Annotated in this window: 41 protein-coding genes (1 of these 41 running past the window's edge); 24 read left to right on the top strand and 17 right to left on the bottom strand. The window is 58.4% G+C overall.

Going from position 1 to position 53,503, the window contains the following annotated elements; all coding sequences use genetic code 11:
• Both BLT47_RS06165 and BLT47_RS09145 read left to right on the top strand, forming a co-directional pair.
• A partial coding sequence (locus BLT47_RS06165) for an integrase core domain-containing protein (protein ID WP_143021796.1) occupies nucleotides 1-549 on the top strand: 549 nt, incomplete at its 5' end.
• Between the two features lie 92 nt (nucleotides 550-641).
• Nucleotides 642-851 carry a hypothetical protein gene (locus tag BLT47_RS09145; RefSeq protein WP_143021795.1) on the top strand — a complete coding sequence of 70 codons (210 nt, stop codon included), beginning with the start codon at nucleotides 642-644 and terminating at the stop codon, nucleotides 849-851.
• Between the two features lie 316 nt (nucleotides 852-1,167).
• On the opposite strand, the gene BLT47_RS06155 is transcribed toward BLT47_RS09145, so the two are convergent.
• The 4 genes from BLT47_RS06155 to yicI form a co-directional block, all read right to left on the bottom strand.
• Entirely contained in the window at nucleotides 1,168-2,178 is a 1,011-nt protein-coding gene (locus tag BLT47_RS06155) for a carbohydrate ABC transporter permease (protein WP_244924584.1), read from the bottom strand.
• An 11-nt stretch (nucleotides 2,179-2,189) separates the two neighbouring features.
• A complete protein-coding gene (locus BLT47_RS06150; RefSeq protein WP_083330112.1) occupies nucleotides 2,190-3,161 on the bottom strand; it encodes a carbohydrate ABC transporter permease in 972 nt (323 codons plus the stop codon).
• A 10-nt stretch (nucleotides 3,162-3,171) separates the two neighbouring features.
• Nucleotides 3,172-4,410 carry a sugar ABC transporter substrate-binding protein gene (locus tag BLT47_RS06145; RefSeq protein ID WP_074662819.1) on the bottom strand — a complete coding sequence of 413 codons (1,239 nt, stop codon included), beginning with the start codon at nucleotides 4,408-4,410 and terminating at the stop codon, nucleotides 3,172-3,174.
• A gap of 153 nt (nucleotides 4,411-4,563) precedes the next feature.
• Nucleotides 4,564-6,798, bottom strand: a complete 2,235-nt coding sequence (gene yicI, locus BLT47_RS06140; RefSeq protein WP_074662816.1) for an alpha-xylosidase — start codon at nucleotides 6,796-6,798, stop codon at nucleotides 4,564-4,566.
• Between the two features lie 794 nt (nucleotides 6,799-7,592).
• Here yicI and BLT47_RS06135 point away from each other — a divergent pair.
• From BLT47_RS06135 to BLT47_RS06120, 4 genes are all read left to right on the top strand, one after another.
• Nucleotides 7,593-8,660: a TRAP transporter substrate-binding protein gene (locus BLT47_RS06135; protein ID WP_065414780.1), complete on the top strand. Its 1,068-nt coding sequence runs from the start codon at nucleotides 7,593-7,595 to the stop codon at nucleotides 8,658-8,660.
• Nucleotides 8,657-9,217 (top strand): TRAP transporter small permease, encoded by a 561-nt coding sequence (locus tag BLT47_RS06130; RefSeq protein WP_065414781.1) that lies wholly within the window; start codon nucleotides 8,657-8,659, stop codon nucleotides 9,215-9,217. The genes BLT47_RS06135 and BLT47_RS06130 overlap by 4 nt, the downstream gene beginning before the upstream one ends.
• 4 nt (nucleotides 9,218-9,221) lie before the next feature.
• Entirely contained in the window at nucleotides 9,222-10,535 is a 1,314-nt protein-coding gene (locus BLT47_RS06125) for a TRAP transporter large permease (RefSeq protein ID WP_049619795.1), read from the top strand.
• 238 nt (nucleotides 10,536-10,773) lie between these two features.
• Nucleotides 10,774-11,574: a class I SAM-dependent methyltransferase gene (locus BLT47_RS06120; RefSeq protein ID WP_074662814.1), complete on the top strand. Its 801-nt coding sequence runs from the start codon at nucleotides 10,774-10,776 to the stop codon at nucleotides 11,572-11,574.
• Nucleotides 11,575-11,790: 216 nt separating this feature from the next.
• Here the strand turns inward: BLT47_RS06120 and BLT47_RS06115 are convergent, their stop codons facing one another.
• The 4 genes from BLT47_RS06115 to BLT47_RS06105 all read right to left on the bottom strand — a co-directional run bounded on the left by BLT47_RS06115 (nucleotide 11,791) and on the right by BLT47_RS06105 (nucleotide 16,573).
• Nucleotides 11,791-13,641 (bottom strand): ABC transporter ATP-binding protein, encoded by a 1,851-nt coding sequence (locus BLT47_RS06115; RefSeq protein ID WP_074662811.1) that lies wholly within the window; start codon nucleotides 13,639-13,641, stop codon nucleotides 11,791-11,793.
• A gap of 2 nt (nucleotides 13,642-13,643) precedes the next feature.
• Nucleotides 13,644-15,419, bottom strand: coding sequence for an ABC transporter ATP-binding protein (locus BLT47_RS06110; protein WP_256332555.1), 1,776 nt, complete (start codon nucleotides 15,417-15,419; stop codon nucleotides 13,644-13,646).
• Between the two features lie 228 nt (nucleotides 15,420-15,647).
• Nucleotides 15,648-15,818 (bottom strand): DUF4357 domain-containing protein, encoded by a 171-nt coding sequence (locus BLT47_RS09735; RefSeq protein ID WP_218122549.1) that lies wholly within the window; start codon nucleotides 15,816-15,818, stop codon nucleotides 15,648-15,650.
• Nucleotides 15,818-16,573 (bottom strand): GIY-YIG nuclease family protein, encoded by a 756-nt coding sequence (locus BLT47_RS06105; RefSeq protein WP_218122548.1) that lies wholly within the window; start codon nucleotides 16,571-16,573, stop codon nucleotides 15,818-15,820. The genes BLT47_RS09735 and BLT47_RS06105 overlap by 1 nt, the downstream gene beginning before the upstream one ends.
• Before the next feature lie 530 nt (nucleotides 16,574-17,103).
• On the opposite strand from BLT47_RS06105, the gene BLT47_RS06100 reads away from it, so the two are divergent.
• A complete protein-coding gene (locus tag BLT47_RS06100; protein WP_049619799.1) occupies nucleotides 17,104-17,850 on the top strand; it encodes an SDR family NAD(P)-dependent oxidoreductase in 747 nt (248 codons plus the stop codon).
• A gap of 259 nt (nucleotides 17,851-18,109) precedes the next feature.
• Here BLT47_RS06100 and BLT47_RS06095 read toward each other — a convergent pair whose 3' ends face one another.
• Nucleotides 18,110-19,018, bottom strand: a complete 909-nt coding sequence (locus BLT47_RS06095) for a 1,4-dihydroxy-2-naphthoate polyprenyltransferase (RefSeq protein ID WP_065419440.1) — start codon at nucleotides 19,016-19,018, stop codon at nucleotides 18,110-18,112.
• Between the two features lie 362 nt (nucleotides 19,019-19,380).
• Between BLT47_RS06095 and hemH the strand changes: the two genes are divergently transcribed.
• Nucleotides 19,381-20,523, top strand: coding sequence for a ferrochelatase (gene hemH, locus BLT47_RS06090; RefSeq protein WP_083330111.1), 1,143 nt, complete (start codon nucleotides 19,381-19,383; stop codon nucleotides 20,521-20,523).
• A gap of 21 nt (nucleotides 20,524-20,544) precedes the next feature.
• Here the strand turns inward: hemH and BLT47_RS06085 are convergent, their stop codons facing one another.
• The 3 genes from BLT47_RS06085 to BLT47_RS06075 all read right to left on the bottom strand — a co-directional run bounded on the left by BLT47_RS06085 (nucleotide 20,545) and on the right by BLT47_RS06075 (nucleotide 24,717).
• A complete protein-coding gene (locus BLT47_RS06085) occupies nucleotides 20,545-21,237 on the bottom strand; it encodes a potassium channel family protein (RefSeq protein WP_049619801.1) in 693 nt (230 codons plus the stop codon).
• A complete protein-coding gene (locus tag BLT47_RS06080) occupies nucleotides 21,230-22,474 on the bottom strand; it encodes a TrkH family potassium uptake protein (protein ID WP_083330119.1) in 1,245 nt (414 codons plus the stop codon). The genes BLT47_RS06085 and BLT47_RS06080 overlap by 8 nt, the downstream gene beginning before the upstream one ends.
• 284 nt (nucleotides 22,475-22,758) lie before the next feature.
• Nucleotides 22,759-24,717: a heavy metal translocating P-type ATPase gene (locus tag BLT47_RS06075; RefSeq protein ID WP_218122547.1), complete on the bottom strand. Its 1,959-nt coding sequence runs from the start codon at nucleotides 24,715-24,717 to the stop codon at nucleotides 22,759-22,761.
• A 6-nt stretch (nucleotides 24,718-24,723) separates the two neighbouring features.
• On the opposite strand from BLT47_RS06075, the gene BLT47_RS09425 reads away from it, so the two are divergent.
• On the top strand, nucleotides 24,724-24,987 hold the full coding sequence (locus BLT47_RS09425; protein ID WP_218122546.1) for a hypothetical protein: 264 nt from the start codon (nucleotides 24,724-24,726) through the stop codon (nucleotides 24,985-24,987).
• Between the two features lie 311 nt (nucleotides 24,988-25,298).
• On the opposite strand, the gene BLT47_RS06070 is transcribed toward BLT47_RS09425, so the two are convergent.
• Both BLT47_RS06070 and BLT47_RS06065 read right to left on the bottom strand, forming a co-directional pair.
• The gene (locus BLT47_RS06070; RefSeq protein ID WP_074662802.1) at nucleotides 25,299-26,372 is read right to left on the bottom strand and encodes a 2,3-butanediol dehydrogenase; all 1,074 of its coding nucleotides are present in this window, start codon (nucleotides 26,370-26,372) and stop codon (nucleotides 25,299-25,301) included.
• Between the two features lie 387 nt (nucleotides 26,373-26,759).
• Entirely contained in the window at nucleotides 26,760-27,926 is a 1,167-nt protein-coding gene (locus tag BLT47_RS06065) for an oxidoreductase (RefSeq protein WP_176764489.1), read from the bottom strand.
• A 382-nt stretch (nucleotides 27,927-28,308) separates the two neighbouring features.
• Between BLT47_RS06065 and BLT47_RS06060 the strand changes: the two genes are divergently transcribed.
• The 3 genes from BLT47_RS06060 (at nucleotide 28,309) to BLT47_RS09315 (ending at nucleotide 31,991) form a co-directional block, all read left to right on the top strand.
• Nucleotides 28,309-29,241: a M48 family metallopeptidase gene (locus BLT47_RS06060; protein WP_074662795.1), complete on the top strand. Its 933-nt coding sequence runs from the start codon at nucleotides 28,309-28,311 to the stop codon at nucleotides 29,239-29,241.
• Nucleotides 29,242-29,391: 150 nt separating this feature from the next.
• Nucleotides 29,392-29,883 (top strand): (deoxy)nucleoside triphosphate pyrophosphohydrolase, encoded by a 492-nt coding sequence (locus BLT47_RS06055; RefSeq protein WP_176764488.1) that lies wholly within the window; start codon nucleotides 29,392-29,394, stop codon nucleotides 29,881-29,883.
• A 110-nt stretch (nucleotides 29,884-29,993) separates the two neighbouring features.
• Nucleotides 29,994-31,991, top strand: coding sequence for a hypothetical protein (locus tag BLT47_RS09315; RefSeq protein ID WP_074662788.1), 1,998 nt, complete (start codon nucleotides 29,994-29,996; stop codon nucleotides 31,989-31,991).
• A gap of 164 nt (nucleotides 31,992-32,155) precedes the next feature.
• Here BLT47_RS09315 and BLT47_RS06045 read toward each other — a convergent pair whose 3' ends face one another.
• A complete protein-coding gene (locus BLT47_RS06045; RefSeq protein WP_143021793.1) occupies nucleotides 32,156-33,532 on the bottom strand; it encodes a histidinol-phosphate transaminase in 1,377 nt (458 codons plus the stop codon).
• 6 nt (nucleotides 33,533-33,538) lie between these two features.
• Between BLT47_RS06045 and BLT47_RS06040 the strand changes: the two genes are divergently transcribed.
• Nucleotides 33,539-34,417: a fructosamine kinase family protein gene (locus tag BLT47_RS06040; protein ID WP_074662785.1), complete on the top strand. Its 879-nt coding sequence runs from the start codon at nucleotides 33,539-33,541 to the stop codon at nucleotides 34,415-34,417.
• A 214-nt stretch (nucleotides 34,418-34,631) separates the two neighbouring features.
• On the opposite strand, the gene purB is transcribed toward BLT47_RS06040, so the two are convergent.
• A complete protein-coding gene (gene purB / locus BLT47_RS06035) occupies nucleotides 34,632-36,068 on the bottom strand; it encodes an adenylosuccinate lyase (RefSeq protein WP_074662783.1) in 1,437 nt (478 codons plus the stop codon).
• Nucleotides 36,069-36,453: 385 nt separating this feature from the next.
• Here purB and BLT47_RS06030 point away from each other — a divergent pair, with 385 nt between their 5' ends.
• The 10 genes from BLT47_RS06030 to gndA all read left to right on the top strand — a co-directional run bounded on the left by BLT47_RS06030 (nucleotide 36,454) and on the right by gndA (nucleotide 50,290).
• Nucleotides 36,454-37,143, top strand: a complete 690-nt coding sequence (locus BLT47_RS06030; protein ID WP_255306675.1) for a DedA family protein — start codon at nucleotides 36,454-36,456, stop codon at nucleotides 37,141-37,143.
• A 218-nt stretch (nucleotides 37,144-37,361) separates the two neighbouring features.
• Complete coding sequence (locus tag BLT47_RS06025; protein ID WP_074662780.1) at nucleotides 37,362-37,607, top strand: heavy-metal-associated domain-containing protein; 246 nt, start codon at nucleotides 37,362-37,364, stop codon at nucleotides 37,605-37,607.
• A gap of 84 nt (nucleotides 37,608-37,691) precedes the next feature.
• Entirely contained in the window at nucleotides 37,692-40,841 is a 3,150-nt protein-coding gene (locus BLT47_RS09565; protein ID WP_256332553.1) for a lysylphosphatidylglycerol synthase transmembrane domain-containing protein, read from the top strand.
• Complete coding sequence (locus tag BLT47_RS06015) at nucleotides 40,838-42,619, top strand: DUF2079 domain-containing protein (RefSeq protein WP_074662778.1); 1,782 nt, start codon at nucleotides 40,838-40,840, stop codon at nucleotides 42,617-42,619. Before BLT47_RS09565 ends, BLT47_RS06015 begins: the two co-directional genes overlap by 4 nt.
• Nucleotides 42,620-42,861: 242 nt before the next feature.
• Complete coding sequence (locus BLT47_RS06010) at nucleotides 42,862-44,412, top strand: DUF2079 domain-containing protein (RefSeq protein ID WP_176764487.1); 1,551 nt, start codon at nucleotides 42,862-42,864, stop codon at nucleotides 44,410-44,412.
• 110 nt (nucleotides 44,413-44,522) lie between these two features.
• Complete coding sequence (locus BLT47_RS06005) at nucleotides 44,523-45,119, top strand: fluoride efflux transporter FluC (protein WP_074662771.1); 597 nt, start codon at nucleotides 44,523-44,525, stop codon at nucleotides 45,117-45,119.
• Nucleotides 45,116-45,529, top strand: a complete 414-nt coding sequence (locus BLT47_RS06000; RefSeq protein WP_074662768.1) for a fluoride efflux transporter FluC — start codon at nucleotides 45,116-45,118, stop codon at nucleotides 45,527-45,529. The genes BLT47_RS06005 and BLT47_RS06000 overlap by 4 nt, the downstream gene beginning before the upstream one ends.
• Nucleotides 45,530-45,911: 382 nt before the next feature.
• Nucleotides 45,912-46,604 carry an HdeD family acid-resistance protein gene (locus BLT47_RS05995; RefSeq protein WP_083330107.1) on the top strand — a complete coding sequence of 231 codons (693 nt, stop codon included), beginning with the start codon at nucleotides 45,912-45,914 and terminating at the stop codon, nucleotides 46,602-46,604.
• 152 nt (nucleotides 46,605-46,756) lie between these two features.
• Nucleotides 46,757-48,436: a phosphoglucomutase (alpha-D-glucose-1,6-bisphosphate-dependent) gene (pgm, locus tag BLT47_RS05990; RefSeq protein WP_065414797.1), complete on the top strand. Its 1,680-nt coding sequence runs from the start codon at nucleotides 46,757-46,759 to the stop codon at nucleotides 48,434-48,436.
• Between the two features lie 387 nt (nucleotides 48,437-48,823).
• On the top strand, nucleotides 48,824-50,290 hold the full coding sequence (gene gndA / locus BLT47_RS05985) for an NADP-dependent phosphogluconate dehydrogenase (protein WP_074662765.1): 1,467 nt from the start codon (nucleotides 48,824-48,826) through the stop codon (nucleotides 50,288-50,290).
• A gap of 201 nt (nucleotides 50,291-50,491) precedes the next feature.
• Here gndA and BLT47_RS05980 read toward each other — a convergent pair whose 3' ends face one another.
• Nucleotides 50,492-52,126, bottom strand: coding sequence for a hypothetical protein (locus BLT47_RS05980; protein ID WP_074662762.1), 1,635 nt, complete (start codon nucleotides 52,124-52,126; stop codon nucleotides 50,492-50,494).
• Between the two features lie 353 nt (nucleotides 52,127-52,479).
• Between BLT47_RS05980 and BLT47_RS05970 the strand changes: the two genes are divergently transcribed.
• Nucleotides 52,480-53,503, top strand: partial view of a siderophore ABC transporter substrate-binding protein gene (locus BLT47_RS05970; protein WP_074662756.1) — the 5' portion only. It continues 98 nt past the right edge of the window; 1,024 of the gene's 1,122 nt are visible here — the first part of the coding sequence; its start codon is at nucleotides 52,480-52,482; the stop codon falls past the right edge of the window.

Raw genomic sequence — 53,503 nt, 5'->3', positions numbered from 1 at the left:
GGAAGCCGAGTTGGAAAAGGCGCTGCTGAAGGAGCTTGCGGAGGGAAAATTCTGACCCCGGCACGCAGGTATGAAGCCATCGATTACGCTCTATCAGTGGGCTATTCGGTGCGCTTTGCCTGCCGGATCGTCGGGGTATCCAGAGCGGCGTACTACAACGCCCGCAAACGCCACCAGGAGCCTAGCGCGGATAAGTACGCCGCTGTGCGTGGTGGTAGGCCTCGGGTGTTGCGCATGGATAACGGCCCGGAGTTCATCAGCCAAGAGCTGACTCAATGGGCAGCCAAGCAAGACACTATAGAAGCGTTCATCCCACCGGGAATGCCCTGGCATAACGGGTTTGTGGAGTCCTTCCACAACCGGCTACGTGACGAGCTGCTAGAAGACGAGATGTTCGACGACCCTGCCCACGCGTCGCACTGCCTGCGACTGTGGTCAGAGCGTTACAATACGCATCATCCTCATTCGAGCCTAGGATTTATCCCACCGACTGAGTACGCCAACCAATGGCACCAAACCCAGGAAGGCACTCAAACCGACCGGTCCTAAAAACTAACCCAGCCCACAACCGCAACGAAGCCGTAACGAAAGAATGCTTCGGACCGGACACCTTCTATCTCCGCGTTTACGACATTAACGGTGTGGAAATATTGCGCGCCGAAAACACTGGCAGCATTGAGGGTAATAACTGTCGAACTGGGCTTATGAAGGGCGAGACCGGAACCTGGCGAACCGCATTTAATGGTCCCGATTCTGAGTTTGGATGGGCCGTTTTCGAAGACTACGAAGGCGAGGAAAGTATTGTTACGCTCGATCCGAACTTAGAGTTGCGGCGAGAAACTAGCTACTGATCGGCTTGATTTCGATTTCCGCTGGTCCCCGTGCGCCCCGTAACCATTCCTCAAAGCCAATAGAGCCCCGCGCGGTTTTGGTGTGGGATATCGGCGATATCCTCCAAGCCGCGCGGAGCTCAAATTTTTCCGTGTACCGGTTCCGGTGAACTCCTTCTGTCAGATTTTTACGCGTCTCTTTCCAGTTCCTGCGTAGAGGCTCTTCTCTGATTTTCGAATCACTCACCGGCTCGGTGTCTCTCCTACGTCGCTTCTTTCTCAGCATCGCCCGCAGAGCCACGTCTTCGTACTCGGACACCGCATTGTGTTCTGCTGCTCACCCTTTCGTAGCACCACCGGAGAGTCCGGCCACGATATATTTCTGCAGGCCAATGAATATAACCAGCACCGGCACGGCAATGATCACGGCAATGGCCATGAGATCATTCCACGCGGTTCCGTACTGGCCGATTACCCGATTGAGCGCCACTGTGAGCGGCTGTATTGAAGCGTCTGTGGTGAGCGTGAGCGCGAATGTAAACTCGCCCCACGCCATCAAGAACGCAAAGGAACTAATCATAATTACACCCGGCCGAATGGTTGGAATAATGATCCGCACAATTGTTTGTAGCGTACTCAGCCCATCCAGCTTCGCCGCTTCCTCTACCTCCACTGGGAACTGTTTAAAATACGGCCGGAGCAAGATTACCGCGAAGGGCAAAGTTGCGGATATATCCGCGAGAATAACGGAAATATAGTTATTTATCAGATCCAATTGACGGAACATCACGAACATCGGAATTGAAATAGCGATTGCCGGCAATAGCTGCACCACCGTCAGCATTACCATCATCGACGTCGTTATTCCGCCACGCAACCGCGCCACCGCATAGGAGGCAGGGATAGCAATTACCAGTGTTAAAACAAGTACAGACAGGGCGATGATCACAGAATTCAACAAGGCTTGCCAAACCCCGTAATTACCCGTCATTACGCGCGCAAAAGACTCCACCTGCGGCTCATGCGGATACATTTGCGGTGGTGATGCGAACATCGCTTTATTAGACTTCAACGACGTGTTTATCATCCAGTACACCGGGAACAAGTACACCGCGGCAATCAACCAAGCGATGACCGATTTCCACCGGTTGCGGACTTCTTGCCGGACCCGCCGCCGCGGATGACGGGTCTGAACTGCTACTTCTTCAGAGCCACGGTCTATATGCGCTTGCCCCTTGAATTCACCAACACTTAGTCCCGGATTCGGGCTGTCGTCAACAGTTACTTCTGTATGAGCTCCTCCCCCATTTTTAGCCATGGCGGTGTTGCTCCTTTCTTCATGTTTCATGGCTACCCCGCTTACTCTTCATCCCGCAGGCTCTTCACGTAGAACCATGAAAGCCCCAATGGGAGAAGCAGAGTCAGGGTGGAAGCCGCGGCTCCATTGCCGAAGTCGAAGACGGTGTAAGTTTCCAAATATGTGTAGATCGGCAGGGTTGTGGTGGCGTTGACCGGCCCGCCCTTCGTCATAACGTAGATAAGATCGAATACCTTGTACGTATTGATCACACCCAACAAGAGCACCGAAATGGTGACTGGTTTCATTAAAGGAAACGTGATCGACCAGAATTGCCGCCAGCTCGAAGCCCCGTCCACTTGCGCAGCCTCGTAAAGCGAATCGTCAATAGTCTGCAATCCCGAGAGGAGTAACAGCATATTGAAAGGGATCCCCACCCACAGATTCGCGATGATTACCGCTACCATCGCCGTGGGACCAACCGTCAGCCACCGGATCGGTTCATCAATGACCCCGAGTTTGCCAAACAGAAAATTGACAACCCCGAAATCTGAGTCAAAAAGCCACCGCCAGATTGTGCCTGTAACTACCGGAGGCATAATCCACCCAACAAGCAAGAGGGCGCGAATAACTCCGTTTCCGGGAAATGGCTTGCGAAAAAGCAAGGCCAAAGCGAAACCGAAAACATATTGGAAGAAAAGGCAACCGATAGTGAAAATGGCACTCAACCCCAAGGCCTGCCAGAACACGGGATCGGAAAGCACATTCCCGTAGTTCGCAAATTTATTGAAGGTGAAGGTGCCCTTGATCAGATTTGATCCGTTGGCATTAGTAACCGAAAGGAAAAGGTTATAGAACAGTGGGAAGACCAAGAAAATGGCGATATAGAGAAGCGCGGGCGTGGCCAGGATTAAGCCCAGCCGCCGCGTAGTACGCTGGCTTCGAGTGAGTGGTACCCGGCGCCCGCGCCGCTTCGGTTTCTTCCCTTCGGTTACCCTGGCGATTGTGATGGTTGCAGTATCATTGTGCGGCATGGTTGCCTCCTTACGGCAAGAGCGGCTTAATGCTTGCCTCTGCCGTTTCGGCGGCCTCCTGGGGGCTCTTAGTTCCGTTCAGAGCCTCCTGAATAGAGAGCTGGATAGCCTCGGAAATCTTCGCGTACTCCCCGCCGTAGGAACGAGCGTGCGCAATCTTCAGTTGCTCTTCAAAGACCCTCATATTCGGATCGTCGGAGAAGGATAACTGACCTTTCAGATCCGGACGGGACGAAAGTTGACCGGTAGTATCGCAGTAAATCTGCGCACCTTGTTTGCTAGCCATGAACTTCACAAAAGCTTCCGCTGCTTCTGGTTGCTTCGCGCCTTCCATCACCACCAAATTCTCGCCACCTAAGCCAGTAGCGGCTTCTTTCCCCTTAGGCAATGGCGCTGTAGCCCACGGGAAATCTTCACCAATATTAGCTATCTCCCACGGGCCATTGATCATCATCGCTGCTTTTTCCGTGACGAAGCTATTCCGTGCATCTTCCTGACTCATATTAGTTACTGAGGAAGAAATCGATCCGTCATCTACGAGACCCTTTACATACTCCAGTGCTTCGGCTCCGCTCTTTGCATAGTTATTCAAATCTCCCCCGGTTTGCCATACGAAGGGAAGCATCTGGAACACGCCCTGTTCATTCTTGATGGCAGAAAGCGCCAGACCAACATGATCGTCAGTAGTCAGTGCCTTGGCGGCTGACTTCAACGATTCCCAATCAGTAGGAACGGAAACACCCGCTGCGTCAAGCATTTCTTTGTTGTAGAAAAGTGCCAGGTTATTCGAATTTAGCGGCAGAGCGTAGGTCTTGCCTTCCAATTGACCCGATTCCCATGGCCCTTCGTAGAATTCGTTCTTCATGCCGCTCGTGGCTTCAGATATATCCCGAAGCAAGCCGAGGTTTGCAAAATTCGACGTATCAACATTGTCGATAATTGCGGCATCCGGTACGGCTCCCCCTACACCACCTTGAATGATGGACTTCTGCATATCTGCAAAGGCGAAGGAAGTCCGATTCACCTTGATGTTAGGATTCTGTTTCTCGAATTCGGCAACGGCGGCCACCATGCCATCATTAGAAACGCCACTACCCAAGTAATCCCAAACCTCGAGTGTGATCTTGCCGTCCTCGCCGGAATTAGATGCCTTTTTATTACTTCCACAGGCCGTTAGCCCGGTGAGTGCCAGGCCGGCAACTGCCGCCACCGCGGCGACCTTCCGCAGTAGATTTTTGTGTGCCCTCATGATTATTCCTCTTGTTATTTGTTTGGTTTTGTGGTGGCAGAGCTACCTGCCACCACTTCGACATTTTGGATTGGTTGGTAGCGCGCGTCCGCCTTGTTGTAGACCAAATCCGGATTCTTGGTAGTGGGTTTCCGGATTGTTGCTGACGAGCTTCTACCTCCACCAGGCGCGGATGTTTCCGTTTTCTGCCTGGCTCGGTGCAACAATTTCTCCGGAGGCAAGTTCTGGGAAGGGCTTCCAAGAGTTTTCGGCACTTCCGGATTCCACCTGGATCCGCTCACCCACAAAGTTCGCCGCCCATGGCAGTGCAGCACCCGCGTGTTGAACCGAAACTCCAGCTGCCTCCGGTGTAACGGTAAATTCGGCCAGTCCGTCCGGCGTTCTTACCGAAATCGTTTCGGCAATAACGGGTTTTCCATATACGTACAAGACCACACCAGAAGGCCCGCAATTTGCGGTCGTCTGCATGCACTCTGCAGAAAGTGCGAGCACGGTACCCTCACGCACCATGACCGGCAGTGAATCGATAGCATGGGTTTCGCGGTGCCAGCCGGCGTCACGCACGCGCTTGCCGTTCAAAATGTTTATCCAGCCCCCGCACGGCAGATAGAAATCGACCTCACCACTGTCGCTCATCACTGGTGCTACCAGGAGCTTCTCACCGAGCATGTACTGCGTTTCGGCGAAGCAAGCCCCTAAATCGTCGGGGTATTCCAGAATCATGTGCCGCAAAATCGGAATGCCGCGTTCCACGGCATCTTCCTCTGTATGCTTCAAATACGGCACGAGCCGGTTCTTGAGACGCGTGAAACGTTGAGCTACCCGCACGGCGTCGTCCCCGTAATTCCACGGCACCCGGTAGGAATCTGAACCGTGCAAACGCGAATGCGAAGAAAGCATGCCAAAGGGATACCAACGCGTGAAAACCTCCGTTGGGGATTGGCCTTCAAAACCGCCCATATCATGGCTCCAATATCCGAAACCAGAAAGCCCAAAGGAAAGCCCTCCGCGCAAAGTCTCGCCCATGGAAACGAAACTTGGCTCCGAATCCCCACCCCAATGCACTGGGAAAACCTGCGAACCAGCCGTGGCACTGCGCGCGAAAACGATCGCTTCTTCTTCCCCGCGTTCTTCTGCAATAACTTCGTATGCGGCCTTGTTGTACAGATAACTGTAATAATTGTGCATGCGTTGTGGATCCGAACCATCGTGCCAGCGCACATTATCAGTTGGAATACGCTCGCCAAAGTCTGTTTTCAGGGCGTCCACACCTTGTCGAATCAGGGTACGGAGCTTGCCCTTCCACCATTCCACCGCCGCCGGGTTCGTGAAATCTACAAAGGACAGTCCCGACTGCCAGTGGTCACTTTGCCGCACGCTGCCATCGATGCTGTGCAGCAGATACCCTGCTTGCCGGCCTTCTTCAAAGAGTGCGGAACGCTGCGCAATATACGGATTAATCCACACGCAGGTCTTAATCCCACGCTTGTGCAAACGTTCGAGGAGCGCTTCCGGGTTCGGGAAAACTTCCGGGTCCCAGGTGAAATCGCACCAATGCGAGGCGCGCATCCAATAGCAATCAAAATGAATAACAGAAAGAGGAATCCCAAGCTCTTCCATCTTGTCCACGAAGGACTCAACCTTCGTGTAATCAGTTTTGAACGACGTCGAAAGCCACAACCCGTAGGACCAATCCGGCACGTGCGGCGGACGCCCGGTGAGAGCTGTGTAGCGCTCTAAGGTTTTCTTCGGACTACCACCATAAATGACGTAATACTCCAGGTATTGGCCCGGCACTGAGAACTGCACCCGCGTATTGATTTCACTCGTAACTTCGTAGGAAACCTTCTCGGGATGATTCACGAATACGCCATATCCACGGTTACTCAGGTAGAACGGAATGTTTTTGTATGCCTGCTCGGTGGCGGTACCACCATCCGCATTCCACATATCTACGGTTTGGCCATTCTTGATAACCTGACTGAATCTTTCACCCAAGCCGTAGATATATTCATTTGGCTGCACGGTGAGTTGTTCGTGAATGTAAGTTTCACCACTAGGTGATTCCGCAATTCCCTGGGAACGGCCAATTGCGGAAGTTACCTGTTTGCCCTTTGCTTTGAATTCCAGAAGATAATTACCGTTTTCGCAGGATATTTCCGCGCTGAGCTCCCCCGAAAGCATCTTCGCTCGGTTTTCTCCGGTTTCAATCTTCGTATTCGCGGCCGGCAGGAGCTCCTGCAACTGATAGTGCGGGCCGGGATCCACTGCTCCCGCAAAGTGTGTTAGCCGTACTCGAATAATTCCTTCGGCTACCGCCTCGAGATCAACGGTAAGCTGGGGTGAATCAAGCTCGGCCCCCTTGAAGGGAATGTGGCGCGTGTACACAAACGCACGTAATAAACGCCCCCCCCCCCGAGACCTCAAAGCCCTGAATTGCGCGCGGATGTTCTATTCGCCATCCCGTCCTGGGAAGCCAGTACCCATTGGAAAACTTCATCTCAGACCTCACCTTTGAGTTATTAGTGCCTTTTACTTCTATGCGGGATACCGTTGCGGCAGGCTCGACGGAAATTCTGCGCCCCTCTACCTATACGACTAGCCGGAGTGTTGATGCACCTTCGCATCTCTTGCCAGTCATTTCGTTCCGCAGAAAGTTCCTTACACTCCACCGTTGGAGCAAGACCTTCCTGAACGAGGGTGACGCTCACCACCCACCGCTCCCCCTATTATGTTTTACTACAAAACAAAGTGCAAGAGCTGGCGCTAAACCACCAGTTTGAGCTGGAACGACGATCGACCATCAAACACTTAGCGAGCAATTCATGCTCGCATCTAGACAAATAAAAGCCATCCAGCACGCACCGCGCCACCACACACCACGCCACACGTCCCGGAAGATGCACCCAATCCGCATACGCACCGCACCGCCACGCCTCCCGTGCCACATCCCGCACCAAGGACTTTCGCCCTAATTTCTGATCGTGGCACAGCACACGCTGGCGGAAAATTTCAAAATAACCAATTTAGCTCGGTTTTGAATCACTTTTTCCGGGTAGAATCTCAATGTCTGGAGCGACTTTTTGGACCCGGCGACGTCGCCGGGTCCATTCTCTCCTTATACTCACGCCAATTAGATCCTTGCGGTTAGCTCCACCGCAGATCACCGAAATGGAGGACCAATGGTCAAACCTTGGCACTTCATTACTCTCCTGCTGGCCGTGGTTTCACTAACTCTTGGCGGTTGCGCCGGATTTGGTGGCATCAAGCTTAGCGAGGTGGGTAAAGATGGAACAGTTACATATCTGAAGATTGCGTTAAATCAGACCGAGTCGCATCCTTCCTACAAGGCCCTCGAACAGTTCGGAAAGGAACTGAAGGAGGAAACGGATGGCCGCTACGAAGTCGAGATTTACGCAAACGAACAATTGGGCTCGCAACAGGAAGTTCTCCAGTACGTGAAGTCCGGCGCGATCGAAATGGCGATCGTTTCCGGTACTCAACTGGAAAATGTGAATACGGATTTCCGGGTGCTTAATATGCCCACCACCTTCACCTCAATCCCGCAACAGATCGCGGTTTTGCAAGACCAAAGCATCGTGGGAGATCTTTTCTCCTCCCTCGAAGAATCCGATAACATCACGGTTTTGGGTGGTTACACGCAAGGTGAGCGGCACATTTACACCACCAAAAAAGTGGTGAAGAAGCCGGAGGATCTCAATGGTTTGAAGATCCGCGTCCAGGAGTCAGACATGCATATTCGCATGATCCGCCTCATGGGTGGCACCGCTTCCCCGCTTTCTTACGGGGAGGTTTATTCCGCCTTGCAGGCCGGGGTGCTCGACGGCGCGGAGAACAACATCGTTTCCTATAACACCGCCCGCCACATGGAAGTGGCGCAAAACCTTTCTTACACGAACCACCTCATCGGCCTTGACTACATGATCATGCGCGCCGATCTGCTCAAGGCCATGCCGCAAGCAGACCGCGACACCTTCTACCGCGTGTGGTACGACTCGATGGACTTCCACACCAAGCTATGGGACGAGTTCACGCAAGAATCTTACGAAGCCGCGATCGCCGCAGGTGCTACTTTCCACGAAGTCGATCAAGAAGCCTTCCAAAAGGCCCTCGCTCCCATCAAGGACGAGTTCCTCACCACCGATTACGAAAAGGAACTCTACGAAAAGATTCGCGCTAAGGCAGACGTAGCACCCAACGCCAAGGCCACGGAAGGAGGCGCCAAATGATAGCCGTAGCAAAAGCCGTGAATAAAATCCTAGAGGTTATTTGCGTATTCATTTTCGCCGTTTTGGTGTTGACGACGACGTGGCAGGTCTTCTCCCGCCTCGTCCTGCACTCCCCGGTCACCTGGTCGGAAGAACTCGCGAAGATTTCCTTCGTGTGGCTCTCCTTCCTCGGTGCGGCATATGTGTACGGGAAACGCGGCCACATGGCCGTGGAATATCTGGCCCGCAAACTGCCCGAAAAGGGGGAACGCGGAGTTGCGATCTTCACGCACGTGGTTGCTCTCATTTTCGCCGTCGTGGGCCTTATCTGGGGTGGCTGGAATGGGGCCATGAACGCCTGGACGCAAAACCTTACCGCCCTGCCCGTAAATATTGGCTCCGTGTACCTGGTGATGCCAATTGCCGGGGTGGCGATCGCGCTGTATGCGCTCTTCTACATCGTCGAAATTGCGGCTGGGAACGTAAGCCCATACCCGATAGCGGAAGCAGACCTAGCCGAAGAAGAAGGCCGCGAAGCGGCCGCCGCAGCCGCGAAATCCACCCAGGAAGGGGTGTAGCACCATGACTCCTACCGCTTTGGCAGGGCTCATCCTGCTCGTAGGTATTATCCTTCTTATCGCTCTATCGGTACCGATCGCTATTGCTATCGGGGTGCCCGTACTGCTCGCGGCGATGGCCGTAATGGCACCGGACGTGGCGGCAATGTCGATTGCCGGGCGCATGTTTACCGGCGTCAATTCCTTTACCTTGCTGGCGATTCCATTCTTTATTTTGGCTGGCGTGATAATGAACCAGGGCGGTATTGCCGCCCGCCTCATCGACGCCGCTAAGGTGCTGGTTGGGAAAATGCCGGCAGCCATGGCACAAACGAATATCGTGGCCAATGCGCTTTTCGGTTCGGTTTCCGGCGCGGCCGTAGCCGCCGCTTCCGCCATCGGAACGATCATGACGCCGCGCATGGCCAAGGACGGCTACAACCGGGCATTTTCCGCCGCGGTGAACGTGGCCTCCGCACCTTCCGGCATGCTCATCCCACCCTCGAACACGTTCATCGTGTATTCGCTGGTCTCCTCCACTTCTATTGCCGCCCTGTTTATGGCCGGCATTGGCCCCGGCCTGCTGTGGGTGGTGGCCTGCTTGGCAGTGGCGCTCATTATGTACCACCGTTCCGAAGGCAAGAACGTAAAGGTTCCGGAAGAACGCCCCTCCGCGAAGGTCGTGTTGATAACGCTGTGGCGGGCAGTGCCTTCACTCTTCATGATCGTGATCGTAATCGGCGGTATTATCGCCGGCTTCTTCACCGCCACCGAATCCTCGGCAATCGCCGTGGTGTACTGCTTGGTATTGGGCTTTGCTTACAAGCAAATCAAGATCAAGGACCTGCCGGGTATCTTGGTGAAAGCCACCGAAACCACCGCGGTAGTAATGCTACTCGTAGCGGTTTCTTCCGGCCTTTCCTGGGTGATGGCCTTCGCCGGAATTCCGCAGATGATTACCGGCTTCCTGCTGGGAATTACGGATTCGAAGATCGGCATTTTGATCATCATCATGCTGATCTTGCTGCTGGTTGGAACCTTCATGGATCCCACTCCGGCAATCCTCATCTTCGTTCCCATTTTCCTGCCCATCGTGACCGAACTGGGTGTAGACCCGGTGCACTTCGGCGCCATGGTGGTTATGAACCTTTCCGTGGGCGTGATTACGCCGCCGGTTGGAAACGTCCTCTTCGTGGGGGCGAAGGTGGCAGGCCTAAGAATCGAACCAGTTATAGCCAAACTCTGGCCATTCCTAGGGGCAATCATCGGAATGCTCTTCGTGGTGACCTTCGTGCCCGCGATATCGCTCTGGCTACCGGGAATATCCGGCTTGCTATAACGGCCTGAGTTATCAGCCACGTGTGCGGCAAATTCGCCTAGCCCGTGCCGCGTGCTTTGCAGCACCGGCCACGCGCGCTAGCTACGTGAACCAACCGCGTGTGGGCCAGACGTACCGCTTGCGTCACGTCTGGCCCACACGCACGTCTAGCGCCCGGCACTCCTCCTGCCCGCGCACACCACTGCCCAACATATGGTTAGCCTTGCCTCACCTCCAGGTTGGGCGTAACGTTCCGTTCATGCACGATAATTCACCCTTGCCACAATCCGACCGGCCTACAAGTACCGCAGCCGGGCATTGGGTGCTGGCACGCGCCGGGAAGCGCGTACTTCGCCCCGGCGGCCTCCAACTCACCAAACAGATGCTTACCGCGGCGGGTATTCCCGGCAGCCAGGTAGTGGAATTCGCGCCCGGTCTGGGCCGCACCGCCCAGCTCATAGTTGACAGCGGCGTAGCTTCCTACACCGGAGTGGATCTAGACCCGGCCGCCGTAAAACGCGTGGAAAGCATAGTTGCGCCCCACGGCGGGGTGGTCGTTAACCGCAAGGCACAGGAAACCGGGCTGGCAGACGAAGCGGCAGACGTCGTCGTCGGGGAAGCAATGCTCACCATGCAAGGGGCGAAAACGAAGGCGGCGATTGCCGCGGAAGCTTTTCGGATTTTGCGGCCCGGCGGGCGCTATGCGATTCACGAAATGGGGCTAACGCCAGATGATATTGCGCCCACATTAGCAGACGAGCTACGTAAACGGCTCGCGCAAACAATCCGCGTCAACGCGCGGCCGCTCACACAAAGCGAGTGGCGGCAGGTTCTCACCGCGGCTGGTTTCGAGGTCGAATGGGTAGATACGGCGCCGATGGCTTTGCTTTCGGTGCGGCGCAATCTGGCGGATGAGGGCGTGCGCGGAGTGGCTCGCATCGTGCGGAATGTGCTTCGCGATAAGGAGTTGCGCACACGCATGCTCCAAATGCGAGCCACCTTCAAGGAATACCAAGACCACATGTGTGGCATCGCGATTGTGGCCCGCAAGCCGGCCTAATCAGCCCAGCAGCCCGGCAACCCGGCAGCCCTGCAACTAACCGGGAAGCTAGCCAGCCGGGCGCCGACCAGCCGGTTAGCTAACCGCAAAGCTCCCCGGAAAGTTAACCGGGAAGCGAGTTAGCGACGTCGTACCCGGTGCCTTCGCGACTACGCGCGTAACCGCGAAAGCCTCGCTCGCGCCATTTTGCCAAATCTGGGTAGCACCACCGCCGCCTTAGTTCGTGAGTTGCCAGCGCTTCGTTTCCAGGAGCGCTTCCACCATGTCGCGGAATTGGCCGGGCTGGGCGGCAAGTGCTGCCGGCGTACCGCGTTGCACGATCCGCGCTCCGGAACCCGCTGGCGCCCCAGTATCGCGCGCCCCGGAAACCGCTACCCCGGTATCCGCCGGTATCGAGCCCGCTGGCGCTTCCGCGCCTCCCAGCACCGCGCCTCCCGGTACCTCATTCTGCTTTCCAGTACCGAGCACAATTACCTGGTCGGCGTTGCGGATGGTGGAGAGCCGGTGGGCTACCACGATCACTGTGCGTCCGGCGGATAGTTCGGCCACTACCTCGGAGATCGCCGCTTCGTTTTCCCCGTCCAGGGCGGAAGTTATTTCGTCCAGGAGCAAGATCGGTGCGTCTTTGAGGAAAGCGCGGGCAATGGCCACGCGTTGGCGTTCCCCGCCAGAAAGGCTCTTCCCGGCCGGCCCCACCTTCGTATCCCAGCCATGCGGAAGCGCTTCGATTACGCGATCCAGGCGCGCCCGGCGGGCCGCGGTTTCCAGTTCCGCGTCCGTGGCGTCCGGGCGGGCCACTCGCAAATTCTCGCGAATCGTTTCGTCAAACAGGTACACGTCCTGGAACACCATGGCGATATGGTTCATGATTTCTAGCGAACCAATTTCTCGCACGTCTACCCCGCCGATCGTCACCGCTCCGGCATCCACATCCCAGAACCGCGCGGCCAGCCGCAATATCGTGGATTTCCCGCAACCTGAAGGCCCTACCACCGCGGTCACGCTCCCCTGCGGCGCCTGGAAAGAAATGCCATCCAGTATCTGGCGGTCTGCTTCATACGCGAAACGCACGTCCGTAAACTCGATGGTGGCGCCATCTGGGCGGCGTGCATGCCCGGCAGGTGGCTCCGGGAGCGGTTCCGCATCCATAATTTCCACCACGGCCCGCAATGCCGCCAGCGCATTATTCGCTTCCGTCTGATTCAAAGAAGCCTGCGTGAGTGGCAAGAGCATGCGTGCCACTACGGCCATCAACACCAGGTAGGCCACGGCATCCAATTGGTAGTTGCTCACGAAGGCCCAGCCGGCCGCCAGCACGAGCGCGAAAGTTACGTTCACAATCAGGTTGAAGCCTTGGGCCGGTTTGCTTTTCACGCGAAGCCCCCGCATTACCGCCGCGGCGTCTTCCGCTAAAGCTTCCTGCACGGGTTGCCAATTCGCGCCCACGCCGGTGGCGCGTAGCACGGCTTGTAGGCGCGCGAACTCAATGAGCCGCCCGGCGGCTTTCTCCGCCGCGTTACTTTCCAACTCATTAGCCCGCGTGACGGACGCACCCATAACCCGCCACACCAATATCAGTGGAAAAATCGCCGCCCCCATAATTAGTGCCAGCCGCCAATCCACAAAGAAGGTAGCAAGCAGCATCACCAAGGGCGTCACAAAAGCGTTCAAAATATTCGGGATCACCAGCGAAGCCACATGCGAAAGTGTGTTCACGTGCGTCGACGTCGCATTCGCCACCGCTGCTTCCCGCTGCGGATTGAACCACCCCAGCGGCAGGCGCAACACGTGCTCCGCCACCCGGTCGATCATCGTGTCGCAAACTTCGTACACACTGATCCGATACGAGCGGAACATCGCGTACGTATCCACCAACACCGTCGCCACCCCGCACACCGTAATGATCAGCAACCAGTGCGGCGCTGCCGGCGAACCTGAAAACAGGGCCCGCAGGAACGGGATCATGAGCGCCAAAGTCACGCCCTGCAAAATCGCCGACGCCGTGAACCAGCTGATCGTTTTCCGTAGCTCAGCCGCGTTGACCAGGCGTTTTAAGAGTTTCCACATAGCTAAGCCTCCGTTACTTCCGTTGCCGCGCCGGCGAAGCTCTGCGCGCGCCACATGGCTGCATACGTGCCGCCGCGGGCAAGCAGTTCGCGGTGGGTTCCGATTTCCGCTACGCCCCCGTTTTCGAGGACGACGATCTGCTCGGCGTCCTGAATAGTTGCCAGCCGGTGCGCAATAATCAGCACGGTCTTGCCCCCGGCAAGCGTGCTCAAAGCCTGATGGATGGCCCGTTCGGATTGCGGGTCTGCCTGCGCGGTAGCTTCATCCAAAATCAGGATCGGGGCTTCTTGCAGGTAGGCACGGGCCAATGTGATCCGCTGTTTTTCCCCACCCGAAAGATGCCCGCCGGCATCTCCGAGCACGGTGTCATAACCGGCCGGCAGTTCCAAGATGCGCTCATGAATCCGGGCGGCTTTGGCCGCATTTTCGATCGCTTCGCGGCTTGCCTCCGGTGCTCCCAAGGCAATATTTGCCGCCACGGTTTCATTTGCCAATGCCACGTCTTGTAGCACGATCGCCACTTGGGATAACAGCCAGGAAGAATGCGCCTCTCGCACGTTCACGCCCGAAACGCGCACCGCACCGGCGTCGACGTCGTAAAACCTAGCCGCCAGCCTTGCCAAGGTACTTTTCCCGGAACCGGAAGGCCCCACCAGGGCAGTCACGGTTTTTGCCGGCACGCGGAAAGAAACATCTTTCACCACCGGGTTTTGCGGTTCGTATCCGAAGGTCACGTGCGCGAACTCGACTTCCCCGGGGGCGGGGCCAGGGCCGCTAGTTTTCTCCCCTTCCGGCATATCTGCTTCGCTCAAAAGCTGCGCGGTGCTATGCGCGGCGAGGTTTGAGGTATACAAATGTTGCATGAGGCTCACGAAGATGAGCAATCCGGAGGGGATCCCCGGGGCGATCAGGAAGAAGGGCAGGGTATCCGAAAGATTCATCCAGCCTTGCGTCACGAACCAGAAAGCGGTTATTGCTACCGTTACGAAAATTGTGGCGGGCCGCCAAATTGCGCCGAGCAAACTAATTGCCTTGCCGGACTGCGATGTCCATTCATAGGAAATAGCCGAAAAATTGCGCCGCGTGCTTTGCATTTTGGTGCGGGTAAGGTCGGTGGCTTGGAAATTTTTGATTTCCTTTATACCTTCGAGCATTTCCACGGTGGCGGCGGCAAGTTCGGTTTGCGCCACCCCAAAACGTTCCGTAATCCCCGCGTACCCGCGCATATGCCGGCCCATAACCAGCAGCGAAACGAGCAGCCAAATACCAATAAGTACCAGCATGAGCCGCCACTCTACTACCGCTAAATAAATCGTTCCTACCAAGAGGGTTACGACGGCGTTAGTGAGATCGCCCGGAATATGTGCTACCAAAGTGTGGATGGCACTGGTGTCGTCGCACACCATTTTCCGGATGTGGCCATGCGGGATTTGCGCTATTTTTCCGAGTGGCAGAGAGCGGATTTTTGCCACCACTTGGCCGCGCATTTTGTAGCGCAGTTTTACTTCTGCCACATGCGCGATACCAAGCCCGCCTAAGTACAGGAGCTGCCCTAATAGCAGGCATACAACAGCGATACTGATCCACACCCACGGGCGGGTAATACCGCCGAGCGGCGTGCCCTCGGCAAACCAAATGACCGCTAGTTGCTGTAGGGCCACGAACGGTACCAAGGTAAACACCGCGCTAGTGGCGGTGAATATGGCCGAAACGATCATGGCCGGGCGGGCCGGGCGGATCAACTGACTTACGGTAACCTCCATTGCGGTTTTCTCCATTCGGTCAGGCATAGCGGGCCACAACCCGCATCGTCATGGTAGTAAGGCTACCCTTACCCGCGCTTACCCGCTAGATCTGCCCACGACCCGCGACTCGTGACCCGGAGTCATAAGTCATGACCCATGACCCGTAATGAAGATATTTATCCCTGCGACTGTCCCAGTAATCATCCCGTTCTCGCATGCACGGCTGATTTCTGCACCACCGCTCAGACCCGAGATAACTATCTACCCGAAAGTGCTCCGTGTTTCACTTTCGGTAACAGACTCAATCTCGCTTTGTTCTAGTTCGCGCAACGTGATTCCCTCGCTGTTCTTCCAAGACGCCTTGCCCGATGTGGAGGCGCCGGTTAGGAAGTCTGAAGCAGCCGAAGGGGAACTAAATAAAGTATCGCACATTAACTCATAGCCGCTACCGATCCGATCTGCAAGTTTTTGCGGTTTTTCCGTGCCAAATCCGGAACAGAGCGGGCCATATCTTCTCGCAGTTTAGCGCCCGCGAGGACAACAAATCCCTCCGTTGTTTGGCGCCCTTGTCCGGACGCACCACGCGAGTTCAGATACAGCAATGGCTCCACACGCGGCCTTGCATCATTCTCTTTTTGAGTGGCAACTTTCGCGTCATCTACGACGTCGAACACCCTATACCCTAAAGAACCAATCAATATTTTTGCCGAAGAGATGAACTCGTTCAGTTCGGCTTCCTTTTCCTCAGTTACATTCCCAGGCGAAGGATCCTGGCTATTCACTACCCGCACGCGCCCAGCCCGCATAGCTTGCTGGTAAAACGCATTTTCTAGATAGGAAATCTCGGTTGGTCCAAGAGCATTATCGGAATCGGTAATCATAATCGCGTGAGTAAAGTAGTCCAAGTTCTCGTCATTTAGATGCTCCGTCACCCGTCCGAGTACGCCTTTACCATTTTTGCGTTCGCGAGCCTGCCCAACATAGAGCAACTCTTCTCCACTTTCGGCGTCCGCACCAAAAAGGAGGTAGACGCCGGTCTGTGCAAGTTCCTCACGGTCACGGGAACGCGCGATTTCTGTCCGCGGAATCAAAAAGACCTTGCCCACCCAGTTGTCCAAAGAACATTTAATCCGCCCGCTCGGAGAACCGTCCATAAGGAACAGTTTCGCGGTTCTCGGACTTGCCATTATCCACCTCAGCCTAAAACAATTGAACTTATGTGTAACACTCAAGGATACTCGGCACCCACGTTCGGCGGCACGGCAGGAAGTTTCCGCCTTCGAGTAATAGGTAAAATGTACAGACAATGGGCTGGAAGCAAGTCAGGAATGTCGTACGCGCAATCAGATGCGTAGTTTTCGCAGGTCTGATCCGGCTTTTTTCGCGAATCGTATTTGAGGTACTAATGGGACAAGTTCGCGGCTACCTCGGCGGCAAGCAGCTACCCCGCCATCAGAAAAAACGGCCCCGGTCATTTGGGCATTACCTTCGCCTGGCAAACGTTGGCAAGAGGCCTGACCGGGGATCTATCGCCCACCAGCATACCGGGAATTCTCATTTCATGCTTCTGCTTTGCTGTGGTCCCGGACGCGGTTATTGCGCTCACCCCTTCCGCAGCCGCCCGGCGCGCTCGTAGAATTAATCTCGCAATGTTGTATGCGAAAGCTCGCGCGAGCCCAGAGAAGTTTTCGCGCGGGCTTTAGAGCGGAGAAAACACATGTTACTTGCAGGCAAAGTTGCCATTATTACGGGTGCGGGTTCTGGTTTTGGCAAATCCACCGCACTGTTGTTCGCGCAGGAAGGGGCCAAGATAGCCGCCGTCGACCTCAATTTGCAGGCCGCGCAGGAAGTTGCCACGCAGATCACGCAAGCTGGCGGGGAGGCGATCGCGCTGCAGGCCAATGTGGCCGAGGCGGAGCAGGTCCAAAACTTCGTGGAGGAAACCGCGCGGACCTTTGGCAAGATCGATATTCTCTTCAATAATGCCGGCACTTATGTGTATGGCAATGCCGAACAAACTGATCTCGAAGGCTGGCACACGGCGCTTGAGGTCAACCTTTCCTCGGTATTCTACGGCGTCAAATACGCCCTCCCCTACCTGCAGGAAACCCGCGGGAACATTATTTCCACAGCTTCGGCGGCCGGCATTATCGGCTTCCCGGCAGCCGTTTCCTACGCGGCTTCCAAGGGCGGAGTCATTTCGCTTACCCGCGCCGTCGCCGTTGATTACGCGGCCGTGGGCGTGCGCGCGAACTGCATCGCCCCCGGTACCGGCGAAACCGGCATGACCCACGACCTCTTGCAAGACAGCTCCGTCAAACAGGGCTTCCTCGCCCCGATCCCCCTGCAACGGCTCGGCCAACCGGAAGACGTAGCCCAAGCCGCCCTCTTCCTCGCCTCCGATAAGGCGTCCTACCTCACCGGCGTCGTGCTTCCCGTAGACGGCGGCTGGACGATGTCCTAACGCCGCCAACCTCGCACTGCGAACGCTTCACCGCGAACGCCGTGCCGGAAAGCCGCACCGGAAACACCACGTTGCAAACGCCTATTTTCACCAAAACGCCCCGCGAGCGCCTGCGCTTACGTAGCAGATCGTAAGCCTGACGCCACCCGCGGGGCATTCCTTTTTAGTTTTCTGTTCGCGCCGCGGCGCACCGGCAAAAATATCGTTTGCGCTGGTCAACGTAGGCGTACGACGGCGTTAGCGATACCTTCCCGTACCGTTACAGCAACAGGTAGGCCACCGCATACGAGGCGAAGATTGCCAGGCCAAAGAGGATTTCCGCCAGGGCGGTGTTTTGCCGGGCGGGAACTAGACCTTCTTCGTCGGCGGGTGGGCGGCCGATGCCGCATACGTCACGGGCGAGGCGCAAGCACAGTACGAGGGAAGGCACGTAGAAAATAAAGAGCCATACAAATGGCCGCAGGAACCAGCTCAAAGCGATCGCGCCAATAAAGGCGGCCACAAACATTAGTAAATAAACATTGCGGGCGCGCCGGCCGCCAATGCGCACGGCAATGGTGCGTTTTCCGGCAACTTTATCGGTGGGGATATCGCGAATGGAATCGACTACGAACAAGGCGCAAGCGAGCAGACCCATACATACCGCGGCGATCCACCCGCTAGCCGGCACGCCTCCAACCTGCACGTAAACCGTGCCCGCCGTAGCTAGCAAACCAAAGAATAAGAACACGGCGACTTCGCCCAAGCCGATATATCCGTACGGGTGCGGGCCGCCCGCATAGAACCAGGCGGCGAGGAGCGCCAAAATGCCCGGAATTAGCAGCCACCACTGGCCGGTCATGGAAACCAACCAGATTCCGAGGGCGGAGCCAATCGCATAGAAAACAATGGCCGCGGTGAGTACGGCGCGTGGGCTGGCCTTACCGTTCATTATGAGACTTTCCGGGCCCACACGTTCCGCGTCAGTGCCGCGCGCGCCGTCCGAATAGTCATTCGAAAGGTTTTCGCCAATATGTAAAGTGAGTGCTACCGCCAGGCAGAGCAAGGCTTTTCCCCAGTGCACGCTTCCCGCCCAAACCGCAATCCCGGTGCCCGCCACCACGGGCGCGGCACTGACGGGCAAAGTGGGCACGCGAATGCCCGCAATCCAATCCTTTAAAGTTGCCATACCAAATGATCCTAGCCAGCGCCGCCACGACCGGGGCATTTTTGCCGCATGACCTGCGCCGCAAGATAATTTCCCGCAAAGTCTGTGAGGATTTGGTACGTATGCGCAGGCATTTTTTCTTTTTGACGCCAAAATCAGGATTTCCTGGCACAACATGCGTAGTCTGCTGGAGGGCAGACGCCGTTGCGGGCACCTATCCGGCAGCCCGGTTTTGTTTATAGCTCGCGGCGCTTTGGCGCGAGCAGTACTTTGCGGCACTGGGCATGAACTGTAGCCCGCGGCGTTTTAGCGCGGGCCCTCAGCTCACGCTAGCCTCAGCGAAAGTCAGAGAAACTCTGACACCCAGCAGAAAGGGAAAATATATGGCCACTGGCAACTCATCCACAGGCGCGGAATCGGCAGCCGAGGATTCCGCAGGCCCAGATTCCGCAGGCACGGCTACGGCAGGCGCGGCTTCCGCGAGCGCAGAAGCCCCCGACTCGCAAGACGCCCTTGGCCCGGATTTTGATCCGACGCTTCCCACGGTTTTGCTCGGACATTTGGGGAGCCCGGGGGAGCCGCGGGCCGCGGGGGTGCGGCCTTTCTTGCGCGAATTCCTTTCGGATCGCCGGGTAATTGAGATGCCACCGGCCGTGTGGCAACCGATTTTGCGCGGAATTGTGCTGCGCACGCGCCCGGCTAATTCGGCCGATCTATACCGCCAGATTTGGGACGCGGCCGGCCCGGGCACGGGATCGCCGCTAATTTACTGGGCGGAAGCCCAGCGCGCTGCCCTGGCCGAAAAGTTTGCGGGCACGGCCAATATTGTTACCGCTTTCTGCTATACGGCCCCGCGTATTGGTGCCGTTCTCGAAGCAATCTACCAGGCCGGGGGCCGCCAAGTTTTCGTGCTGCCACCTTATCCACAGTATTCGGCGTCGAGCAGTGCACCGGTAACGGACCGGGTTGCGCGCTGGATGCTTTCCGCCCGCGACCAAATGGAAATTCGCACCAACCGTTCCTTCCCCACCGCGGACCTGTATATTTCTGCGCTCGCCAACGCTATCGAAAGCCTGTGGGAAGAGTGCGGGCGGCCTGATTTTGCGGCCGGGGAGCGCCTCCTCCTCAGCTTCCATTCCATTCCGGAAGAAATGCGCGAAGCGGGCGACCCTTACGTTTCCGAATGTCAAGCCACCGCCTCCGCACTCGCCACGCGCCTTGGCCTTGCCCCGCGGGACATGCTCGTCACCTACCAATCGGTTTTCGGGCCCGCGCAATGGGTGGGCCCGGCCACTATCGATACCGTCAAGGAACTCGGCGCGCGCGGAGTTTCCCGGCTCGACGTCGTCTGCCCTGGCTTCCTGACCGATTGCCTCGAAACCGTGCAAGAAATCAATATCCTCAACCGGCTGGCTTTCCAAGGCCTGGGCGGCGGCGATTTCTTCTACATCCCCTGGGCCAATAACTCTCCCGGCTGCGTAGAAATGCTCGCCGCCCAAATCCGGCGCGGCATCGCCGGCTGGTAGAAGCGGCGCTGGCCGTTGTGGCTATTGCACCGGGTTTTTGGGGAATTTGGCAACGGCCCCTTTGGCGAAGGTATCGAGCCGTTTAATGGGCCCGTAGGCTTGAATTTCGGTGCCTTCCGCTAAATTGGGCTGGCCGATAATGGGCTGCCAACCGGTTTCCGTAAGCTGGGAAATGATTTTCACGCCTTCGCGGCGCCACAACCGGTTCTCATCGATCGGGCGGGCGGCCAGGCGGGCCGGGATCGCGGTTTGGATGATTGCCATCCCGTCGGATAGTTCCACGTAGTCCAGGCTTGCCCCTAACAAGAGATGGGCGATGCGCCGGCCCATCGCCACTTCGGGGTAGACGATATGCGGGATACCTATTTGCCGCAAAATTCTGTCATGCGCGGTGCCGGAAGATTTTGCCCACAAGTTGGTTACGTTCATATCGCGCAAGAGTGAGCAGGTAAGGATCGAAGCTTCTACGTGTTCACCCCCGATTGCTACTACCACGCCGGTGAACTCATCTATACCTAGATCGCTAAGTGCCTGTATATCCGTGGAATCGGCACACACTACCTGGCTGAGGATGCCATTATTGTGCGCCACTTTTGCTTCGTTGGCGTCTACCCCTACCACGGTGGCCCCGCCGGCCATGAGTTCGCGGGCCAGGGCCGTCCCAAATCTACCGAGCCCCAAAATTGCGTAGGTGGGCTTTGCAAAACTAACCAATGATTGGCCTTTCTTTCGGAAGAGAAATCGATGATTCATTCGGGTGGGAGGCCAGTGCCGTAGCCACCGTGATCGGCCCCAACCGGCCAAAGATCATCAAACTAATAATGATTATTTGGGCCACGCCGGGCAAAAGCGAGGTGATGCCCGTACTTAACCCCACGGTGCCAAACGCGGAAGTGGCCTCAAATAAGACGGCGTCGAGCGGGAAATCTGTACACACCAATAAAGCGAAGCAGGCGGTTACTAGCACCGCACCGCTCAACGTGATCACGGTAATGGCTTCGCGGTAAACATCCGGGGCGAAAGATTTGCCGAAAATGTTTACTTGCCTAGAGGCGCGTACTTCTGCGGTTACCAGCGCTACCAATACGAGTGCCGTGGTGATTTTGATACCGCCCGCGGTGCCGGCCGGCCCGCCCCCGATGAACATGAATACGTCCATTGCCAAGAGCGTGGAATCGTGCATTTGCCCGATATCGATTGAACTGAAACCGGCGGTACGGGTTTGTACCGCTTGGAAAGCGCCGGCCAGGAATTTCGCGTGCAAGGGCAGGCCGCCCAAAGTATCCGGGTTGTTCCATTCGGCAGCCAAAATCAGCACGGTCGAAAATACGAGAAGGAAGCCAGTGCCGATCACTACCATGCGCACATGCAAGGACCATTTGTAGTAGTGCCACAGGTCGCGCCGCAATTGGAAGAGCACCGGGAAGCCCAGCCCGCCCAAAATAATTGCGCACATAATCGGCAAGCAGATTCCCCAGTCGGTTACGAACCGTTCCATATTGCCGGTAAATAGTGCGAAGCCGGCGTTATTAAAAGCGGAGACGGCGTGGAACACCCCGTACCAGGCGGCTTTGCCCAGCGAATACCCCAAGCTGAGGAAACGCAATAGCAAAGCGCAGGCTATAACCGCTTCGATTCCCAAACTGGTGAGGAAAACGCGGGTGAGTATCGGGCGGGCGCGGCCGATAGTGGAACGCCTTTCGGTAGCGATCACAATATCGGCGCTGAGCCGGGCCCGGCGGGTCACGAACAGCCCCAAGAAGGTAGCGAAGCTCATAACCCCGAAACCACCAATTTGGATGAGCGCGAGTATCACTACGTGGCCGGTGGTCGTCCAATAGGTAGCGGTATCGACCGCGGAAAGGCCCGTCACGCATAGCGCGGAGGTAGCCGTGAACAACGCCGGAAGGAGGGGAAGCCCGCCTGCGTGCGTCGTGGAAAAGGGCAGCATGAGTAAGCCTGTCCCTACAAACAAAGCGGCTAGGAAACCACCGAGGATCCACACCGCGGGATTGTTCCTGTGCCTATGTCTATATGGCATAACGGGACACAATACTCCTGCTCGGCGCCAGGTGTTAGTTTCGCAAAAGCGATCTTTCAGACATTTGGGTAGGGCCGGGCCCGGCGCTGGGCCTACCCCGCGCCCGGCCGGCACCGGGCGGCGCCCCGCGCCGGGGCTACCCCGCCTCAGAATCGCCGCTGGGCAGGCGCACCGCGTCCGGCCGGTGCCCCACGCTACTCGATCCGCAAGTCCACGCGGCGCAAGAGTTGCGCATTGAGGGCCACGATAACCGTGGAGCCGGCCATGAGCACGGCCCCCACCGACATTGGCATTATGAATCCAATCGGTGCGAGCACGCCCGCGGCCAAGGGCACGGCGAGCAGGTTATAGCCTGCCGCCCACCACAGATTCTGTTTCATCTTCCGCGTGGTGGCCTGCGATAGCGTGATCACCGAGTTCACGGCCCGCGGGTCATCGGCGGCCAGAATAATATCGGCGGCCGCAATAGCTACGTCTGTACCGGCACCGATCGCGATTCCCACTTCGGCTTGGGCGAGGGCCGGGGCGTCGTTCACGCCGTCGCCCACCATCGCTATTCGCGCCCCGCGGCTTTGCATTTCTTTGATCCGCGCGGCCTTTTCTTCCGGCCGCACCCCGGCATAAAACTCGCTAATTCCCAAGCCCTCCGCTACCGCGCGGGCCACCGGTTCCGCATCGCCCGTCATCATCACCACGTTTATGCCCCGTTCTTGCAAACGGCGTACCGCGAGCGCGGATTCGGGGCGCACGGCGTCGTCCAGCCGCAAAGCGCCGGCCGGCCGGCCCTCCACGAGCACGTGAATTACGGTAGACCCGGCCTCATCCCACGCTTGCGTACCGGGCAAGGCCGCCACCTCGTTTTCGGCGAGTAGGCGCGCCCCACCTACCTGCACGCGCGCACCGTTCACGGTGGCGCTCACGCCGAGGCCGGGCACCGAACGGAAATCTTCCGCGGTAGGAAGTGCGGGAGTACCCGCCGCGCGGGCAGAAATTTCGGCAGCGGTGGTGACGATGGCGCGGGCGAGCGGGTGTTCGGACCGCTGTTCCACGGCGGCCGCGAGCTCCACTAGTTCGGTTTCGCTCAGGCCGCTTTCCGGGTTGGTAATAACCCCGGTGACCTCGGGTTTTCCAGTGGTCAGCGTGCCTGTTTTATCGAAGACCACGGTATTCATTTCCCGCATTTGTTCCAACGCCAAGCGGTCTTTAATCAAAATGCCAGATGCGGCCGCCTTGCCGGTAGAAATCGATACCACGAGCGGGATTGCCAGGCCGAGGGAATGCGGGCAGGCGATCACGAGCACGGTAATCACACGTTCGATCACGTTTTGGGGCGTGCCGATAACGGCCCATACGATCGCGGTAATAATTGCCGCACCCAGGGCAAACCAGAACAGCCAGCCGGCGGCCCGGTCGGCCAGTCTTTGTGCCGGGCTGGTCGAGTTTTCGGCTTCTGCCACGAGTTTTTGGATGCCGGCCAGCGCCGTATCTTCCCCGGTGGCGGTTACTTCAATGGTGAGCCCGGAATCGGTGGCCACTGTTCCGGCCACCACTTTCTCACCTTCGCTGCGCGGCACGGGCCGCGATTCGCCCGTCATCATCGATTCGTCTACCGCCGCGCTACCTTCGCGTACGACGCCGTCCGCGGGAATGCGGCCACCAGGCCGCACTAGCACTTGGTCACCGGGCCGGAGCGCGGCCGGCGTCGTTATGACTATTTCCCCGTTGGTGGTGAGTTTTTCGGCTTCGTCTGGGAGGAGCGCGGCCAAACTATCGAGCGCGGAAGAGGTTTGCGCCAGGGATTTCATTTCGATCCAATGCCCGGCCAGCATGATGACGATGAGGAGTGCGAGCTCCCACCAATATTCGAGGCCGCGCGGGATGAGGCCGAGCGTGGCGGCCCACGAAGCCAGGAAGGCAACGCTGATTCCGAGCGAAACCAGGAGCATCATGCCCGGTTGGCGCGCCCGGATTTCACTCACTGCGCCTTCCAAGAACGGGCGGCCACCCCACACAAACATGACCGTGCCGAAGATCGCGGCCACCCAAATTCCCCAGCTCGGCACCGTATAGCCGAGCAGGCTTGCAAACATGGGAGAAAATGCGATCACCGGGATCGCCACTATGGTCATCTTCCACAGCAAAGACCAATACATTTGGGCATGGGCCTCATGCCCGCCCCCACCCGCGCCGCAATGGCCACCGCTATGGCCACCATGTTCGTGGCCGGTGCCGTGCCCGGCGGATTCATGCCCGCCGTGCCCGCCGTGTTCGTGGCCGGCATGTTCATGCCCGCCGTGCGCGCCGTGCCCGGCGGTTTCGTGGCAGGCGTGTTCGTGGCCGGCATGTTCATGCCCGCCGGATTCGTGGCACGCGGGCGTGGAGCTATGTTCCGCATGTGCGCAAGCGTGGTCTGCGTGGCGTGAAGCCCGTGTTTCTTTCTGGTGCATTGCCGAAGTCCTTGCCCTCTCCGCCGTTCTCTCTAACCTCCTGCGAGGATACCCCCAGGGGGTATGGCAGGCAAGGGTATGTATCGAGCACGGCGGATATAGAGCAAGGACGGATATTCGGCGTCGTCACCAGTACTGGCGCTGGTACCCCCTCCGGTCCCGCGCCAGCTTTTTAGTTCACGGCCGCGCACTAGTTGCTCGCTTACGCGCTAGCTGCGCGTCAGTTGCGCACTAGCTGCGCTTTAGTTGCACGCTAACTGCGCGTTAGTGCAAGCCTTGGCTTGCGTTTAGTTCATGGAAACGAGGATCTTTACTTCGCTCGGATCCTTGAGCTTGCTCAGGCCGTCTTCCACGATGCGGTCCGCGGTAATCTTCGAGGTGATCAGCGGCGCCACGTCGATCTCCCCATCCGCGATAAGCCGGATGGCCTCCGGGTGGTCATTCGCGTACCCAATGCAAGAGCCGAGCGTGCGGTCCTGCATCGTGAGCGCGGCAGTAATATCGAGTTCATACGGGTGCATGTGCAGCGCGACCACTTCCAAGTGGCCAGCAGCGCCGAGAACCGCGAAAAGCTGGTTCATAACAGTGGTACCCCCAGCGGCGTCGAAAGCGTATTCGGCCATTGCCCCTTCACTTTCCTGCCGCACAATTTCGGTGAGATCCTCCGTGGTTGGGTCCACTGCCACATCCGCAAAACCGGTGCTGAGAGCCATTTCCCGGCGTGCCTGCGCCGGTTCAGAAACGATCGTGCGCACGCCGTACGCCTTGAGGACCGCCGCGGTGAGCAGACCAATCGGCCCTGCCCCGCCCACGACGGCAAGCTTGCCCGCACCTTCTTCCTTACCGTGAATTCCCGCGTGGCGCACTGCGTGCACGGAAACGGCGAGCGGTTCCAGAAGCGCCGCTTGGTCTAGGGGTATATCCCCAACCTTGTGCACGAAACGCTGCTCTACCACAATCTGTTCTGCCAGGCCGCCACCCCGCCCGGAAATCCCGATGAATCCCATGTCTACGCACAGGTTGTAAGCACCTTTCTGGCAGGCCGGGCACTTGGCACAGACCATCAACGGTTCCACACATACAGAATCTCCGGGCGCAAAACCTTCTACGTCATCCGCTACTTCTTCCACGACGCCGGAAAACTCGTGGCCGAAAATAACCGGCAACGTTTCTCCCGAAATCGGATGCGGTTCGGTAGCGGTTGGGGCCGGCGGGATTACGCCGTCGTAGTAAAGATGCACATCGGAACCGCAAATACCGTTATATGCCGGTGCGATCCGCACGGTTCCCGGGAGCAATTCAGGTGCTGGCACTTCTTCGAGCCGCACGTCTTCTTTTCCGTAATATCGGACGGCTTTCATATTCGTGACCTACTTTCAGCCGGCTCGTGCAGCCTGCACTGGCCGCCCGAGCGGCAATCGCTTAACTACGCTGTTCGCGACAGTTGCATCCAACTGTCGCTGTTATTTTACGTCACGAAAACTTGGCGCCCTGCTACTTACCTCCTACATACGGCCCTTTACCCGCGCAAATGTAAGCCTGTTTTGCAGGCAACCGCGGCCTTGTTTAGAACGCAATTGCGAGCCCGTTTCGAACCGCACCGCGCCGAGCGGAGCCGCGCCAAACGGAGCCGCACCGCACCGAGCAGAGCCGCCCCGAACGGAGCCGCGCCGAACCGAGCTGCGCAGAACCGCACTGCACCGCACCGAACCGTCCCTGCACCGAACCACCCCGCACCGAGCTGCGGCCTATTTTGAAGCGAACATTGCTTGCAAAGCTTCCGGGAGCGCGAGGTCTTGGCCGGTTTCCAGCTTCCTATTAATAGGTGCGCCGGTAGCCACCTTTGCCGGAAAGTCTGGCTCCAAGAGGAGCGTGCTGGCGGCCCCCACCAGGTCAGCATTACGCAGGGTGTTACGCGCGGAAGCAGCATCGGAGTTTTTGCCCGTTGCAATGAGCTTGGTTTTGCCGGCAAGTTCGCGATATAGCCGCGCGTTCAACTCGCTGCGCCGGGATACCGTTTCGCCACTCACCGAGGTGTGCACGTAGTCAAGGCCGTGCGAGGCGAACCCCGTGAGTAGCTCGACGCTATCTTCAATCGTGTACCCAACATCTTCCCCATGGATTTCTTCCGGGCAGATGCGGTAACCAATAATGAAACCTTCCGGTGCGGCGTCTTTCACCGCTTCGAGTACACGCCAAGGCATCCGGCTGCGTTCCCCGTACTCATCTGTGCGGTGATTAGAAAGCCGGGAGAAGAACTGTTGCAAGAGATAGTGGTTCGCACCATGAATTTCGACGCCGTCAAATCCGGCCGCCGCGGCACGCCGCGTGGCCTGTGCAAAGGCCGCAATTATTTCTTCCACCTGGGCTGTGGAAAGCTCGGTTACGGGATAGTCGAGGAAGCTGTAATCCACCGGGCTGGGCGCGTAAGCGCGGCCGTGTTTCTCGTATGAATATTTCGCTTCCCTACCGGCATGGTAAATCTGCAAAATCGCTCTCGCGCCGCGAGATTTCATGGCCTGCGCCAAGCGGGTGAGCCCCGGAATATGCTCATCAGAATAGACGCCCAAAGAGTTTTTAAAAGCTTCCGAGTAGCGGCCTACCGCAGCCGAGCCGGTTATGAGCATACCTCCCGCAGCCGCGCGGCGCCGCCAGTAAGCCAGATCGGCCTCCGTTACTTCGCCCTCTTCGGTGGAAGCACCGATAACCATGGGCGCCATTACGAAACGGTTAGAAACCGTTACACCACTATGCCCGGTAAACGTAACCGGCGTGAAAAGTTCCCGGTTTTCTGGGGCAATGTCTTGCATTTCCGGGATAACAGCTTTTTCTGCCGCGGAATTATTCGCTTGCTCTGCATTTTGCACGTTTTGCGGCACCTGATTGCCAGTGCTGTCTACGCCGTTTTTCTCCACATTTTGCATATCTTCTCCGCTCTTCCCCTATTCACCAATTTAGGTGCGCAATGACCAGTGCGGGCCCGCACTGCGCCGCGCCGGCCCGCACTGGCCTGCACCGTGCTTCACTGACGCGCACTACACCACGCTGACGCGTGCCATCCCGCGCCGTCCCGCGCCGTCCCGTACCCGCCTGCACCGGCCTAGTAGCGCACCCACACAACCAAGTTCAACATTCAACATGCCAGGTTTGTGCAACTAAAGCAAGCATTGTTCTCTTTTTGAACGCGTACGTAAACAAGTAGTGACGTCCGCGGGAAACAAAAAATGCCACGTCGGCCGCGAAACAGTTCAGGCTTCGCTGCAGAAAATACGTGCCTGCGAACGTACAGTTAGGCCTATGCCTGAAGAAGTCGAGATCGCCGGCATTCGCCTCACTTTGACCCGCAAACGCGGTATAAAAAACCTAAATTTGCGCGTGGTGGGCCCGGATGGTCAGGTGAAACTCAGCGCCCCGCCGCGCGCTTCCATGCGCGCTATTACTGATTTCGTTACCTCCCAAACCGGCAATATCCACCGGTGGCAAAACCAGGTGCGTGCCCGCGCGGCCCGCGAGCAGCGTTTTTATAACGACGGCGAAACCCACTACCTGTGGGGCATTCCCCACAAATTATCCGTGCTTCCGGCAGGCCCTACGGCCCGGCCTCACCTGCGCGTGGAACCGCCACTCACTGCCGCCAGCCGCCTCCCGATCCGCAATTCTTCCAGCCTCCGCACTTCGCGGGCAACCTCGCAACTAGCTTCGCAGGCCACCTCGCAGGCCATAACCTCGTCGGAAACCTCGCAGTTAGCCTCGCAGTTAGCCTCGCAGTTAGCCTCGCCGGAAACCACAAGCCCTACCATCGTGTTGACCGTGCCGGCCGGCGCGTCATCCGAACTACGCGCCAAATTAATGGTCGAGCTGTACCGCGCGGAACTCAAACAGGCACTCGGCCCGATCGTGCGCGATTGCGAGGAACGCATGGGCTTACGCGCCCGCGAATACCGGATTCGTAATATGAAGACGCGATGGGGTAGCTGCAATATCCCCAAGCGCCGCATCTGGCTCAATCTCCAACTCGCCAAATGGGCCCCGAATTGCTTGGAGTACGTAGTTATCCACGAACTCGCCCACCTGGTGGAAGCCAAACACAATGCCCGTTTCCACAGCCTTGTGGAAACCTTCTGCCCCGATTACCGGCACCTGAAGCATTTGCTCAACTCGTCTATTTTCGACGCAACTGCTATTTTCGACGCCGCCGCACTTACCCCTTCCGCAGCTCCTGCTTCATGACCCGCCAGGTTCTACTGTTTCTGCTTCATTACCTCGTGCCATCCGCAGCTTCTGTTTCAGGGCTTCTGTTTTGTGACTTGGTGCCTTCGGCGTTTTCACTTCGTGACCTGGTGCCTTTCGTCCTGCTCGGCAGCTTCTATGCTTGGACACATGGATACCAGTGGAGACTCTATGCCCTTGTCAAGTTATGCACCTGGGCAACTAGTAGTCGGCGCGGCGCTTGTGGATAGTTTGCAGAACCCAAAAACCGTTCTCGGCGCGCAACGTTCGTATCCGCAATGGGCGGATGGTTTGTGGGAATTTCCGGGCGGAAAGGTAGAGCCTGGGGAAACTCCCGCGCAGGCATTGCGCCGCGAAATTCGGGAAGAACTCGGGGCGGAGATTTTTCTCGGGTCCTTGGTGAAAAACCCGGAAGCAAAGGACGGTTCGTGGGATTTAGCGGCCGGTGGTCACAATACGGGTAAACGCATGTTGTTGTGGCTCGCGGAATTGGCGCCCGGCGCACAGGTGCATGTAACCGCTTCGCATCGGCAAGTGCAAGCCCTCGACGCAGATTCTTTACTCGCGGTTCAGTGGTTGCCTGGTGATCGTCCAATATTGCCCGTGCTCCACTCAATATTACTTGCGGACACTAGCCGTTAGAGTGTCCGCACCATGTAAAGTATTGGGGAAAGGATCTGTAGCGCGGCCCGGATTGGCGGAGTCCACTTGGAGTCACGCCTGCCACCACGCCAGCAACCAGGGAGTCGGACATGTCAGACCATACAGAGTCTTCTCGGAAATCCGCGGAGACGCCAGGCGAAGAACTTGGTAGCACGCCCACACCGGGCAACTCTACTACTTCGCCTAGTGCGCCGAACCCGGAAGAAGTAGCGCCAGTCCCAGCGAAACCCGATCAGCCCGATCAACCCAATCAGCTTGATCAGTTCGCTGACCCAGTCGAAATTGATCCGGCACCGGACCCTGCAGGCTGCGTTTCAACGCCGCCGTCGGCTTCGTCTCCCCTGGAACCTGCACCTGACCCTGCAGAACCGGAAGCGACGCCGCCGTCGGCACCAGCGCTTTCTCTCACCGATCCTGAACCAGCCCCTGCGGAATCTGTACCACTTCCCGCAGAACCTGCACCGGAGCCCGAACCGGAAGCAACAGCCGAACCGGAACCTGAGCCGGAGGCCATAACCGAACCGGTGCCTGAGCCGAACAACGTAGTAACCGAACCGGCACCCGAGCTAGAAACCGCTGCGGCTGCCAGCACTAGAGCGGAGATTCCTAGTGCGGAAGCCGCCACTGACGTAACTGCCAGCGCCGAACCCTTTGCTGAAGTAACCGCCGGCGAGAGCACTACCAAAGGTAGTAAACATGCTGCGAGCGCGGATAATTCGGCTCCTACCGAGCAGTGGACCGCCGATTGGAACGAATATCCGCAAAATGTTTCGCAGGTCCAGTACCAGGAGCAATATCCGGGGCCTTACCAGACTTCTTATCCCGCCCAAGCTGCCTACCCGGCGCAGGCTTCTTACCCGGCGCAAAACTCATATCCGGCGCAGCCTTCTTATCCAGCTCAGTATGAGGAGCAGAATCAAGATCCCTACCAGCACCAGTCGCCGGCGCAGGGTGCTTCCCCGGTAGCGGACCAGTCGCAATTCTCGGCGCCAGCCCAACCGCAAGCACAGTCACAGCCGCAAGCGCAACCGCTGCCACCGGCCCAGCCGCTCCCGCAGCCGCAGGCCCAGCCGCAACCTTTCCCTCCCGCCCAGCCGCAGCAGTTCTCGGGCTACTATCGCGGGGCGAGCCAGACCCAGCAGGGCCGTTACGTGCGGACCCAAGACGCGCAGCACAATACTTTTGAAGAACAGCTGTACGGCCCGCAAAGTTTTATGAACTGGGACAATGGCGAATCCGAAAACCGCGCGCAGCCGGCCTCGAAGCAGTCGCGTTGGCCCATGTATTTCCTGGCTTTCTCCGTCGTCGCACTTTTGTTAGCGGTAGCCGCCGTGTTCTTCACGCACGTTTTCAACCGCGGCCGCGATATTGCCGGTAACAATGAGCCGCAACCGGCACCTTCCGTGCAGGTAACTAGCCAGCCCAGTGCCTCACCGGAGACGACGCCGAACGCCAGCGATTCGCCCCTCACCGCCAAACGCGAAGCCGTGAAATCTTTACCCACCCGCACCACCTGCGATGCCGGTGCAGATAGCGGCAAGATCAGCGATTTTGTGACGGCTTCTAATCAGGCGCATGAACTATCCGGAGATATTGGAATTCTCAAAGACAACATGTACGAGCTGTCCAAGAAGTGCGGCGCCCAGTACACGCTCGATTTGCAAGCAAAGCTGGATACCGTAACTTTGCCCGATAACGCCGCCACATTCGTCAAATCGCGCGACTGGTGGTATTTGGTACGCCCAGCCGGCACAGACACGATCAACGTGGTAGATTTCACTACCCCAGTGAATAATATTCGGTGCCGCTTCGGCGATCACGACGTCTCCTGTTCGATCTACGCCTACGACTATCCTTCCCCGCCCGGATGTGAAGGGGAAACCGCCACTTACCACGTGGGGCATGCCGGTGAAGTCACGGCCGATTGTAGTTCCGAAATCAGTGCCGCGAACACTATCGGCTACGACCAAGTGATCTCCCGCAATGGGTTTGCCTGCCAGGCCAGCCAATTCGGCGGCGTCTCCTGTTGGAGTGAACTCTCCGGCCATGGTTTCACTCTGAAACGCTCCGCCGAAGACAGATACTGACCGACGAACAAGTAATACTGACCGTCAAAATAGCTGCAGCCCGGCAAAATAGCTGCAGCCCGGCAACTCGGCACAGCTGGCAACACAGCTAGCAACACAGCCCGGTAATGGCGACCACCGCAGCGGTCGCCATTACCGGGCTGGTTATGTTTACGCGCAAATAGTTACGCTGCGCTAGCGCCCGCGCGGATGCGGTCTAAGGCGCGCCACAGCCGTTCTGTACCTTCCGGTTCGGCTACCGAAACCCGCACCCCTTCCGTTCCGAAGCGGCGGGTAATAATGCCTTCTTCGCGGGCCACTCTTTCCAGTAGCTCCGCATCTACCGTGGCAAATTCTGCCGCGCCAGAGCCGCCCGCCGCGCCAGAGCCGCCCGCCGCGCCAGAGCCACCGGCCGTACTATTGCCATTCTCGCTACCGCCACCGGCCGCGCCCGTATCAGCATCAGCGCCTGCGGCAGTATCAGCGTGACTATCGCTGTCGGTGCCGGCGAACCACACAAAGTTCGCTACCGATTCCGGTACCGCGAAACCGCGCGCCCGGATGCCATCTAACATGCGGCTACGTTCTTCTACCACGAGTTGTACGCGGCGCTCTACTTCCGGCAACTCTGCCAAGGCCGCCAGTGCCGCCTCCTGGGCAAGTAGATTCACCCCGAAAGGCGTGGCAATCGCGCTCAAACCAGCAGCCATTTCGGCGCTCGTAAGCACATAACCCACGCGCAGGCCCGCCAACCCATAAGCTTTAGAAAATGTGCGTGCTACCAGCACATTCGGCCGATTACGAGCCAAGGCTTTGCCGTCTTGAATCGCCGTACCGATCCCGTTCGCAAAATGTATATACGCTTCGTCAATGAGTACCGGAATGCTTTCCGGTACTCGGTCCAAGAAAGCCTCCAGTTCCTGATGGCCGATCCCCATACCGGTGGGATTATTGGGCGAGCACAGCAGAATCGCCCGCGTCTTATCTGTAATTGCGTTGGCCATGGCGGCTAGGTCGTGCCCGCCGTCGGCCCGTAAAGGTACCGGCACCGGGCGCGCCCCCGCGCCGAGCACAGCAATCGGGTATGCCTCAAAAGAACGCCACGGGTAGATCACTTCCCCGCCGGGCACCGCCACTGCTTGCAAAAACTTTTCAATCAGCGCGGTGGAACCCGTACCGGCCACAACTCCCTCAAAAGGCCACTCTTCCACTTCCGTCAAACGTTCCCGCAACTGCGTATTCGCCATATCCGGGTAACGGTTAATCTGCCCGGCATAACGCTCCAAAACTTGCGTTACCGCTGGCAAGGGCGGGAAGTGCACCTCATTCGAAGAAAGCTTTATAACCCGCGGATCTGCGTCCCGTTTACCGGCCACGTAGGCAGGTAACTGCGCAATTTCCGGTTTGAACCATTCGTGCATACCCATAATTCCTATTGTGGCACTCAGCGGCACATTTTCGCCGCAGCGTCCGGCATATGCCCCGAAATGCTCACCCGTAACCACCGGGCCTTGCCACCGGGCCTGGCAGCCGGGCCTTGCTACCGCGAGCGCGGTTAGCATGGAGGTATGGCTTCTTTTACGAAAACTGGTTCGCCGCAAGAGATTCTGGGTGAGTACGCGGGCTTGCAAGATTTGGGGGCGGCTGCCAAGGCTGGAGGCGCGCCTACCGTGCGGGTCACTTCCACGGTGGAAGATGCGCGCGAACGCGGCTTTTTGGCCGAGCCCCGCTTAGTTTCGGCCCGGGCCACGCCGGCCGCGGCGCGCGAGTTCGGGAAGCGTCTGGCTTATACCCATGCTTATACGGGCGACCTCGCCCCCGGGGAGGAACGTCCCTATGGCCGCGCACCTTCTTTGGTGGCCGGCCCGCAGGCCCCGGCTTTCGCGCTCGGCACTTCTCGGCTCGTAACCGTGCCCGCTTCCCATCCGCAACGCACCTGGGGCGAGTTCTACGCCTCAGACCGTATCGAAGCTTTCATTCCTGCCGCGGAACGTAACGGTTGCCTTTCCCCTAGTGATATTGCTGTGATCGAAAAGCTGTGTGAACGCTTGCGTGCCGGAGAGTTCGACGCCGGTGAGCCCGCCCTGGTTACTCGCGGCGCGGCTTTAACCCACGGCGATCTGTGGGGCGGAAACGTACTGTGGGTAAGCGCAGAATCGGCCCGCACCGGCGCACACGGCGCCGAATCTGCAACTGGTGTAACCGCGGTACTCATTGACCCGCTTTCTCATGCCGGGGCCGCCGAAACCGATCTGGCTTGCCTCACGGTATTTGGTGCTCCGCACGTGAGCGATATTTATGCGGGCTATAACTCCGTCTCGCCGCTGGCCCCCGGCTGGGAAGACCGTATTGGTCTGCATCGCATGTACATGCTCATGATGCACTGCGCGCTTTTTGGTGGCAGCTACGGGCCACAAACAGTTTCCCAAGCCCGGGTTTATGCGTAAATAGCCCGCTGTTGCCCAAGGTTTTGGCGCCGCTACCTGTAGAGCACCATTATCCGTACAGCACCACTACCCGTGCAGCGCCGCTACCCGTAGCACACCACTACCCGTAAAGCGCCACTACCCGCGGAGAAGAAAAACCGGTGGCGGTTAGCAGCGAGGTTTGGCAAGCAGTAACGCAGATAGCCGTGCGGCGTGTTCGTTAGCCGCGCGCCAGTTAGCCGCGCGGTTCGACGTCGAGGTAGGCCACTAGTTGCGCGGCGAGGCCGGTATAGCCGGCCGGGGTCAGAGATTCTAGGCGGGCGGCAAGTTCGGCCGGCAAACCCAGATCGGCAATAAAGGCTTGCATTTCCGGGCCGGTGACTTTCCGGCCGCGGGTAAGTTCCTTGAGCCGCTCGTAGGGATCTTCCATACCGGCCTGCCCGGAAAGGGCGGCCACGCGCATGGCCTGCTGGATCGGTTCGCCCAACACTTCCCACTCCTGCGCTAGATCAGCTTCGAGGCGGGCCGGATTGGGTTGCACCCCGGCAATCCCGCGCGCCAAGTTTTCTAGGGCTAGCAACGAATGGCCTAGCGCCACGCCCAGATTGCGCTGTGTGGAAGAATCCGTGAGGTCACGCTGGAGGCGGGAAGTTACCAGGGTTTGCGCCAAAGTGTCACATAGTGCCCCGGAAATTTCGAAGTTGGCTTCCGCGTTTTCGAAACGGATCGGGTTCACCTTATGCGGCATGGTGGAAGAACCCGTACTCCCTTGGGCTGCCAAATCTTGGTGGAAATAGTCCAGGGAAATATAGGTCCAAAAATCGGTGGCCACATTATGAGCGATGCGGCCAAAGTGGGCGATAGCGCTGAGCAGGTCTGCAACCCAATCGTGGCTTTCAATCTGGGTGGTAAGCGGGTTCCATCCCAAGCCGAAACTTTCCACGAATGCTCGCGAAAGCGCGGGCCAATCCCGGTCTGGCAAACAGATAGCGTGCGCGCCGAAAGTGCCGGTAGCCCCGTTCCACTTGCCTAAATATTCTGCTTTTTCGATCCGGGAAAGCTGGCGGGAAAGCCGGTGGGCGAATACTGCCATTTCTTTGCCTACTGTTGTGGGGCTGGCCGGTTGGCCGTGCGTGCGGGCCAACATGGGCTGGTCCGCGTAGCGGTGGGCCAGATCCGCAAGTTCGCCGATCACCTTGCGGGCAGCTGGCATCCAAACATCTTGTACCGCGCTACGTAATCCCAAAGCCCACGCAATATTATTGACGTCTTCCGAAGTGGCGAAAATATGGACCATTTCCCGCAGTTCCGGTAAACGCGTGCCCGGAATCTCCGTATCCGCCCGGTCCATTGCGGCTTTGATGAAGTACTCCACGGCTTTCACGTCGTGGCGCGTTTCCGCCTCGATTTTTGCTAATTCCGCGATTTGTGCGGCGTCGAAAATTTCGGGAATCTCGCGCAAGTACGCTACCTCGGCCGCGCTGAGCGGCTCCACCCCGGGCAGCACGCGGTTTTCTGCCAGGAAAATCACCCATTCGGTTTCCACGCGCAAACGGTTACGGTTCAAGGCCGGTTCGGAAAGACAGTTCACCAAACCGGCGGTTTGGGCGCGATAACGGCCGTCAATCGGTCCGAGTGCCACCGGTGGTTCTATTTTCGCGAAATCATGCATGCCCCTATTCTCGCAGAGCTGCGCGCCTTATTCTCGCAGAGCTCGCCGCAGTATCTATTTGGCACGCGAGCCGCCTACTCCTTAGCGCGCCAGCCGCGTACCCTTAGCGCACCGGCCGCACAGCTCAGCCTCCGCGCGCCAGCCGCGTAGCTCACCCTCCGCGCAAGGCAACACGCAAGCCCGCAAGGCAACACGCAAGCCCGCAAGGCAACACACAAACCCTCCGCGCAAGGCGATATTCGGCACGTACCGTGCAGTTAACAGCTTCACTCAGTAGAATCAGCCCCGTTGCGAATCCCCGCAAAATTGATCGGTCTTATCCGAACTGGCGCGGTTTGATCCGCTTACCTTGCCAGAATCGGAAAACCACAACCTGAGGAGAATCGTGAATCCCACTCTGAGCGCCCTGCTAGGTATTGCTGCCATGCAAACCGGCGGCGGTGAAGAAATGACGGGTATTGCCGGCTGGGTCGTAAGCGTTATGGACGCTATTGGCGGTTTGGGAGCGGCCTTCCTAGTAGCTCTGGAAAACATTTTCCCGCCCATCCCTTCGGAAGTCATTTTGCCGCTCGCCGGATTCAGCGCCTCCGATCCCACCTCAAATATCACGCTAGTGAGCGCAGTTTTGTGGTGTACCGCAGGTTCACTGGTGGGGGCCTGGGTGCTATATGGCCTCGGCGCCTGGTTGGGCCGGGAACGCACCCGCAAAATCTTGCTCTGGCTTCCCCTCACCAAACAATCAGATGTGGATAAAACCGAAGCCTGGTTTGATAAGCACGGCCAGTGGACGGTGTTCTTTGGCCGCATGGTACCGATTTTCCGTTCCCTGATTTCTTTGCCCGCCGGGGTAACCCGCATGAACCCGATCAGTTTCACGATTATGACCACGGTCGGTTCACTCATCTGGAATTCGGTACTTATCGGTGCGGGATACGCACTGGGCGCTAACTGGGCCATTGTGGAAGACTACGTGGGCATTTTCGCCAAGATCGTGGCCGCCATTATCGTGCTCGTGGTGCTCGGTTGGATTGCACACCGTCTCTACCAAAACCGGAAAGCCGGCCAAATGGATTAAGGCCGGCCACTCGGTGTGAAAACGCGGGGCCGGGTGCTCGGTATGCCAGCGAGCCACCGGCCGCCAGCTATTTCATTGGCCTGCCTACGCGTTTTCATTGACCGCCTACGCGTTTTCATTGGCCTACCCAGGTGTTTCGGCTAGTCCGGATTTTTTCTCGCCGCGCCGCGTTATCCTGGAAGGAGTCAGCAACTCCTCAATGTGGAAGGAATAGCGCTATGGCAGAAGAATTTGACCGCACTATTGAAGTCAAGATCACCGGTCTTACCGACCCGCAGTGTGTAGAAAGCGTGACCTCCGAACTCACTGCCCTGCCGAACGTGGAACACGTCGTCGTCACCTTGGCGACGCCCGGCAAAGAATCTTCAGCACTCATCTACACGCCCCGCGATATCGACGACGCTACGCTCACCGCGGCAATCACCCGCTCCGGGCAGTACACCGTGGCAGAAATTATCCGCTAGTTTTAACGGTTCGCGAGCTTCACTTGGCGGGCGGTAAACCTCACGCTTCCCACCAATGAAGCCAGTTCCACGTACACTGAGCGAATGCATACTGAGGCCGGCGATTCTCGTTTAAATCCCGCCCGCGCAGGTTTTACTAAAAAGCCCGCAGCGGGGTTTTCCGCATTGACCCCAGAAACCGCCCAAGAAACCGCCCCCGAAGGCGCCTCAGAAAACAGTCCCGAGACCGCTCCCGCGCCGCGCCCCGCCACAAAAGTTTTGCTGGTAGACGCGATCGCCCGCTGGCAACGCCGGCCCGCCAACCTCGTGCGCGGGATTATTGCCACGCTCGGCGTGATCACCGTAGTGCTTATTTCCCTGTACGGTTTTTCTTCCACGGTAGCGGTCACGAACGACGTCGCTAATGCCGCCGCAGACGTACTTCGCACGGTGCTATTTATGCCCGTCAATGTGCTGGAAGGCATTATCTCGCTGGTATTGCCCCTGTGGATAATTCTCGAACTTTTATGGAACCGGCGCTGGCGGGCGCTAGCTACCGCCGCGGTGGCAGTGGCCGGCAGCGTCGCAACCTGCTATGCCGGCCTGTGGCTCTTCCGGCACTATCTGCCCTATGCGGCCGTTACCGAAGCTTTTTCCAAAACGTTGAACGAGCAGGCAACGATCGGCATTTTGCCCTATGTTTCGGTAATTTCCGTGTTGCTTACGGTGGCCGGCCAGTTCAACCAGTCGCGCACTGCTCGGTGGGGATGGTGGCTCCTTGGCATCGTGGTTATGCTTTCGATTCTGCAAGGCATGCAGTCCCTCACCGGTGCCCTGTTCACAATTTTGGTGGGGGTAGCGGCAGCCTGTTACGCGCTTTTTGCGATTGGGGATGCACCGCAACGCGCCGTCGGAAAAGCAGCGGTAGCGCTCGTGCGCCGGGCAGGGCTCGACGCCGTACGGATCATCCGCGTCGATAATATTGACGACCCCTTGCACGCCTGGGAAATTACCAGCAATGCGCCGCTCGGCTACGCAGATTCGGCCACCTTTAGCGGGATTAGCCGCGTACTTTCCGGGACGGCGAAAACTTCCTCCCCAGCGGCAAAAGCAGCGGCCGCTCCGGCCGGGGCCGAAAAATGGGCGGAAGGAACCGCCCCCGCCGGCGCAACCGCAAAGGCAAGCGCGGGAGCGGAGGGCGCCGCGGAAAGAACCGCCGCCAGCGCGGGAGCGGCAGTAGCGGCGGAAGGAAATATTTCGGTATCGCCCGCGCAGGTAGCTGCCGGCCCCGCGCTTACTACCGACGCCACACAGGTTACTGAGGTAGAAGCCGCGCTCGTTCCCGCGCCGATCCCCACCCAGACGCTCGATATTGATGCGCCATCATTGGCCGCGCAAACCCGGGCGCGGTATAACCCGCCGATCACGGATACGAACTCCCGCAACTACGTGGCCGAACTGACTGATGGGAGCGCACGGTTCCTTACTTTTATTGATTCGGACCGGGAAATTGTGGGCCGGTTGGCCGCGGCGTGGCAGCGTATCTTTTTGAAAGCTTCTACGCGGCGGACCGGGAGCAATATTGTGGAAACCGCCGAACGCACACTTTTGATGGAACGGGAAGCGGCCGCAATTGGCGCCGCCCCGGACCGCCACCCGCACGCGGCCGGCGGCAACTATTCCATGGTGCTCAGCTTCGACCTAGCGCCACGCGCCGCTACCACACCCGGCAGTGAACCCGGCAGCGAACCCGGCAGGACCTCCGCTAGCGCGCCCTGTGAGCCCGGCCGTGCCTCCGCTAGCGCGTCCGGAGGCAGCACCGCAACCGGCGTCGAAACAGCCGGCACCGCAACCGGCGTCGAAACAGCTACCGCCCCTGGCGAGCTTGGCAATGCCATACCGCTTGCCGCGCTTGCGGCCGAAGAAATACCCGATAGCGCACTCGACGATGTGTGGCGGGCTTTGCGCACCGCCCATCACGCTGGGATTTCCCACCAAGACGTGCGGGCTTCTACCGTGTTGGTAAGTGGTAGGCACGGCTATCTGATCCACTGGCGCAATGGCAGTATTGCGTCTTCCGAACTCAGCCGGCAAATCGATCTTTCCCAAGCGTTGACCATGATGGCTAGTGCCGTTGGTATCGAACGGGCATTGGCTTCCGCGCAGCGTATGCTCAGCGAACAGCAACTTTCTTCGATCGCCCCGGTTTTGCAGCGGGCAATTATTCCGCAAGAAACTCTGCGCGCTTTCCAAGACCGGAAAGATTTGCAGCGTTTGCGCGATAGCCTCACCAAGGAAATCCCGCAGGCTGCTACGAGCTCGGGCCCGCAACTTACGCGTTTCTCCCTGCGCACCATAATCACCGCGTTTATTGGGGCGGCGGCGCTGTTTATTTTGCTCGGCTCGATTAACTTCAACGAGCTTTTGGAAACTATTCGCACCGCCAACTTCTGGTGGGCGCTCGCTGCCCTGGCCGCCGGCTTCCTTGCCTTCCTGGGTGCAGGTATCGTGCTCCGGGCTTACACCGCGGAAAATCTGAAACTTTCGGAGGTGACGCTCGTGCAGGTGGCTGCCGGCGTCGTCGGTTTGGTAATGCCCGCCGGAATTGGCCCGGCGGCCCTGAATTTGCGGTATTTGCAAAAGAATAAGGTGCCCACCGCGGTGGCGGTAGCAACAGTAACGCTCGTGCAGGTTGCCCAGTTTGTGGCCACCGTGATTTTGTTACTCGTTTTGGCTTTGGCGACGGGCGATTTCGGTGGGATCTCCCTACCTTCCGGTTCCGGCCTACTCACCTTCTTGGCAGTGGTGGGAGCGGTGGCCGCGGTGCTCACGATTCGCCCATTACGCCAGTGGATCATCAAGAAGATCCGACCCACCGTGCAGCAAATCTGGCCGCGCATCGTCTGGCTCGCCACCCATCCATCCCGGATCGCCACCGGTTTTGGCGGTTCGGTTTTGCAAACCGCCAGCCTGGTAGCCGCCTTCGGATTCTCCCTCGCCGCCTTCGGAGAAACCTTGCCGATTACCACTTTGGCAATCACCTACCTGGTTTCTAATTCCGTCGGTTCGATTGTGCCTTCCCCGGGCGGTATCGGGCCGGTGGAAGCTGCCCTCACCGGCGGGCTCGTGGTGGCAGGAATCCCCTATTCGGTCGCATTTTCCACGGCCATGCTCTACCGCCTAACGACATTCTGGATCCGCGTACCCGTTGGTTGGGTGGCACTCCGCGTACTGCAGAAAAAGGACATCATTTGAGCATCTTTGCTTCCCGGCAGGCTCGCCCTTCTGCTTCCCGGCCAGCACGCCTCTCTGCTTCTAGCCGGGCGCGCTTCGCTGCTTCTGGCCAGGCGCGCCGCCCGCGTTTCGGTTTCTGCCGCGGGATTGACCCGGTTGCGGCCGGCCTCGCTATATTTGCCGGCGCAATTTATGTAATCTTCTCCGCCTACACCTGGCGCAACTTCAACTCTATTTCCTGGGACCAAGGCATCTTCACCCAGCTCGCCGACCAATACGCGCGCGGCATCTTCCCACCCATCGTGGATATCAAAGCCCCCGGCTACAACCTGTGGGGAGACCATTTCCACCCCATCCTCCTCCTCACCGGCCCGCTCTTCCGCCTCTGGCCTTCGGGCATGATGCTCCTCGTCCTACAATCCGCACTCTTCGCACTTTCCGTCTACCCGATCGTCAAACTCGCGCGCCAACACACCCGCTACTGGTTGCTCGTAGCGGCGGCTTACATACTTTCTTGGGGACTCACTTCCGCGCTCGTGGTCCAATTCCACGAAATTGCCTTCGCCGTGCCCCTGCTCGCTTTCGGCATTACCAACTGGATCTGGGGCAAACGCGCCCGCGCCTGCGCACAAATCGCCCTCCTCGTATTCGTCAAAGAAGACATGGGTTTCACCGTTATCGCCTTCGCCGCGGTTATCTTCCTGCGTGCCTATCTAGAACGCCTGCGCGCCCGCCCCGCACCGGTTTCCGGTGCTAACGCAAACGCTACGGTTTATCAGGGTGCTGAAGTTTCCACAGGAACGGTTTCTGGGGGTAACGAAGTTTCCACAGGAAGGGCTTGCACCGCGAATACGGTTCTTACCGACGACGCCGCACCTGCGCCCCGCTTTGGCCGGGCCCGCACGTGGTGGCACGCCGGCCTGGCCACGCTACGCTCACGCACCGGCCTGGCCAGTATTTTCTTGGCGCTTTGGGGTTTGGCCTGGTTCCTTTTGGCCACGCAAGTGTTCTTACCGTATTTTTCGGGCGCCGGGGAATGGGAATACGTGACCCGCGTGGAAGCAGATTCTGCTCCCGGTTTGGCCGGTTGGCTCATGCCAGCCAATGTAAAAGTCCCTACCCTGCTGTGGATCGCGGCCGGCCTGGGCCTGATTGGGCTACGCAGCCCGTGGGCTTTGCTTTTGGTCCCCACTTTGCTGTGGCGGTTTGCGGGCAATAATCCGTACTATTGGACGATTTTATGGCACTATTCGGCCGTGCTCATGCCCATTATGAGCGTGGCCCTGGTGGATGGGCTTGCCCGCATCCGGGCAGAAGCACAGGCAAAATCTGCCCTAGGTGCGGCCACTTCGGCTTCCCGGCTGCAAAAACTGGCTGGTTATGCGGCCGTGCTCGCCCTTTGCGGAGCCATTACCGGTACGAGCACGAACGGTTTTGGCCACTGGGCCACGGGTCAAGGTAATACGCAAGGCTGGAATTCGGTAGCCGGATACGGGGATGCCCAATCGGCGCGCCAACAAGCTGCCGCCCGGGCCGGGATTGCCGCGGTCGGCCAGGGCCGCACGGTGGTAACCGACGTCGTCACCATGGCATACGTGGTGCCCGGCAACCGGGTACTTTGGGAACACTCGTATGCGGGCGCGGAACCAGAAATCGACACCGTGTTCTTCTCGAACCGCCTCCACCACGGCAACGGCCCGCAAGTAGCGTTGTGGGCCACGGAAAAGTTTGGCGGCACCTGGGATATTGTCTCCGATAAGTCCGGCTACGTGGTGGTGATGAAGGAGGGGACGTACTGATGGCGAGCATGCCCAGCAGGCGAGAAAACACAGCCCGGAAGCAGGATGATTCCACGAAACAGGGCCCGGCCTCAAAACCGGGCCCAGCCTCAAAACCGGGCCCAGCCTCAAAACCGGGCCCAGCCTCAAAACCGGGCCCGGCTTCGAAACGGGACCTGGCTTCAAAACGGGGTCAGTCTTGGGCACGAATCTTGCCTTGGTTTTTAGCCGCCGCTTTTGCGGCCCTATATATTGCTTTTTCGGTGGCACAGTGGCGCGCTTTTCTCTCCCCTTCCTGGGATTTAGGGATTTTCACGCAGCTGGCCGATAAGTACGCACATTTCCGCGTCCCAATCGTGGATATCAAAGGCCACGGATTTAATCTCCTCGGCGATCATTTCCACCCCATTTTGGTATTGCTCGGCCCGGTTTTCCGCCTCTTCCCTTCCGGGCTTACCTTGCTGGTGGTGCAAGACCTGCTGTTCGCACTTTCCATTGCGCCGATCGCCCGGTTGTCTCTGCGCTGGCTCGGCTGGGGCCCCGGGGTGTTTGCGAGCCTGGCCTATGGGGCAAGCTGGGGACTCACAGCCGCTATTACCGCCCAATTTCATGAAATCGCCTTCGCGGTTCCCCTACTTGCTTATGGCCTAGTGGCCTGGTTGGAAGGTCGCTTACGCACCGCGGCAGTGCTGATCGCGCTCACCGTTTTCGTGAAAGAAGACATGGGTCTCACCGTGGTTGCTTTCGGCTTGGTCGCCGCGCTTACCCGCGGGCAGCAAACCGCAAGCGGCGCGGCGCAAGGTTCGCCGGAGCGCGCGCCGCAATACTCGCACCAGGACTTGCAGCAGGCCTCGCCGCCAAATAGGCACCAAGGCTCTCCGCAACTTTCGCCGCAAAGCTCGGGCTGGTTGCCGGCCGGACTAGCGCGCACATTGCCCGATTGGCTCGCTACGCGTTTGGACCGTCGCGAAGGCCGGATCGGTGTGGGTTTGATTATTTGGGGTGTTTTCTGGTTCTTCTTCGCACTCTTGGTCTTCTTGCCTTTGTTCAATAACGCGGGCGGGTGGGAATACACCAACCGGCTCACCGGTTCGGAAGCTAGTTTTGCCCTCCGGCTCGGCACCATGCTGATCACCCTGGGTTTCACGGCCCTAGCCGCGGGCATAGTGGGCTGGATAAGCCCCCTAACCGTCGTGGCAGTACCGACCCTGCTGTGGCGGTTTATCGGAAATGTGCCATTTTACTGGGGAATGGAGTGGCACTATTCAGCCGTAATCATGCCCATTATGGCCGTGGCCCTCATAGACGGCGTGGCGCGAATACGCACCCGCATACACCCGCCCGCGCACCCGCAAGCCGATACTCGGAGCCTGCTTCAGGCGGTGTTTTCACGCAAAACTTTGGCCTGGTTCGCCGCGCTGTGTGCGGTAGCCGGCGCCGGAATTGGCACCTGGCATAACACTTTCGGAGCCTGGATTCGCGGCGATTACGGCATCATTACAAACGGTGAAAGGGAGGCCGCAACGGGCCTGCTAGACGCCGTCGCCGCCGAACCTGCCGGTACCACGAGCGCGGAAAGCGTTCCCGCGGCGAGCCAGAAAACCGTGATCACCGATATCTACCTGCTGGCCTATTTGGTACCCGAAAACCGCGTCTACTGGTGGGGAACCGCGCAAGGCGCCACCCCGGACCTCGTGGCCTTCTCCAACCGCACCGCCACCGACCCGGCCGAATGGGCCCAAACCCACTACTCGGGCACGTGGCGCACGGTGTACTCCGAAGCAGGTTACCGCCTCGCCGAAAAAGTGGACTAGCCGCCACTGCCGGTAACTAGCCACCACTGCCGATATAGAAGCAAGGTGAGAATCAGCTGACCTGTGGAAAACTCTGCACCGCAAAAGAACCGGAGAGTACGCTGAACCGCGTGACCGAGAAACCTCTTTACCGCGACCCCGCCGTGCTCGGCCTGATCTTTCTGGGCGGCACTCTGGGAACCCTACTGCGCTATCTCGTTTCCATGTTTGCCGCTACTAGTGCGCGGAGTACGCTTGCCGCCAGCTTCAGCGATGTGTGGGCGACCTTTGCCGTCAACCTGCTTGGCGCTTTCCTACTCGGGCTAATAACCGGCCTGCTCACGGATAGAATTGCGGCCGGAAACAAGCGCGCTTACCGACTCAAAATGTGCTTCGGTACCGGGTTTTGCGGTGCTTTCACCACTTACGGGACCTTCATTATGCAGGGCATTACGATCAGTCTCTTCGCCTCGTTTTTCGGCCCGCTCGCCCTCGGCGCCGCAGCCGCCTATGCCCTTGGTTCCCTAATTGCCGGTTTCCTGCTCGCCTGGTTGGGGCTTTCCCTAGGCGGCAAACTAGCGCGGCGCATTTCGGTACCGCGCTACTCTACGAAGCGCAACTTCGCAGAGCGCAACTCTGCAGAGCAGCTCGCTGGTACTTCCAGTAATGCCGCGCCGGACTCCGCCGCCGATACCGCCCCCGCCGCCGCGCCGGAGGTTTCGCAATGAGTGTGCTGATTATTGCTATTGCTGGCGGTATTGGTGCGATATTGCGCGCCTTGCTGGACGACGCCGTTACCCGCCACTCCCGAGCTTCCTGGCCGGTAGGTATTTTCGCGGTGAATATTATCGGCAGCTTTATCCTGGGCGCCTTCACCTATTTCCTCAGCACTTTATCCACAGGTGCGACGGCGGGGTGGAGTTCGGAGCTAATCACGCACATCGCGCTGTGGGCGCCGGCCCTCACCACCGGCTTGCTTGGTGGCTTCACTACGTTTTCCACAGCTATGCTCGACGCCGTTAAACTCGCCCGTTCCGGCCGTAAAATGGCTAGCCTCGGCTTGCTGCTAGGTAATTATCTGAGCTCGCTTGCCGCCTGCCTACTCGGTGTTGGCCTGGCGTATTTGGTTTGCGGCTAACGGCGGCCTACTCACACCGGCGGCTCCGATCAGAAGGCCACGGCAAGGCGGATATGGTCTAGCAGGCCGGGCAAAGCACAACACCAACTGGAAAAGCTGCGGTGCCTGCGGGAAACCTGAAGCAAGCGGGCTGGGAGGATACCGTATTAAGCAGGCAGTATTCCCGCTTGGGCATATATCTCAACCTGTATACAGCGTTCCCCTCCAGTGATAGGACAGTTATGTATAAACATTCAAGAGAGCAGGCGAAACAAGTGCGCCTGCGAACCTGATTGAGGGTAGATAACAACCTCGGCAGAAGTTTCGGATAAGCAGCAAGCCTCCGTAATAAGTGCGGGTGGGGAGCGCTCCTAGCCGGGGATAAGAGAAAGGATTCGCCACCATGAACGCCGAATTTCCAAACGGAACTCCGGAACAGCCAGAACGCAAGACCGAGTACGTGGAAGCTGAACCGCTCGGCCGGCGGGAACGCTACGAGAACCCGACCTTCCTGGATCCTTTCGAAATGGGACGGCAAGCCATTAAACATATTCGCGGCGGTTTCGGTATCAGCGGGCTGGTAATGCTCGTGATTGGCCTGTGTCTCCTCTTCGCGCCCGGCCGCACTTTGGCCTTCGCCGCCGGTTTGGTGGCCGTGGGGCTCTTAGTGGGCGCAGTATTTCGCGTACTCATGGGATTTTTTGAAAAATACGTGCCGGGCGGGTGGCGCGTACTGAGCATCATCTTTGGAATAATGCTCGGCATTGCGGCCATTATTATGCTTCGCAATCTCAGCGCTTCCGCCAATGTGCTCTTCCTGATTTTCACCCTTGGTATGGGTTTTTCCTGGGTCTTCGAAGGCATTATGGCGCTGGGCGAATCCGGCTTCGCGCGTTCTCAGGGATGGGCGATTGCCTACGGACTTATTTCTTTGCTCGCTGGCGTTACCGTGCTGGCTGTGCCTGCTTTCAGCGCCGCTAGCCTGATTGTTTTCATCGGAATCATGCTCGTGGTTTCCGGCTTGGTTTCGATCATCCGTGCCTTCACCTTCGGTAAGGCCGCGCTACACCAGTTGCAGGAAGAAGAAGCGCGGTAGCAAGCGAATGCGTTAGGCAACAGCCGCACGCAAGGCAACAATCGCGCGTAACGCAACAGCCGCGCGGTAGAGAACGCGCGATAGCAAGCGATTAATTCCGCCCACAGGACAGTCCCGTGTGTTGCGCGCCACTGTATGAGACAATGGAAGTTATGAACGAACGTGCAGGACAACCGGCGCGCCCGGAAGACCTCATCGACGTCGATGAGCTCGTGGCCGCCTATTACGATATCGAACCGGATCCGAACGATCCGAACCAGGCCGTGGTGTTCGGTACTTCCGGGCACCGTGGCTCCGCTTTTGACGGTGCTTTCAATGAGGCACATATTGCCGCTACCACGCAGGCGATCGTAGAGTATCGCGCGCAAGAGGGTTTTGACGGCCCGCTGTTTATTGGCCGCGATACGCACGGGCTTTCCGCACCGGCGGAAAAAACCGCGGTTGAGGTGCTGATCGCCAACGGGGTGAATGTGCTGGCTGACGCACGTGGTTCGTGGACTCCCACGCCCGCGGTTTCGCTAGCCATTTTGGAAGCGAATGGGGCCCCGCATAATTTGCGGACCTCGGGGCCCGGGCTGGCGGACGGCATCGTCGTCACCCCTTCCCACAACCCTCCGCGCGACGGTGGTTTCAAGTACAACCCGCCCAACGGTGGCCCCGCAGATACGGACGCTACCGGGTGGATCGCGGACCGCGCGAACGAAATTTTGCGGCAGGGTTGGCAGGAAAACGTCAAACGTCTCCCCTACGAGCAGGCAATCACCAGCGAACATTACGGTAGTTACGATTTCCGCCAGCGGTACGTCGAAGCGCTCGAAACGATCATTGATTTCGAAGCGATTCGCAAGGCTGGCGTGAAGATTGGCGCCGATCCGCTAGGCGGGGCCTCTACCGAATATTGGCAGGCTATTGCAGACCACTACGGGATTGATCTGACGGTCGTCAATCCCACCGTCGATCCCACCTGGTACTTCATGACCCTGGATTGGGATGGCAAGATCCGCATGGATTGTTCTTCCCCTTCCGCCATGGCCGGGCTGGTAGCGCAAATGAAACCGGATGCAGAAGGCAATGCGCCCTACGATCTGGCTACCGGGAACGACGCCGATTCTGATCGCCACGGGATCGTCACGCCCGATGGTGGGCTCATGAACCCAAATCACTATCTGGCGGTGGCCATCGAATATCTCTTCACGCACCGGCCCGGTTGGAGCAAGGATACGAATGTGGGTAAGACCCTCGTTTCTTCCTCCCTCATTGACCGCGTGGTGGCAGGTATTGGCCGCGAACTTGTGGAAGTACCTGTGGGCTTCAAGTGGTTCGTGCCCGGCCTGCTTACCGGCGAGATCGGTTTTGGCGGGGAAGAATCTGCCGGCGCTTCCTTCCTGCGTAAGGATGGCAGCGTGTGGACCACGGACAAGGACGGCATTGTGCTGAACTTGCTGGCCGCAGAAATTACCGCGGTAACCGGCAAATCGCCTTCCCAGTTGCATCGCGAACAGGTGGAAAAGTATGGCGATTCGGCCTACGCCCGCTTGGATGCCCCGGCCACCAAGCCGCAGAAGGCGAAGCTCAAGGCTCTCTCCCCGGCAGACGTGACCGCCTCCGAACTGGCCGGCGAACCAATTACCGAAAAGCTCGTAAATGCTCCCGGTAATGGCGAGCCAATCGGTGGCCTAAAGGTGACGACGCCGGACGCCTGGTTCGCCGCCCGCCCCTCCGGCACCGAAGATGTTTACAAGATCTACGCCGAATCCTTCAAGGGCCCCGAACATTTGGCCCAGGTGCAGGCCGAAGCCAAGGAAGTGGTGAACGCCGCCCTCGAAGGGTAAGCAGCGGCCACACCGGCTAATGCAGGGTGCCGGCAGTGTTTTCGGATACTGCCGGCACCCTTTTGTTTTCGTTAGCTGGCTACGGCTGCCGGCTTTCTCGCTACCGGCCCGCGCTGCACACGGTATGGCGCCGCGCGCAGCTCCATTCCCCTTCGCACCGTGCCCTTTCACACCGCGCCCTCGCATTACATCCGAACCGCGACCTTGCACGCCCTGCGCATTACATCCGAACCGCGACTTTGCATGCCGCGATCTTTCACATCGCGCGTATTACATCCGAACCGTGCCCTTCGCACCTGCTTAGCCGTAAACTAAAGGGAGCGCCGCGCGGCACTGCCACACGGCCCCGGAAAGACGCGGGATTGCCCGCCCAACACGAGGAGTTTTATGTCCATTACTACACCGCCCGCTGGCATTGCGGACATTGGCGTTACTGGCCTGGGAGTTATGGGGGCAAATCTGGCCCGCAACCTGGCTCGGAACGGTTTCAAAGTAGCCGTGCATAACCGTTCGGTTGGGCGCACCGAAAAGCTCATGGAAAACCACGGGAAGGAAGGCGATTTCTATCCGTCTGTTTCTATGGAAGATTTCGTTGCTTCCCTCGCCAAACCGCGCGTCGCCATCATTATGGTGAAGGCCGGGAGCGCTACCGATGCGGTTATTGAACAGCTTGCTGCACTTATGGAAGAGGGCGATATTATCGTCGACTGCGGCAATTCCCTGTTCACCGATACGCGGCGGCGGGAAGCAGCAATTCGGGAACGCGGCTTGCACTATGTGGGGGCAGGGGTTTCCGGTGGTGAAGAAGGCGCCCTGTGGGGACCGTCGATCATGCCAGGTGGTACCCGCGAATCGTATGACCGTTTGGGCCCCATGTTTGAAAAGATTTCCGCGAAGGCCGAAGATGGTTCGCCGTGCTGCACCTACGTGGGCCCGGATGGTGCCGGCCACTTCGTAAAGATGGTGCATAACGGGATCGAATATGCCGATATGCAGCTCATTGCCGAAGCTTATGATCTGATGCGTAAGAGCTTGGGCTGGTCTGCCTCCCAGATTGGTGACGTGTTCACCGAGTGGAACAAGACGGAACTCAACTCTTACCTGATTGAGATCACCGCGGAAGTGCTCCACCAGCAGGATGCCAAGACGGGCAACGCGCTGGTCGATATGATCCTCGACCAGGCCGCCCAAAAGGGTACTGGGGCGTGGACGGTACAGAATGCTGCGTCCTTCGGCGTGCCCGCCACCGGGATTGCCGAAGCGACTTTCGCCCGCTCACTTTCGGGAGATGTGGAAGAACGCGCGGCCGGGCAAGCAGTTTTGCCGGCCGGGGCGGAAACACGCGAAGTTTCCGACCCCGCCCAGTTCGTGGAAGACATCCGCCAGGCCCTTTATGCCTCCAAGATGGTTGCCTATTCGCAAGGTTTCGAACTGATCCGCAAGGGCTCCCAAGAATTCACTTGGAATATTGACCTGGGCGCGATGGCCCGCATCTGGCGCGCCGGTTGCATTATCCGCGCCCAGTTCCTCGGCCGCATCACCGAAGCCTACGAACGCCAGCCTGACCTGCCGCTACTGCTCGCCGATGAATACTTCCTCGGAGAGATTTCGCAGGCCCTGCCCTCCTGGCGCCGGATCGTCGCCTTCGCCGCACAAACCGGCGTACCGATCCCCGCTTTCGCTTCCTCGCTTTCGTATTACGACGGCGTACGTGCCGAGAAACTGCCGGCCAATCTCATCCAAGGCCAGCGGGACTTCTTCGGTGCTCACACCTACAAGCGCATTGACGGTGGCGAGGGTGTATTCCACACCCTCTGGGCAGAACCAGGCCGCCCCGAAGAACAGTGGAGCTAAACCAACACTGAGCTATTGCTAAACCAACCCTGGGCCATTTATTGCTGAGCCAGCCCCGGGCCATTGTTGAGCTAATAGCTTGAGCTCATCGCAAGCGTGCGGCCCCCGGAAAATCCGGGGGCCGCACGCCTTATTTCACCGCGCATAAAACTACGCGCTCACTGCCACGTTCTTCACAGCCGCGTGTCCATTGCCGCGCGCTTACTGCGCGTTCGTGTAGCCAATGAGTTCGTCGCCATTGCGAATAATCATGTGGTCGCCAGCAAAATAGACTTCATTGCCCGGCAAAGACCAAGCAATATGTCCACCTTTGCCAACCTGCCAGTATCGGACCGTTCCAGCTACTCCGTTAGCCGGTCCGCCGGCCTTACTGCCAGCTTTACTGCTGGCGGGTGCACTGTTTGTATTGCCACTTGCGTCATCGGTTGGCACCTCACGAGCCGCGCTATCAGCATTGCCGCTACCAGCCACGCTGCCCGGCTTGGGCGCTACCGTATACGTAAAGCCGTGGAAATCGCGCGGGGCTTGTTTGACTACAAATTGCATTTGTTGCGGGTCCGGCAATTTATCTGCGTCCGGAATCGGCACCTTGTAGCGCCAGCTGGAGAAAGAAACTTCTCGGCTCGGTGCCACCGGTTCATCAGGCGCATAAGTTATAGCCTCGCTGGAGGAAATATCGATAGCCAAATGTTTATCGCGAATATCCGGATCGGCTAAAAAGTCAGAAGCTGCCTGGAAGCCATCATAAATACTGATCGCCGGTTCTTGTTCCTCATTTACCGCAACCAACACTTCCGAAGCATTGTTCTTTTCCGTCTTCCCAGTTTTCCCGCTTTCCTCAATATAGAAACCATTGCTGGGAATCCAGAACCCGCCCACCACCGGCACAATCGACTTATTCGCCGCGAAACTAATTTCCCCTTCCGCAACCTGATCGCCGGTCTTGGCATCATACAAATGCCATTTACTTTGCCCTTCCGCATCCGGATCGGTTTTATCTATCACCATGACCTGCTGGGAACCAGCATTGAAAGCCGCCGCCCGCAACGTAGCTGCCCCGCTTTCCACGCGGAACCGTGCTGCCCCGCTTTCCACGCGGAACCTTGCTTCCCCACCGTCCTGGTCAAAACGTGCCAAGTACCAGCCCGGTGCCTGCGCGCCCTGCTTTTCTTCCCCACCCGGTTCGGTGGCCACAGGCGCGACGACGATGCACCCGCCTTCGCGCAGCCGCCAAATACGTTCTTTCCCGGCCAGCGCCGCGGCCGCAGCATCATTTGCCGGCAGCTGCAGATCTTCCGCAGCTCCGTTGTTGGCCGGTTTTGGCGCCGAATTGTTTGCAAGCTCCGGGCCAGCTTTCTGCTCCCCTCCAGCTTTCTGCTCCCCGCCAGCAGACTGGCCCGCGTCAGCAGACTGGCCCGCGTCAGCTGCCTGGCCCGCGTCAGCTACCTGGCCCGCGTCAGCTGCCTGTTCCGCGCCGGTAACCGGCTCGCCCGTTTTCGGGTCGATTACCGCATAGTCGCCGGACCCATCCCAGACTTCCAGGTATTTTTGGTCTGCCGAAACGCGCACATACTGCAAGCCAGGTAAGGCACTTGCCGCATCAGTGCTGGCGGGCTCACTGCCCGCGGCCCCGGCGTTCCAACGCCAAATCTCACGCGGTTCACCCGCCCAAGAAAACCCGTCCGCGGCGGGTGCGGACGGCGCGGACGGCGTCGTCGTTACTGGCGCCGCCGGATCTGAGGTGGCAGGCCCCGCATCCCCGCCACCCTTTACGCACCCTGCGGTAAGCCCGAGGGGTAAGAGCATAGCTACGAGGCCGGCGATGAACCGCTTCATTACACAGTTCCTTTCTGAACTGGCTCTTTCTGAACTGAGCCACTCGCCCGGCGCGCGACCCGTACAGTTTTTGATTCTGGCTATTCCTACGCTAGCAGGCCTCGCCGCGCGGGCCGCTACGCCAAGCCGTAACGTTAAAAACCGCGCCCTACCGGGCTTTGCGTGATAGGTGTCGCCATCTACTTGACCAAAACTTGCCACAGATCACATACAGGAAAGGTTAGGTTTGGCTAACCTTAACTGCATATTGCTGGAAAGTGTACGTAAGTGCACGCCGGCTCGCGAACACGCGAGCCATTGTGCCAGTTTTCGCGCACCTTGCGCGAGGAAAGATAATAGGAAAAGGACACACTATGAAGAAAGCACGGTTCGGCATCGTTGCCGCAATCGCCGCCGTCTCCCTTGCGTTTACGGGTTGCACAAACGCCGATAAGACCCAGGACGCTCCTACCGCTTCCGCTCCGGCCGCGGAAACCAGCGCACCTAGCGAGGCAGCCACGGTAGAACTTGCCGATGGCGTTGCCAAGGCAAAGCTCAACCCGGTAGATGCGGATGGGAAGATCGAGGTGACCGACGCGCACGGCACGCAAAAGATTACGCCGAATCCGAGCAAGGTCGTGTTGCTGGACAACCGCACCTTCGAGACTCTGGAAGATTGGGGTATCAAGCCGGTAGCTATCCCCAAGAAGGTAACGCCTTCCACGATTGGTTGGAAGAGCGATGATTCGGTGCAGGACGTCGGAAACCACCGCGAACCTAATTACGATGTGATTACCGCCGCGGATCCGGATTTCGTGCTGGTGGGGCAGCGTTTCGCCCAGCATTATGACGACATCAAGGCCGCCGCACCGAATGCCGAAATCTTGGACCTCAACGTGGACTTGCCCGCCAAGGCCACCGATCCGAAGGCTGGCGAATCCGGCCAAATCTTGGTGGATGGTTTGGCGCAAGACGTACTCACGCTGGGACAGATCTTCGGGCACGAAGAAGATGCCGCCAAGCTGATCAACGATCTCAATGCGTCGATCGAAAATGCGCGTGCTGGCTACAAGCAGGGCACGAAGGTGCTTTCCGTGAATACTTCCGGTGGCAAGATCGGTTTCTTGGATCCGGATGTGGGCCGCGTTTACGGCCCGCTGTATAACCTGCTTGGTTGGGAACCCGCCCTTTCGCTGGAGAGCGGCACCAACGACCACAAGGGTGACGAAATCTCTGAAGAAGCTATCGCACAGGCCAATCCGGATTGGATCATGATCTTGGATCGCGACGCCGCCGTGGGCGATTCCGATAAGAAGAAGGACGGCGAAGCGAAGAAGTCGGTGCCGGGCCGCGAACTCGTAGAGACCTCGCAGGCACTGAGCAATGTCACGGCCGTAA

Source organism: Actinobaculum suis, assembly GCF_900102025.1.
Classification (GTDB): Bacteria; Actinomycetota; Actinomycetes; order Actinomycetales; family Actinomycetaceae; genus Actinobaculum; species Actinobaculum suis.
This window is presented reverse-complemented; position numbering and strand designations above follow the sequence as displayed.

What these genes read in the sequence shown, in the direction of transcription:
- BLT47_RS06125 (WP_049619795.1), top strand. Translation starts at nt 9,222, where the DNA reads ATGACTCCTACCGCTTTGGCAGGGCTCATCCTGCTCGTAGGTATTATC.
- BLT47_RS05995 (WP_083330107.1), top strand. Translation starts at nt 45,912, where the DNA reads ATGAACGCCGAATTTCCAAACGGAACTCCGGAACAGCCAGAACGCAAG.
- BLT47_RS06155 (WP_244924584.1), bottom strand. Translation starts at nt 2,178, where the DNA reads ATGAAACATGAAGAAAGGAGCAACACCGCCATGGCTAAAAATGGGGGA.
- BLT47_RS06100 (WP_049619799.1), top strand. Translation starts at nt 17,104, where the DNA reads ATGTTACTTGCAGGCAAAGTTGCCATTATTACGGGTGCGGGTTCTGGT.
- gndA (WP_074662765.1), top strand. Translation starts at nt 48,824, where the DNA reads ATGTCCATTACTACACCGCCCGCTGGCATTGCGGACATTGGCGTTACT.
- BLT47_RS06000 (WP_074662768.1), top strand. Translation starts at nt 45,116, where the DNA reads ATGAGTGTGCTGATTATTGCTATTGCTGGCGGTATTGGTGCGATATTG.
- BLT47_RS06115 (WP_074662811.1), bottom strand. Translation starts at nt 13,641, where the DNA reads ATGTGGAAACTCTTAAAACGCCTGGTCAACGCGGCTGAGCTACGGAAA.
- hemH (WP_083330111.1), top strand. Translation starts at nt 19,381, where the DNA reads ATGGCCACTGGCAACTCATCCACAGGCGCGGAATCGGCAGCCGAGGAT.
- BLT47_RS06095 (WP_065419440.1), bottom strand. Translation starts at nt 19,018, where the DNA reads ATGGCAACTTTAAAGGATTGGATTGCGGGCATTCGCGTGCCCACTTTG.
- BLT47_RS09425 (WP_218122546.1), top strand. Translation starts at nt 24,724, where the DNA reads ATGGGCCTCATGCCCGCCCCCACCCGCGCCGCAATGGCCACCGCTATG.
- BLT47_RS06060 (WP_074662795.1), top strand. Translation starts at nt 28,309, where the DNA reads ATGCCTGAAGAAGTCGAGATCGCCGGCATTCGCCTCACTTTGACCCGC.
- BLT47_RS06055 (WP_176764488.1), top strand. Translation starts at nt 29,392, where the DNA reads ATGGATACCAGTGGAGACTCTATGCCCTTGTCAAGTTATGCACCTGGG.
- pgm (WP_065414797.1), top strand. Translation starts at nt 46,757, where the DNA reads ATGAACGAACGTGCAGGACAACCGGCGCGCCCGGAAGACCTCATCGAC.
- BLT47_RS06070 (WP_074662802.1), bottom strand. Translation starts at nt 26,372, where the DNA reads ATGAAAGCCGTCCGATATTACGGAAAAGAAGACGTGCGGCTCGAAGAA.
- BLT47_RS06150 (WP_083330112.1), bottom strand. Translation starts at nt 3,161, where the DNA reads ATGCCGCACAATGATACTGCAACCATCACAATCGCCAGGGTAACCGAA.
- BLT47_RS09735 (WP_218122549.1), bottom strand. Translation starts at nt 15,818, where the DNA reads ATGTGCGATACTTTATTTAGTTCCCCTTCGGCTGCTTCAGACTTCCTA.
- BLT47_RS09315 (WP_074662788.1), top strand. Translation starts at nt 29,994, where the DNA reads ATGTCAGACCATACAGAGTCTTCTCGGAAATCCGCGGAGACGCCAGGC.
- BLT47_RS06110 (WP_256332555.1), bottom strand. Translation starts at nt 15,419, where the DNA reads ATGGAGAAAACCGCAATGGAGGTTACCGTAAGTCAGTTGATCCGCCCG.
- BLT47_RS06075 (WP_218122547.1), bottom strand. Translation starts at nt 24,717, where the DNA reads ATGTATTGGTCTTTGCTGTGGAAGATGACCATAGTGGCGATCCCGGTG.
- BLT47_RS06080 (WP_083330119.1), bottom strand. Translation starts at nt 22,474, where the DNA reads ATGCTGCCCTTTTCCACGACGCACGCAGGCGGGCTTCCCCTCCTTCCG.
- purB (WP_074662783.1), bottom strand. Translation starts at nt 36,068, where the DNA reads ATGCATGATTTCGCGAAAATAGAACCACCGGTGGCACTCGGACCGATT.
- BLT47_RS06120 (WP_074662814.1), top strand. Translation starts at nt 10,774, where the DNA reads ATGCACGATAATTCACCCTTGCCACAATCCGACCGGCCTACAAGTACC.
- BLT47_RS06135 (WP_065414780.1), top strand. Translation starts at nt 7,593, where the DNA reads ATGGTCAAACCTTGGCACTTCATTACTCTCCTGCTGGCCGTGGTTTCA.
- BLT47_RS06040 (WP_074662785.1), top strand. Translation starts at nt 33,539, where the DNA reads ATGGCTTCTTTTACGAAAACTGGTTCGCCGCAAGAGATTCTGGGTGAG.
- BLT47_RS09565 (WP_256332553.1), top strand. Translation starts at nt 37,692, where the DNA reads ATGCATACTGAGGCCGGCGATTCTCGTTTAAATCCCGCCCGCGCAGGT.
- BLT47_RS06045 (WP_143021793.1), bottom strand. Translation starts at nt 33,532, where the DNA reads ATGCTAACCGCGCTCGCGGTAGCAAGGCCCGGCTGCCAGGCCCGGTGG.
- BLT47_RS06025 (WP_074662780.1), top strand. Translation starts at nt 37,362, where the DNA reads ATGGCAGAAGAATTTGACCGCACTATTGAAGTCAAGATCACCGGTCTT.
- BLT47_RS05980 (WP_074662762.1), bottom strand. Translation starts at nt 52,126, where the DNA reads ATGAAGCGGTTCATCGCCGGCCTCGTAGCTATGCTCTTACCCCTCGGG.
- BLT47_RS06130 (WP_065414781.1), top strand. Translation starts at nt 8,657, where the DNA reads ATGATAGCCGTAGCAAAAGCCGTGAATAAAATCCTAGAGGTTATTTGC.
- BLT47_RS06145 (WP_074662819.1), bottom strand. Translation starts at nt 4,410, where the DNA reads ATGAGGGCACACAAAAATCTACTGCGGAAGGTCGCCGCGGTGGCGGCA.
- BLT47_RS06105 (WP_218122548.1), bottom strand. Translation starts at nt 16,573, where the DNA reads ATGGCAAGTCCGAGAACCGCGAAACTGTTCCTTATGGACGGTTCTCCG.